Here is a 42,589-nt window from a genome sequence, read left to right on the forward strand (position 1 = left end):
ATATGTTTTCCTGCTAAACAAAACAAGGGGCCAAATTAGGCCCCTTAAAATATTTTTATACAGATATGAAAATGTTCTTATTGGGAAGATTTGAAAATCAATCCAAATGATAAATTTCCATGATATTTTTAAGAATCCCATCAAAATCGATTTTTAAATCGATTAATCGTCCACTATGGACATCAAACACCCAACCGTGCACTTTTAATCCTCTGTCCCTTGATGCTTTTTGAATAGTGGCCGTTTTGATGATGTTTACACACTGTTCCTGAACGTTCAGTTCCACCAAGCGATTGTAGCGCTTTTCTTCGTCCTCAATAGCATTGAGCTCGGTTTTGTGCAAACGGTAAACATCGCGTATATTCCTCAACCAAGGGTTTAAAATGCCCAAATCGGCAGATTGCATGGCTGCTTTTACGCCCCCGCACAAATAGTGCCCGCATATTACCACATGCTCTACCTTTAAATGGTTTACGGCATAATCTACGACCGACATGGCGTTGAGGTCGGTACCTACCACCATATTGGCAATATTCCTGTGCACAAAAACATCTCCGGGGCCCAGCCCCATTAAATCTTCCGCGGTCACTCTGCTGTCCGAACAGCCTATGTACAATAATTTTGGACTCTGCCCTTTTCCTAAGTCATTAAAATACTCGGGGTCGAGCTCCAATTTACTTTCTATCCAGTTTTTATTATTTTCAAAAACAATGTCTAATTTCATGTTACTTTTTATTTCTTAAATTAAATGTACTAATTTTTATAAGAACCCAAATATTTATGCGGCATTTTCACGTTTTGTTATAAAAAATTCCGTGAAACTTTTGGGGTTGTATACTGTCCCTTTATTTGATATCAATTTAATTTCAATATCCTTGTCTTTTGATTTTATTGCAAAATCGTCTAATATTTCAAGGATATCATAATTAAGGTTGATAGTCTTTCTAACGTCCAATTCCAGCAACGTATTATTAGGAAGTTTGTTTAATTCGTTAAGAATGGCGCCTTTGTTAAGGAAAGATACCTCCTCGGCCAATGTCATTTTTACAACATGTCCCCCGTCTTCTTTCTTTTCAATATGAAGGAAATGAGAATTTTGATAACTCTTTATTAAAATTGAAGTAATCCCAACGGCCAATCCCAGCCCAATGCCCACCAGCAAATCGGTAAAGACAACACCCAAGACAGTAACGATAAAGGGTATAAACTGTCCTTTTCCTAATGAGTACATTTGCTTAAAAAGTGCCGGTTTTGCCAATTTATAACCCACGATAAATAAAATTGCGGCCAATACAGCCAAAGGTATCCTGTTTAAAATATTTGGGATTATAATTATTGAAGACAATAGTAAAAACCCATGAAGAATTGCCGAAAGTTTGGTCTTCCCGCCCGATTGTATATTGGTAGAACTCCTTACAATTACCTGCGTAATCGGCAACCCGCCAATTAATCCAGAAATAATGTTCCCCGTTCCTTGCGCAAACAATTCCCTATTGGTTGGCGTAACATTTTTATTTGGGTCCAACTTATCTGTGGCCTCCACGCACAACAAGGTCTCCAAACTTGCAACAATAGCAATGGTAACACCTGTCAGCCATACTTGCGGGTTGGTAAGAGCCGCAAAATTCGGGAATGTAAATTGCCCGAAAAAAGAGGCCGCATCCTCTGGAACGGGAACCGATACCAAGTGCTCTTCTGCTATAGAAAATAACGACGATGGGTCTATTAACAAATAATAAGCAACACCAACAAGTACGGCTACCAGAGGACCCGGTATGATTTTAAATATATCGTTCTTTTTCACTAAAACTTTCTCCCACAACAATAAAATAAAAAGGGACATTGCAGTTACTAAAATAGCCCCGGGCGAAATAAAGTTGAGCATCTCGCCCAATGCAGAAAATGTGTTTTCCCCATCGAGTTGAAAGAAATCCAAATCCCCTTCATAATCGGTATCGTAACCAAATGCATGAGGAATTTGCTTTAAAAAAATAATTATTCCTATGGCCGCCAACATTCCCTTAATAACCGAAGAAGGAAAATAATACCCAATAATCCCGGCTTTAACGAGCCCTAAAATAATTTGAATTGCTCCCCCAATAACCACGGCAACTAAAAAGTTCTCAAAGCCAAGGGTGGCAATAGCCCCCAATACAATTACTGCAAGACCTGCAGCTGGGCCACTCACCCCGATTGATGATCCACTTATACTACCAACAACTATACCGCCAATTATTCCGGCAATTAGACCGGAAAATAAAGGGGCACCACTTGCCAATGCAATTCCCAAACATAAGGGAAGTGCTACAAAAAATACGACGAGACTCGCCGGTATATCGTTTTTTAAATGCTTGAACATATCTATATTATTTATTTTGCTTCCATTTTTTTAAATGAAAGCGAATTAAAAACTTTCCTCACTAAGTGAAATTTGAATGTTCCGGGGCTTGACCCGAAATCTAAATATTTTCATTACTAAGTGCCTTGCGGACTTGCCCCGAGGTAACTGTCTAAAAAATATGTAATACAAAATATTAAGCGATATGTTCCGGAGGAGGTATAATAACGTCCATTACCTGGTCACAGGAATGGTGCATATGGTAATAATAAGCATTTCTATTGCTTGAATATTGCGAGAAATAAAGAAATTCATCTTTTGGATAAGGAAGCCCTTTTATCTCTTTTATTTCTCCGGTATTAGAACCTTTTTTTTCTTCTTCTACCAAACTATAAAAACAGGACACGTCCATATTCTTCTCAACTACTTTAATTACCGCCGGGGTAATTATGAACGAGCAGAATATATATAGAAAAAAGTAAACAATTATTTTCTTGGCCGTATTCAATATCTATTATTTTCAGTAAAAGACTCAAAGATATAATAAATATGCAATTTTTGTGTTAAGGTTCTTTTAAATATCTTTTATTTCCTTAATTTCTGATGAAGGAATCCAACCGATCTTTCCATCGGCCAGTTTAATTTTTTTCCATTCGCCCAAGGTATTCATAACATTCACCTTCGTACCTTCATGCAACAAAAACACTTCTTCGCTGCCCATATTGGGCTCGGACATGACAGAAGTTTCTTTTGCAAAAACAATTGCCGGATTGTTGCTTTGGGCTATTCCATGTTGATTGAAGGCAAATCCCAAACTCGATAATGAAGCTATTAAAGAAAGCGCACTAATGGCAAAATAAAAACGTTTTTTTAACTGATAGCGGGAAAAATAATACAAAAGGAACAGCACTACAAATAATACCATAAAGGCTATGGAAAGAACTGCCCAAGTATTATAGGATAGCCTGCCTATTACATTTTCAACCAATTTATCGACTCCTGTTTGGGGCATTACGTCTATGGCATCGACCGTCATATTTTTGGCATACGTAAGGTTGTTTTGTATATCCTCATCGTCGGGGTCCAACGACAGGGCCTTTTCATAATAATATATACTGGGCGCTATCTGGTTAAGCTTGTAATAACTATTTGCCAAATTATAATACAATGCCGGTGATTGTTCTCCGTTCTCAGAAACTTGCAGGTATTTTTCAACAGCTTCTTGGTATTTTCCGTTTTTATAAAAATCGTTCCCGGCCATAAACAAATCCTCGTTTTGGGCAAAAACAGGAGCAATAACCATGAAAAACAATACCATGGCAATACCTATTTGTATTTTATTACCATTTCTTATCATGACCTAAATTGTTTGTCTATTAACGATATAACTTCGGCGGCCTTTTCATAATCCTTTTGCATTTCTGCAATTGTACTTGGGGAATACCTGGCCAGCTCACAACTTTTTAACAACGCTATAAAATTGTCCACAACATCATCTTCAACTCCTTTGGATAAGAGTAGCTCACTTATTTTTTCCTTGCTGAACTCTGATGTTACAATTTTTAGCTTTGCCTTAAGGTAATTATGCAGGGCCCGCTCCAACGATTCATAAAAGGCTTCTTTGTTCCCTAGGTTCTTTTTGGCTTCCGAAAGGTATTTCTTGGCAAGCCTGTTTGCTTTTCTCACACGGTTACCCACTACATCGCTAGCCATTTCGGCACGTTTCCTGCCAATTGTTATTGCTATGGGAATTAAAAGCAGTGGCCCAAACAGAATGACATAAAATAAAGTTGAACCAAAGAACACTTTGGCGTCCTTGGGTGTTAAGGTTGTATTTAATTTGATGAACCTAAATTGATTTGCCGCTGCTGAAATGGGTTGCTTTGTTACTCCCGGTCCATTTGAAGCCACAGCATTATCGGCTTGTGCGGCAGAAGGTCCTTCGTATACATTTATAAGTGTTTGTTGTGAGGTTACCGTTTTATATTTTTCTTCTTTAGGGTCGAAATACGAAAAAGCTACGCCGGGAATCGGGTATTTTCCTTTGTATTGTGGCACGATGGTATAATTATCGGAAACTTTTCCGTTCATCCCTGCCAGAGAGGTTGACACCTTCTCCTCAAATTCAGGCTCGTAAACTTCCAAAGAACTGGGAAGCGTGAGTTTTGGCAAATCGAACAGTTTTAAATTTCCGTTGCCGGTTACCTGTATTTTAGCCGTTAACGATTCGCTAGCCTTTAAATCGGTTTTGGTAACAATGACGTCAAAATTAAACTGACCCACGGCTCCCGTAAACCCTGCGGGCTTCCCTTCTTCTGGCAAGGGTTGCACGCGAATGGTACGCTGTCCTGCCGTTACTGTTTTATGGGTTTGTGTGTAAAGTCTTCCCCCAAAAATATCCCTTCTGTTGGTTGGCACATCTACGGTTACATCCAACGAAAGTGGCTCTATTTCAAGCCTTCCGGTTTTTTGAGGGTACAAAACCACCCTTTTTAAAACGACGTAACGATATTGTTTTCCTTTATACAAACCATTTTCAACCTGAAACCTGCTCACTTTAATATCTTGAGACCAGAAATTATTGTATGTCGGGTTGGAATTCGGTATAAAATTGGAAACGTTAATGCTGGGGCTCACATACAATTTATAAACCACGCTTACCGCTTCATTAAGGTATGGGTTGGCCTTAGAAACTTCGGCAACCAAATGCAGGTTGTCATCGGCAATATCATCTACGGACGGCGGTGCATTTGGGTTGTTAACCGCCTCGGTAACATCAATGTTTATGGGCGTGGTTTTATAGGTGTCCCCCGCTATTTCGACTTTTGCCTGCTTGATGGTAAAATTTCCCTTTGCCAAAGGCGAAAGTATGTAGGAATACGATTTTGAAAAGGAACGCTTGCCATTAATCCAGGAATTGCTTACCGATTGGTTGGGGCCCATTAAAACCCTGAACCCATTAAAATCTGGCGGAACAAAATTGTCGCCATCTTTGTTCATTGTAAATTCTATACGCAAACGTTCGTTTACACCAAGATTATCCTTACTAACCTTGGCCTCGAATTTCACGCCTTCTTCCTGAGCCTGCACAGCTCCGGAAAAGCACATAAAAAAAGTAAGTATAAATAGTTTAACGTTCATTTTTACCAATCTTTTTCAGATTTTACCGGTGCCCCTTTTATCTTTTCGGCATTTATTTTTTCTTGAACCTTTTTCTCTTCGTTGTTCATGGCTTCAAGAATATTTTTTACCTGTTGAGGAGATAACTGATTTGGCCTTGGCTGTTGCTGCTGTTGTTGAGGCTTGTCTTCGGGGTTTTTCTTCTGTTGCTCGTTTTTATCGTTTTTTCCTTCATCTTGCTTTTTATCTTCCGGATTGTCGCCTTTTTCGTCTTTATTGTCGCCTTGGTTGTTTTCATCTTTTTTATCGCCTTCATCATCCTTTTTATCCTCTCCGTTCTTATCGTCTTTTTTATCTTTGTCTTGTTGGTCTTTGTTGTTCTGGTCCTGTTTGTCTTTATTTTCGTCCTGGTCTTTGTTATCTTGATTATTATCCTGATTGTTTTTTTGCTCGTCTTGCTGCTTTTTTAGCAATTCTTTTGCCAATGCCAGGTTATAACGGGTCTCTTCATCTGTGGAATCATTCCTAAGTGCTTCTTTGTATGCTTCTACCGCCTTTTGATATTCTTTGTTCTTCATAAGCACATTTCCTAGATTGTGGTAGGCATTGTGTTTTTCTTCTTTGCTCTTTGCGGTGGTTCCAGCTTCTTTATAACGCATAAAAGCCTCTCCCATGCTATCGTCTTTATAATATACATTACCCAAATTGTATTTTGCCTTGGCATTGTCTATACTTTTAGATATTGCTTTTCTGTATTCCATTTCTGCTTCAACCGCATCGTCCTTGCCAGCAAGGGCTTCGTTTCCTTCATAGGTATATCCTATGGATTCTTCGAGCGCTTTTTTCTTCAATTTTTCTTCAGTTGCATCTTGAGCTTTTAAACCAAGCAAGGCAAAAAGTGCCAAAATAGTTAAAAAAACTGTTTTTGGATCAATTGCGGCTTCATTTAAAATTGATACAGCTATGTATTTCTTAATTTTCATCTTCCTTCTTCTCATTAAATAAATTAAGTTTTTGAATCCAAACTGTTTTTCTTTCCAACATAAAAACATCTATAAACAGGAACAGGATGGCCCCGGCAATAAACCATTGAAATTGGTCTTTAAAATCGGCATACTGTTTTGACTCAAATTCTGTTTTATCCATTTTGGTCAATGTTTCCGTAACAAAATCGACCACCTTTTCTGTATTCGACCCGTTAATGTACTCGCCATTTCCTTCTTGGGCAATATCGGTTAAAATTCCCTCGTTCAACCTGGTAACCACCACTTCTCCGGAATTGTCCTTTTTGTACGAATCGATGATACCGTTTATTCTGATGGGAATAGGCCCACCTTTTGTGGTCCCTACGCCAATGGTATATATTTTTATGCCTGCCTTGGTTGCCTTTTCCACTGATTCTACCGCCATGTCTGAATGATCTTCTCCATCTGAAACCAAAAAAAGGACACGGTTTGTCTGGTCTTGATCATCGTAATAGGTTGTTGCCAAATCGATGGCTTCATTAATTGCAGTTCCCTGTGAAGACATCATATCTGTATTCATGCTCTGTAGAAACATTTTTGCCGCAGAATAATCGGTAGTAATGGGCAATTGCGGGTGTGCCTGACCAGCGTAAGCAATAATGCCGATACGGTCGCTCGCCAAATGGTTTATAATTTCCGAAACAATACGCTTGGCTTTTTCCAACCTGTTGGGTGCTATGTCTTCGGCAGCCATACTTTTAGATACATCTATGGCAAAAACAATATCTACCCCTTCCCGCTTAACAGTTTCCAGCTTGGTCCCTATTTTAGGGTTTACCAGCGCAATTGCCAAACATGCTATGGCCAACAATACAAGCACTAATTTAACAACCGATTTAAAAGTTGACTTGTTTGGGCTCAATTTATCCAGCAATATAGAGTTTGCAAATTTTTTCTGCGTCCTTTTTTGCCAGAATTTAAATCCTAAATACAGCAACAAAAGTACCGGTATTAATACCAGCACATAGAAATATATTTTTTCATCCAATTGATACATAATCTATACAAAACTTCTAAAAACGGTATACCGCAATAAATACTCAAACATTAAGAGCCCGCATGCCAATAAAGCAAACATTCTAAATTTCTCTTGGTAATTGTAATATTTAAATTCTTCTATATCTGTTTTTTCCAATTTATTGATTTCCTCATAAATTTCCGATAGCTTTTCATTGTCGGTCGCCCTAAAATACCTGCCCCCAGTTTCGTCGGCTATGCTTTTAAGCAGCTTTTCATCAATCTCCACTTTGCTCATTCCGTATCTATAGCTTCCGTCGGGATTGTAGGCAATTGGCGAAAGCGCCATGCCGTTGCTCCCCAGACCAATGGTATAGGTTTTTATACCATATTCTATTGCTAAGCTTGCGGCGGTCTGGGGCTCTATAAAGCCCGAATTATTTACGCCGTCTGTCAACAATATTATTACTTTGCTTTTGGCCTTACTATCCTTTAAGCGGTTTACCGATGTTGCCAGCCCCATCCCAATGGCCGTACCATCTTCAAGCTGCCCGTATTTTATATCGTTAAGCGACCTCAACACAATGGCCTTGTCACTTGTTATGGGTGTTTTGGTAAAGCTTTCGCCAGAATACACCACCAGCCCAATACGATCGTTTACACGTTCTTTTATAAATTCTGCCGCCACTTTTTTTAATGCTGCCAGCCTATTAGGCTTCAAATCGCGTGCCAACATACTCGAAGAAACATCGATTGCCATAACAATATCGATCCCCCTTGTTGTTTTGGTACGGGTAGAAACATCTTCGGTTTGCGGTCTTGCCATTGCCGTAATTAATGCTGCCAAGGCCAACAACCTTAAAATAAACAGGCCCGGCTTTAATTTGGCAAGGATAGACGGCGCTCCCTTAAACCCTTTTACGCTGGATATTTTTAAGGAAGCTGTTTCTTTTTTACGTTTAAAAATATACCATACAATAGCCAGTGGAAGCAATAAAAACAACCAAAAGAACTGTGGATTTACAAATTGAACATTCTCAAACATCTAGCTTTCCGTTTTAAAATCTATTGAATTGGTAATTTTGTTTACTATTTCATTGGCGTACAAATCGGCCTTATCATAGACCATAATTACCTGTTCGAAACCACCGTTTTGCACAAAACTTAAAATTATATAGGCCGCCTCTCTGTTTTTCCTGGTTTCGGGGTTTTCAATTTCCAATGTACCAAAAACCTTATTTCCTTCTTTCCCGGTAGGGGTGGTAAGCCCTTCTTGCTTTACAACCATATTTTTTGCCCCAGCTTTTTCTACTTGGGCTATAGCGGCATCAATTGCTTTCTTTGCATCAAAATCGGCCTCTTTTTTATAAGTCGACACACTCACTTGAACAAAGAAACCGCTATGCATGCTCCCCGATGAGAATACTTGGTGACTATTGGTTCCCAGGGCTTCTTCTTTTGGTGTTCCCGTTTCTCTTTTTAACACCTTGGGCGTTTCTACATAAATAGCGGGAAAACCATAAGAACTGCCCACCCATTCACTTTCAAGCAACGATTTGGTAGGATGGCCAAAAACGGAGTCTTTCACACTGGAAAAGCCATATTTGTATATAAAAACCCCTAAAACCAACACCAGCACAACTGCTCCCGATGCAATGGCATATTTAATCTGTTGTTTTTTCTTTTTCTGCTTAAAGGCTTCTACGTATTCTTCTTGCTCCATCAATTCTTCTTCGGTTGGCTCGGGCAAGGCTTCTTTTGTTTTTACAACAATATGTTCGATGGTTTTCCGGTCCCTGTCAATAATGGTATTTTCGGGAGTGGATTTTGCAAATTTCACCAAATCGGCGGTTTGTAAAACGTTTTTAAATTGTTTAATGGTATCGTCGTCGATCTTTAAACTTCCAGAATCGCGCAGAAGCTCCATTTTTGTTATCAATTCATCCGTCGTGCTTTCCATGGCCGAAATATGGACATCGTCTTCCAGGTACGAACGGACAATGTTGGTTAACTCTGTATAATATTCTTTGTATTCTGATTGAATAAGGTATTTGGACTCGTCCAGTTTTTTAAGTTCGGCCAAAGCACGGTCGTACGGGGGCAAGAGCGCAATTTTTTCTTCTTCGGTCAATGGTTTTTTTCTAAAAACAAACCAATATAGCAATCCGCCTACAATGGCCGCCGCAACAATTCCCAACAAAAGCCATTTCCACCAATTGCCCATTGGTTTATCTACTTGCGCCAGCCCTTTTATATCGTACATTTTTTGTTTGGTAGTATCTACAGCAACTGTATTTACTTCAATTTTTAATGAATCGGTAAAGTAGGGTTTATTGTTGATCATTATTTGCTGGCGTGGCAACGTATAATGCCCGGAATCGAATTGAGTGAGGGCATATTCTTTTATTAAATTGAATTTATCCTGATTGATAAGCGTATCTGTAGGAAGTGCTTCAACTACTTCCAACGGCATAAAGGTCTGCCCTTCTGGAAAAACAACCTGTGCAGTAGTATCGGTTTCAACTTCTACCTTAAAATGAACCTGCTCACCAATTTTAATAGTTGTTGAATCTACCGAAGATTTTACCCGGGGCGTAGACTGGGCAAAAGCACTTATTGTCATGGCACAAAAAAGCATAACAAACAAAAATGCCTTTACTTTTGCCTGCAATGATATTTCAACACCCTTTTTATTAAAAAACAAATCTGTCATTCTTATTATAAAAAATCGTTTTTATCCTCTTCGTTTAAAATATCCCAATAATTTTTTCACATAACTTTCGTCTACACGGCTGCTCAGTGCCCCGGCACCGCTTTTGGTAAATATGTTTTGAAAATAGCTTACACGGTCTTTATAATGTTGCCCGTACTGGTTTCTCACTTTTTTAGATTTGGTGTTTACAAGCATTAATTCTCCGGTTTCTGCATCTTCCATTTGGACAAACCCGATATTTGGGATGTTTTCTTCTTTTTCGTCGTAAATTCTAATGCCCGTAATATCGTGTTTATTGGCGGCTATTTTTAAAGCCTGTTCATAGTCGTTGGCCATAAAATCTGAAAGCAAAAAGCATATTACCTTTTTTTTACTGACACTCGACATAAACCGAAGTGCTTGGTTGATATCTGTGTTGTGGTTTTCGGGCTCGAACTCAATTAATTCCCTGATAATCCTAAGCACGTGAAACCTTCCTTTTTTTGGCGGTATGTATAATTCTATTTTATCCGAAAACAATATCAACCCAATTTTGTCATTGTTCTGCATAGCAGAGAAAGCCAATGTAGCCGATATTTCTGTGATGATTTCTTTTTTAAATTGATTGGTAGTTCCAAAAAGCTCAGATCCACTTACATCTACCATCAGCATCATGGTAAGCTCCCGTTCTTCTTCAAAAACTTTTACAAAAGGTTCGTTGTAACGTGCGGTAACGTTCCAGTCTATATTGCGCACATCGTCCCCAAATTGGTAATTGCGCACCTCGCTAAATGTCATTCCGCGACCTTTAAAGGTAGAATGGTACTCGCCGCCAAAAATATGATCGCTCAACCGGCGGGTTTTTATTTCAATTTTCCTAACCTTTTTTAGTAGTTCTTTAGTATCCATTTTTCGATTTAAGATTTAAACCTACGATTTATGATTTTAACGACCAGCGATTTCCCAAACCATAAATCATTGTGCACTGTTCCAAAATCTTATGGTACTTCTATTTCGTTTACAATTTTATTTATAATCTCTTCAGAAGTTATGTTTTCGGCTTCGGCTTCATAGGTAATCCCCACCCTGTGTCGCAGTACATCGTGAACTACGGCACGGACATCTTCTGGGATTACGTACCCCCTTCTTTTAATAAAGGCATAACATTTGGCCGCCGTAGCTAAGTTGATGCTCCCCCTTGGAGATGCACCAAAACTGATGAGCGGCTTCAATTCGGGTAAATTATATTTTTCGGGATAACGTGTTGCGAAGATGATGTCTAAGATATATTTTTCTATCTTTTCATCCATATATACTTCCCTAACCGATTCTTGTGCCCTTATTATCTGTTCAATGGTAACCACTTGGTCTACCTTGTCGAACTCGCCTTTTAAATTGGCACGGATAATTAATTGCTCTTCGTTTAACTTAGGGTAATTTATTACTGTTTTCAGCATAAAACGGTCTACCTGAGCTTCGGGAAGCGGGTATGTACCTTCTTGTTCTACCGGGTTTTGCGTGGCCATTACCAAGAATGGCTTATCCAGGATAAAGGTTTCGTCGCCAATGGTTACCTGTTTTTCCTGCATCGCTTCCAAAAGAGCCGACTGTACTTTAGCGGGGGCACGGTTAATCTCATCTGCCAAAACAAAATTTGCAAAAATAGGGCCCTTTTTTATGGAGAAATCGTTTTCCTTAATATTGTATATCAAAGTTCCTACCACATCGGCAGGCAAGAGGTCTGGCGTAAATTGTATCCTGCTAAAAGTACCATGGACTGCCTTGGACAAAGTGTTAATAGCCAGTGTCTTGGCAAGCCCGGGAACACCTTCCAGTAAAATATGCCCCTGCCCCAATAAACCAATTAACAATCGTTCTACCATGTGCTTTTGCCCCACAATGACCTTGTTCATTTCTAAGGTTAAAACATCTATAAAAGCACTTTCTTTTTCTATTTTTTCATTAATAGCATTAATGTCTAATGTAGTATTTTGCTCCATTTATGTTAATTTTTTTAAGGCGTTAAGATAACACCAACAATAATATGACGCAAATTGAAAATTTATTTAGACTGACGCTGTTAACAATTGGTTAAAAAATAAAGAGCAGCCTAAAGATTAGGCTACTCTTAGTATTTTTTTTGTAGTTTATTAACTATTGAAGGGTAATATCGCCTATGGCGGTTGCTTCTCCGTCTACAACTTCTACGGCTTCAATGCTCATTTCCCCAAAGGCTGATCCTTCGGCCGGGGTTAACGTTAAAATATATGTTCCTGCTGGAACACCTTCTAAGGTAAATGCCCCATCTGCGTTGGTATCGGCAGATACAACTTCATCATCTACAATTACAGAGGCTGTTACGGTTGTATCGGCATTTATTACCGTTCCTGTAATGCTTCCTCCGGTTACTGCTTCCAGCTCGATAGAACCTATATCGGCCACTTCACCGTTTTCTACGGCTACATCTGGAACCGTTACCTCAGCATAACCAGATGCTTCATCGGGGGTTAAAACCACTTCGTAAGTTCCGGCAGGCACGCCGTTCAACACAAAAATACCGCTATCGTCCGTGTAGGTTGTAATGGTATCTTGTTCTTCGGTTACTACCGAAGCCAATACTTGGTAATCTGTTGGAACAACAGCACCGGCAATTCTACCCGAATTTACTTCGGTACTTGCATTGATAACAGGTTTTAAAATATATTTCCCTGATTCTCCTGCTTCTACCACAGATTTTTCGGCATCAAAGTCTAAAATAATTTCATACGAATATCCGCCGTCCAGTTCAACATCGTCGAATTTGATCTTTAACCCTGACTGCTCGGCACTTGGCGTATCCAATGGAAGTTCTTCTCCATCAACTACTACGGTATTATTGTCCCCCAATACCAAACGTAGTTGTTCAATTTCGCCTGCGGCGATTTCATTTTCGGCCAAAATTACACTGGCCCCACCGGTAAGTTCCAACAAATCGTATACTCCTGCATTAATTTCCCCGATACTTTCCCAACCACTTTCGTCGTCATCGGTACGGTTTATCAATACATCTTGAATATCTACATTTACTTTTTCATAATCTCCCGGTGCGTCTACTAACTTCACGGTTACGTTAGACATTTCATCAGAAGGGATATCTGTGTTGGTATCATCATCATCACTACAACTGGTTGCAACAAATAATATTGCTAATAACATAAGTAGGCTGCTCGACAATCTTCTAAGATTTTTCATAAATAGGTTTATTTAATTAATATTTAAGTTTTAAGAACACCTTGCGCAAGCGGTCTGCTATTATCTACGGGAGCTTAACATTTTATAGATGTTAACGAATGTTAAGATTGCTTGTTAAATAATGATGCTTTATATTTTTCCGTAATTTAGATTAATGGGGCTTCATTTTTAAAATCCCCCTTAACTTACTGCAAACAATACTGTTTACAGATTTCGGGATGACCTTATTTGAGAAGAAAGATGAACACCTTCAGCAAAAAAAATGAGCATGAAAAATAAAATTGCACTTATTACCGGTGCCACAAGTGGTATTGGCAGGGCCACGGCCAAAGTATTTGCCAACAATAACATTGATTTAATTCTTTGCGGAAGAAGGACCGACCGACTTGAGAATTTAAGACTGGAACTTTCAACTTTTGTAAAAGTGCATATCCTGCAATTTGACGTAAGGGATAAAGATACCGTTTTAGAGGCCATAAAAACCCTTCCCGAAGAATTTAAAAAAATAAATATTTTAATTAACAATGCCGGGAACGCCCATGGACTGTCGCCTATTGACAAAGGCGATATAGACGACTGGGATGCTATGATGGATATAAACGTAAAAGGATTGTTGTATGTATCTAAGGCGGTAATACCCGGAATGGTACAACAAAAATCGGGACATATAATCAATATTGGGTCTACGGCCGGAAAAGAGGTATATCCCGGCGGCAATGTGTATTGTGCCAGCAAACACGCGGTAGATGCCATTAACCAAGGAATGCGCATAGACTTACATGCCCACGGGATACGTGTTGGCGCCGTAAACCCTGGTTTGGTGGAAACCGAATTTAGCAAAGTCCGCTTTAAAGGCGACACAGACCGGGCCAATGCCGTATATCAAGGCTTTACGCCTTTAACTCCTGAAGATATTGCCGACATAATCTACTTTACCATTTCACGCCCGCCACATGTTAATATTGCCGACCTTATTGTAATGCCTACCGACCAGGCCACCAGTACGATTGTAAACAAAAATTAGCAACTGTTTTTTTAAGGTCCGGACCCTATTTATAATGAAAAAAGAAAGTAAAATGCCATAGTTCTTTTGCTTTACACTTCAACTTTATATCTTTAGAGGGAACTCTTTATGCATACATTGCTATTATGATTAATAAACGTCTCTTAGTAAAAAACCTATTGGCTCACAACGATGAGAATAGTTTTTACGATAAAAAGCGTTTTATAAATATCGGGGATAAGGAAGGCAAGGCAAAGTTTATAAAACATTTATGTGCTTTGGCAAATTCCAACCCCAAAAACAATTCTTTTATCGTTGTGGGCGTTGAGGATGAAGACAACAAAATTGTTGGGGTCGATTTTTTTGACGATAGTAAAATCCAGAATTTGGTAAATGCCTATATTGACAATGCCCCCATTGTTTCTTATGAAAACATTTATTTTCCCCAGCTTCCAGAAGGAAAAGTGGTTGGATTGGTTACCATTCGGTCTTCGGGCAAACTTGCGGCACTTAAAAAAAATATCTGGAAATATTGGGGCGGTTCTGTTTTTTTTAGGGACGGAAGCATGAGCATGCCCAAAGTATTTGATATTGAAATAAAAGATACCAATTCTGCCATTGTTGCCGAAATAGAACAACATGCCAAAAACAACATCGAGCTTACCCTGGACGGGGTTGTTGATTTTTTGAACAACAAACACGCCGATTTAAGCTCTAGCTACAAGGTTTTTAAGGAGCAGTTTGTAGTATGTTGGGCGGGCATAGAAAAAAAAGTGAAAGACACAACATATTATTCCCGGGTTGATATTGAACTTATAAACGAACAGGTAAAATTATTTTATTCGGCTTTGGATGAAGTTGAAATAAATTATGACGACAATACTTTTTCTACCACAGAATACGTACAACTTGGCCTGAACAACCATAAAAAATTCTATCCATTGGAAAAGGTTGAAATTTGTTTCCATGACAATGGTTCATACAAAATAGACAGCACGTTGATATTCGAGCCCCCGCAATACGATAGAAAAATGCTTTATCATATTTTTAATACCAACAACACTATTTTAGAAAAACTAAAAAAAGGGCTTCCATTAAACAATCAGGACGAAAAAGATTTAAAAAACATTCCTGCCACGCACTTAATTTGCTATTTAAACGGGTTTAACGGTGCCAAACAAATGTTGGAAGATTACCGCTGGTACGTAAAAGAACACAACAAAGATGTGTATGCTTCGTTAAAAGAGGCTTTGCGTATTTTAAGAAAAGTAGATTATTCATAGCCGGCCAAGTCTCAACGGAACCCAATTTCCTTCTGATGCCATGTACTTTTGCTTATATTTTCACATGAGCTTTATTCTATAACGCCATTGATCCTTCAAAAGATTTTTTTATTGTCCGGGCCCCATTCCCAATCTTAAATTGTAATTTCACACTAAATATGGTTTAACTGATTTTAAAAAATTATAAATGAACGGAAGAACGTTGGTCGTTGGCGATATACATGGTGCTTACAAGGCATTGAAACAAGTTATGGAAAGAGCTGGGGTCTCTCCAAAAGACCGCCTCGTTTTTTTGGGCGATTATGTGGATGGCTGGAGCGAATCGCCAGCGGTAATTAATATGCTAATTGAGTTACGGGATACCAATAAATGCATTTTTATTAAAGGAAACCACGATGCCCTTTTTCTGGATTGGCTTCAAACGCATAAAAAAAATGAAGCTTGGCTGTTTCATGGAGGGCAGGCAACTGTTGATGCCTACGATAAACTGGACAAAGCAACGTTACGCATTCATTTAAATTTTTTGGAATCGTTGGAAAATTATCATATCGATGGGCAAAACAGGTTGTTTGTACATGCGGGATTTACCAATGCGCATGGAGTTGCGAACGAATATTTTCCAAAAATGGCTTATTGGGACCGCTCTTTATGGGAAATGGTACTGGCCATGGATAAAAACCTAACAGAAGACAACATGTTTTATCCGCAACGGCTGCGTCATTACAGCGAAATTTATATTGGGCATACACCCACCATCCGTATTGGGGAGACCGTTCCCGTAAATATCAACAAAGTTTGGAACATAGACACCGGGGCCGCTTATAAAAGTCCGCTTACCATTCTGGATGTAGATACCAAAGAATATTGGCAGAGCGACAATGTTAACGAGCTGTACCCAAATGAAAAAGGGAGAAACTAAAAAAAGGCATTGCTTTTCAACAATGCCTTCTTTTACTTTGGTTGGTTAGTTTATCGTTTTATTTTCCTCCTTTAAGTTCGTCTTGCCATTTTAACAGCTCCGCCCATTTACCTTCATACGCAAGTTGAGCCTGTTTTGGCCATGTCCCGGGCCGGTGTATCTCAAAGGCTTTTCCTCCCGAATCTAAGATTTCCTGACATTTTTCCACACTACATTCAGCTAGGGCCTTCCAGGTAACAATACCGTGCTTTTGAAATAATTTTTCAATTTTAGGGCCTATGCCTTCAATAATTTTTAGATCGTCTTGTTTAATCGCTTTTCCAAAAACCGATTTTGCCAGGCCGGCATCAAAAGGAATAACGGCAATTGCGGGCTGCGTTGATAATTTAGACCTGCAATCTACCAGATCGGCTTCCAGTTTTGCATATTTTTTCTTCCAGGCATCTATTTCGGCATTATTGTTTCCGGAAGATAGCCTTCCTAACAAATAACCTAATATGGCACAAATAACGCCTACAATTAACGGGATAATCAAACACCAGTTCATAATCTATTTAAATTTTGGATGGTTAGTGTTACTATTTTATTGTTATTACGGTTCTTCTGTTTTCGGCACGGCCTTCTTCCGTATCATTGGTAGCAATGGGTTGCTCTTGTCCTTTGGATACCGTAACTATTTCTTCGGATGGGATTCCGTTTTTAACTAAATACGCCTTTATAAATTCGGCTCTGTTTTTTCCTAAAACCATGTTTTGTTCGGCATTTCCGGTATTATCTGTATGCCCGACAATTAAAACAGAAACATCGTCTACTTTATCCATTGCCCTAACGATATCCTGATATTTCAAGCGTTGCTCTTCCGATAAGGAAATAGTACTCTTGCCGGTATCGAAATACAGCACGATTGGATTTTCTTTAATATTTTTTACAATGAGTTCGGCATCTTTTACATTGGCGTCGTTTGTTATTAAAAATGAAACTGGGCCAACATATATACTATCCTGTTTTGGAAGCCCGTCTTGCAATTCTCCAAACGTATTGATTTTTTTAGATGATATCCCTTGTGCTATTAAATGATTTTTTACGGCATTTGCACGGGCCAAACCTAAGTTTGGAAATGCTGAATTGTTGGTTTCGGAATTTTCGTAATACCCGGTAACATTTACAAATTTTGAAGCATCGTTGCCTACATACTCCTTTAATTGCATTACCCCATCTTCAACCCCTTGTTCGAGCGGCCTTAAAATAATAAAATCGGAAGCGTTAAAATTAAAATTATCGTTGGCCTCATAATTAAAGCTCCCGGTGCTGTCTATAATAATAAGCGGATTTATAACCGGGGCTTTCTCTTCAACAACTATTACTTCGTCGATTTCCACTTCCTCGGTGACTACGTCACAACATAAAACCCAATTAAAAAAAGAACCAATGATTATAGTGAGCAAGATCCCGATTATGTACAGAGACTTCATATTACAGATGGTTGATTAATAGTTTCTTACACTCAAATTTAACTATTTTATTGTATAAATGGCATATTTTGTTAAAAAACTTTATATCAAACAGTTATGATAATTATAAAATAACATGAGATTGCGTAAAATTTTGTATCTTTAATTAAGGCTCCATAGAAATTTTCACACTTCTTAAGAGTATTTTATTTAGCTTACCAAATATTTAACACACCAACCTAAAAAACTGAATATCAACAACTAAAAACAATCAAATAATTGATATTAAAGGATTAATTGTAGAAATTTTTAAAAGTATTCGTGTTTAGAATAAAGAAATACGATATTTACCACCTTTAAAATAAAGAAGTATGTCACTGCACAACATAAGACTTGAGGTAATGCAAACCATAGAAAAGAGGGTAGACTCTTTTCTGGAACAGTACCTTATACCTGTAGACCAAATATGGCAACCTACCGATTTCCTTCCAGACTCACAAAGTGAAAACTTTTATGAAGAAGTAAGGCAGATAAGAGGCGAAGCCCAAGAACTTGGGTACGACTTTTGGGTAGTTTTGGTTGGCGACACCATTACCGAAGAAGCACTTCCCACATACGAATCTTGGTTAATGGATGTTGAAGGCGTAGACCAACATGCCCGTAACGGCTGGTCTAAATGGGTACGCCACTGGACTGCCGAAGAGAACAGGCACGGGGATGTTTTAAACAAGTATCTATACCTGTCTGGCCGTGTTGACATGAAAGAAATTGAAAAAACCACGCAGCACATGATTGCCGATGGTTTTGATATTGGAACTGGAAGAGACCCCTATAAAAACTTTGTTTATACGTCTTTTCAAGAACTGGCAACCAATATTTCGCATAAAAGAGTGGGGCAATTGGCCAAAAAAAGAGGCAATAAAATGCTGGCAAAAATGTGCAACGTTATTGCAGGCGATGAAATGAGGCACCATTTGGCCTATCGTGAATTTGTAAAAATTATTTTTGATTACGACCCCAGCGAAATAATGATTGCCTTTGCAGATATGATGAAAAGAAAAATTGTTATGCCTGCACAGTTTGTTCGCGAATCTGGCGACCAAATTGGGAGTGCCTTCGAAAATTTCTCGAATGCCGCACAAAGACTGGGCGTTTACACCACTTTTGATTATATAGATATTCTACAGCGACTTAACCAATATTGGGAAATCGACAAAATAAATGAATTAAACGATAAGGCCGAAAAAGCCAGGGATTACCTAATTGCTTTACCCAATCGATTAAAAAGGATTTCCGAAAGAATGGCAGTTCCACAAGATCCCCATATTTTTAAGTGGGTCGAGGCAAACGGGGTATTATAAAAATATATAGCCCGCCACAAATAAAAAATTGTGGCGGGCTTTTTTTTGACTTTTATCTAATTATTCTGTGAGGTTTCCTACAGATCGAATTTAATTCCTTGTGCCAAAGGAAGCTCTGTTGTATAATTAATAGTGTTGGTCTGGCGCCTCATATAAACTTTCCATGCATCGGAACCACTTTCGCGGCCGCCGCCGGTTTCTTTTTCACCGCCAAATGCGCCACCAATTTCTGCTCCACTGGTACCTATGTTTACATTTGCTATTCCACAATCCGAGCCTTGATGCGATAAGAAGTATTCGGCTTCCCGTAAATTATTGGTCATAATAGCCGAAGAAAGTCCTTGAACAACCCCGTTTTGCAATTCAATGGCATTTTCTATGCTTCCGTTGTATTTCATTAAGTATAAAATGGGTGCAAAAGTTTCGTGCTGTACAATTTTAAAATCGTTTTTTGCCTCGGCAATTGCGGGCTTGACATAACAACCGCTTTCGTAACCATTTCCTTCAAGCTGGCCACCTTCAACCAAAATAGTCCCACCTTCTTCCTGTACTTTTTTAAGGGCGTTTAAATAATTGTTTACGGCATCTTTATCGATCAATGGGCCAACATGGTTATTTTCGTCCAACGGGTCTCCTATCCTTAGCTGTTTATAGGCATCTACAATGGCATTTTTTACTTCTTCGTAAACAGCTTCATGTACAATCAATCTTCTGGTGGAAGTACAACGTTGCCCGCAAGTTCCAACCGCACCAAATACTGCACCGATAACCGTCATTTTAATATCGGCATCGGGGGTAACAATAATGGCGTTGTTTCCGCCAAGTTCCAACAACGATTTCCCCAATCTGGCCGCTACTGCCTGCGCTACTATTTTCCCCATACGTATAGATCCCGTAGCCGAAACCAATGGTACTCTTTTATCGTTGGCAAGCCACTTGCCTACTTTATAATCTCCTGTAATTAAACACGATATTCCTTCCGGAAGGTTGTTTTCATTAAGCACTTCTGCAATTAATTTCTGGCAAGCAACTGAGACAACCGGAGTTTTTTCTGATGGTTTCCAAATGCACACATCGCCACAAACCCATGCAAGGGCAGTATTCCATGACCATACGGCCACAGGGAAGTTAAATGCCGAAATAATGCCTACAACCCCCATGGGATGCCACTGCTCGTACATGCGGTGCCCTGGACGCTCCGAATGCATGGTTAAACCATGAAGTTGACGTGAAAGCCCAACTGCAAAGTCGCAGATATCTATCATTTCCTGTACTTCTCCCAAACCTTCTTGATAAGATTTTCCCATTTCATAGGAAACCAGTTTACCAAGTGCCTCTTTATTTGCCCGGAGCTTGTCTCCAAATTGCCTAACGACCTCCCCTCTTTGTGGTGCCGTAACTTTACGCCATTCCTTAAAGGCCTTTTCGGCCGTGCCTATTACTTTTTCATAATCTTCTTTGGTAGTAGCCTTTACTTGAGCAATGGTTTCCCCATCAACCGGAGAAACAGAAGCAATTGCGCTACCGCCAGAAAACCAGTTGCTTCCCGTTGAAGTTCCGTTGTTAATGGTTTCCAGACCGAGTTGTTGTAATGTTTCAGAAATTTTTGAAGTCATTTCAATCATTATTTTTATAACTTTTTATGTTGTTTTTGTTTCAAATTTCACTAAATATATGAATTCTTTATGGAAAGCATTCATATCTATCTATAAACCTTCATTTTGAGTTTATACTTGCCCGTAAAAAAATTCTTCTTGTCCTTCAAAAATACTTATAAATGGTTTGGCGGGTTAATAAATGATAGTATTTTTGCTCCTTATTTTAAAACAATCTAAATAAAAACAACAATGAAACATCTTGCCCTGCTTTGTCTGTTAATGGCTAGCTTAGGCTATGCCCAACAGCCAATAGTAAATGGAAATGTAACCGATGAACATAACATTTCCGTTCCGTATGTATCTGTTTTGGTAAAGGAAACACAAAAGGGAACAACCACAGGTAATAATGGGGATTACGAAATAGCTTTGCCCAAAGATGGAAGTTATACGTTACAGTTTTCGGCCATAGGTTATGAAACCATCAGTAAAAAAATAAATGTTGTTTCTTCTTCAAAACTCGAACTTAACATAATACTGAATGAAACATTAGAAGAATTAAATGAAGTTGTAATTACTTCCAACAGGACGCGCGAAACACTTGACGAAGTGCCTTCATCGGTTTCAGTTTTATCTTCCAGACAAGTACAAACCCTCGCCCAGACCAGTAATAGCGTAGCCGATGTTTTGACCGAAATTCCAGGAATAGCACTCAGCACAAACCAAACCAGTAACGTAGGCCAAACGCTTAGGGGTAGAAACATGCTTGTGCTAATAGATGGGATTCCGCAATCTACGCCTTTAAGAAGGGGCGGCAGGGACATTAATACTATTGACCCAAGCACCATAGAACGCATAGAGGTTATAAAAGGAGCTACCGCCATTTATGGGAATGGTGCCGATGGCGGAATTTTAAATTACATCACGAAAAAACCTAAAACCGGGAAAAAAATTGAAAGTACGACAACCATTGGCGCAGAAGGTTCGTTGGTAGACATCGACAATACCGTAGGCTCAAACATTACTCAAACTTTTGCTGGCCACCTCAACAAAATAAAATATGTTGCCAGCGGAAGTTTTAGGCAGACCGGTGTCTACAAAGATTCGGACGGAGTAGTTATGTCTCCTTATTACGGCTTGGGGGAAACCAGCCAATACAGTTTGTTTGGAAAGATAGATTATTCTATTACAGACAAACAGTCTATTGAGTTGATGTATAATTATTTCAGCAGCAATCAAGACACGCAATATATTGCCCAATTGGGAGAATATGGGGTAACCCCCACAATTGGTGTACTTGGCGAAGACCCGGGCGAAGACCAAGGAAATCGTTACAACCACAATGTACAACTTACCTATGATTATGAACAGATTTTTAAGAACACTGATTTTAGGCTGAATCTTTATCTTCAGGATTTTAAAACCGTTTATGGGTATACCGATAGTTTTTACGACCCCAATCTTGGGTACGACGGCGGACAATCCAGTATTGTTTCAACTAAAAAAGGGGCCCGTTTTAATTTTAAAACCTCTTATGCCTTCGGAAGCGTAACTGGCGATTTATTGTATGGCTTGGATGCACTAAACGACAATACTTCTCAACTGCTGGTCGATGGCCGTGCATGGGTTCCGGAAATGGACATGAAAAACCTTGCCCCTTATGCACAATTAAAAACCCTATATGGCAACTTTGTGTTTAAGGCGGGAATCCGTTTCGAAAACATTAAAATAGACATTCCGAGCTATATAACCCTTGAAAGGTACAATCTTGGGGAGACAACGCCAAACAGTGGCGGCGTGGCTATTGAAGGCGGTGAACTGGATTATAACGCAACAACATTTAATGTTGGATTAAAATACAACAAATGGTCTGTTTTTAAACCGTTTGTTAGCTTTTCGCAGAGTTTTTCTATAGCCGACCTGGGCAGAACTTTGCGCTCTGCCACCGAAAATACGGTTAGTCAGATTAATTCTGAAGCCGTTATTGCCAACAATTACGAAGTTGGCTTTAATAGCCGGTTAGGGAAAACCCGCTTAAGCGGTGCATATTTTATAAGCACCTCCGATTTAGGCTCAACATACAGCGAAACCGAAAGCGGTGCTTTTGAAATTTTACGTCAGCCCGAAAAAGTTTATGGGTTTGAACTTGCCTTGGACACCGAATTGCTACGAAATCTGGATTTTGGTACTTCCGTATCGTATACCGAAGGTAAAATTGACAGCCAAGACAATGGAAATTACAACACATACATGGGCGGCGACAGAATACCACCCATAAAGACCGTAACTTATCTGGCTTACAATTGGCAAAACAAATTTGATGTAAGACTATCTTATATCTACAGCGGTGATAGAAATAAATTTGACCCAAACGATAACGGAGATTATACCTACGGAAAAGGTTCAGTGGAAAGTTTTAATATTGTAAACCTAACCTCGCATTACCAGCTAACTCCTTCAACCAAAATAGGGCTGGGTATAAGAAATTTATTCAACGAAGATTATTACAATTTAATAGCTCAATGGGCCGCGAGGGACGGAGATTACATAAAAGCCAACGGAACGCAGTTCAATCTTTCTTTAACTGTAAACCTTTAATGTAAAACGTCTTTTGTGAACAACAGAGTACTTTTAAAATATCATTCTGTTTTCGGAATTATAGCCGGTATTTTCTTATGCATTCTAGGAATTACCGGTTCTATTTTAATTTTTAACGAAGATTTCGATTCCAAAACATTTAAAGAGTACAAAGTTGATGCTTCATCAGATGTTTTACATCTCGATTTGGCCATTGCCAATATCCAACAGGAATTTCCCAAATGGAATACGCGTATTATTCATTTTAAAAAAGGAGAAACCATTGTTTTTAATATAAGGCGCCCAGACGCCAGAAGATTGGTATTTGTACATCCGGAAACAGGCAACATAATAGGCAATATCGACGAAAATGCCCTTTTTACCAAATGGCTTTTAAAGCTCCATTACTCCTTGCATTCTGGATTAATTGGTAGGTTTTTGGTCTTGTTTGCAGGCATATGTTTTTTATTGTCCATACTCACGGGCATTGTATTGTACCGAAAAGTAATTATAAAAACATTGCTGTTTAAAACAAAGGTCAAAACTGCCAACAAACGTTCTTTTTATTCTGCCATGCATAGGTACGTTGGGGTCTGGGCACTAATATTGAATTTAATTTTAGTGATAACAGGAATATTTTTGGCCTATAAAGTAGTCCAGTCTGGCATGGTTAAGGCCAAAACCCCAGCACCGCCTTTAGTAACAGCTTCTTTAGAAAAATCACTGAAAAACATTCAAGACAATACTCCCGATTTTAACGCCACCTATATCCGGCTTCCATCGACCAAAGAAGGGACCATAACCGTAAACGGAACATTTGCCAACGATCCTTTTTTTTATAGCCAGTACTACAACAAAATCCAATTAGATTATGCAACCGGGGCCATTGAACAAATTGTAAAAACCAAAGAACAGCCATTAGTATATAAGCTCAACAGCATGATTTTACCCTTACACTTTGGTCAGTATGCCGGGATTTTTGGTAAAATACTATATGCTTTTATTGGTTTATCGGGCCCTTTTCTATCTATAACAGGGTACTTTATTTGGTATATCAGGAGAAAACAATAAACTGTCTGGATGCAAGTATAAAAACCTAATCTTCTCCTACCACATACCGTTCGTCAACAGGCATTACGGTTCCACAGTTATCACAGGTCCTAAGAGATTTGTCGTTATAGAAATGCTTAAAATGTTTTAAAAAATCTTTTTCAATGTCGTTTAAAGGAAAATAAACCTCATAAAGTTTATGGTTGCAATTATCGCAATACCACAATAACCCATCTTTAATATGGAGGTCTTTTCGTTTCCGTTCTACCACAAGGCCAATGGAACCTTCTTTGCGTATGGGAGAATGCGGTACTTTAGCGGGGTGCAGATACATATCTCCCGGGCCAAGCTTCATTATGTGCTTTTTACCCCCGTCCTGTACATGAACTTCTATATTCCCCTCGATTTGATAGAAAAGCTCTTCGGTTTCGTTATAATGGTAATCCTTACGGGCATTTGGCCCGGCAACCACCATAACGATATAGTCATCGGCTTCTTTGTACAGGTTTTTGTTTCCCACGGGCGGTTTCAGCAAATCCCTGTTTTCTTCTACCCATTTATTTAAATTGAAAGGTTTTTTGATAGCCATTTTTTTGAACATTGATTATTTAAACAACAAGAATTTTATTTAAAATTAATCAACTCCCCGTTAAGAAAGAAAATAACGCCTGCTTTTTTTGATATTGATTTTATTTGGACGGCGATTTGTAAAAAATCTGCGTGTAATACAATGTCCCTTTGGCATCTTTTGCAACCGAAACTGCCGTATGTGTATAGTTGCCAATTATATTTTTATGATGGCCTTCACTGGAAATCCAACCTAACACAACCGATTGGGCATCCGGATAATTTTTGGCCACATTCTCTGAGACTGCTTCAGCTTGGGTAGATTTTGACAAAAGTGTTGCCCGACCTTCAAAATTATTATGGTTTATATTTCCGGTACTTACCATATATTGGGTTTGCTCGGCAGCATATTTATAAATACTGGCATCGTATTCCAAACTGTTCAACCCTTCTTTGTTTCTATACTTGTTTACCTCATCGATAACGGCGGCTTCATGCTCGGGATTGGTGTTGGCCGTAACATATTCCTGCTCCAATTCCCCTACTTCTTCATTAGAGCACGACAACATTACAATGCATATTGCAAAAAAATATTTTTTCATACCTGATACGTTTTAAACGGTCATGTATCAGAAAAGGGGCCGTAAAATCTCATATTTCCTTTAAAGAATTAAAATTATTCTTATAAAAGAAAAAGTAATGAAGTTGGGAAAAGAATTGGGAATAAACTATTTTAGTATCGTAATACCGTAAATATAACGAAGTTTCATGAAAAATATTGCTACTCTTTTTCTTCTGATATTGTTTTTTTCGTCCTGCAACCAAAAAACACCTTCAAATACTCAAAAACCTAGCCCAGCCCCAACCGAAGAAAGCAATAAAAGTAACTTCGGAATTGTTATTCACGGCGGTGCCGGTACTATTTTGAAAAAAAACATGACCGATTCGATGGAAACGGCCTACAAAGCAAAATTGGAAGAAGCCATAAAAACCGGTTATGCTATTTTGGAAAAAGGCGGGAGCAGCCTTGATGCAGTTCAAAAAACCATCAATGTTCTGGAAAACTCACCCCTTTTTAATGCCGGGAAAGGAGCTGTCTTTACCAATGATGGAAAAAACGAGCTCGACGCTTCCATTATGGACGGCAAGACCCTAAACGCCGGAGCTGTTGCCGGGGTAACCACGGTAAAAAACCCTATCGACCTGGCCAGGGCCGTTATGGAAAATTCAGACCATGTAATGTTTGCAAGGGAAGGTGCCGAACAATTTGCAAAAGAACAGGGAATCGAGCTGGTTGACCCCTCTTATTTTTATACCGAAAACAGAATGAAAGCCTTAAAACGGGCACAGGAAAGAGAAAAAGTAGCGCTTGACCATGATGACAAAACTGCTTTTTACGACCCATATGTTAAAGATGAAAAATTTGGGACTGTTGGCTGTGCCGCATTGGACAAAAATGGGAATCTTGCCGCTGGAACTTCGACTGGAGGAATGACCAATAAGCGCTGGGGACGCGTGGGCGATTCACCAATTATTGGTGCGGGAACCTATGCAAACAATAAAACATGCGCTATTTCTTCTACCGGATGGGGCGAATACTTTATTCGTGGGGTTGTAGCTTACGATATTTCTGCCATGATGGAATATGGCGGGAAAAGTTTACAGGAAGCCGCCCAAACCGTTATTCAGCAAAAATTGCCGGAACTAGGTGGCGATGGCGGCATTATTGCCATAGACCATGAAGGAAATGTGGCCATGGAGTTTAATACTGCCGGAATGTACCGCGCCACTATGAATGCCAAAGGCGAACTATACATCGGGGTTTATGGCGAATAAAGCAAAACATACAGAACATTTATAAAAAAATCGATTAATTAGAGGGTAAAACTATTTATTCTGATGTACTTTTACCTCATACAAAGCATTTTTTATGTCAACCAAAAAAGTACTTTTCTTCCTATTGGCCATCTTACTTATTGGCTGTAAAAACAAAAAAGAGGACATCCAAGCACAAAAAGAAAACCTGTTTAAGTACAGGGCCTATATCTCTGACGTTTCCCCGGGGATTATTTCGGCAAAAAGCGATGTCCGCGTAGTTTTAAAAAATCCGGTAAGCAGCCTAAACGACAATATGGTCTTGGATGATGATATTTTAAAGGTATCTCCACAAACCAAAGGAAAAGTAATGGCCCTAAATAACCAGACCATTGCTTTTATTCCTGAAAAAGGTTTTAAACAAGACACCGAATATACTTTTTCGTTGGACCTTGAATCGCTTATAGACGACATTCCTTCAGACCTTGAAACGTTTACTTTCAAGGTAAAAACCTTTAAACAGCAATTTAACATCACCACAGACAATCTTCAGTCGTACAACAAAGATTGGCAATACCTCAACGGGACCCTCCGCAGTAGCGATGTAATGGACCTTAAAACGGCCAAAAGCCTGGTAACGGCCTATCAAAACGGCAAAGAACTCACCATTAAATTTGATGAAACCGTAAAAGAAGGAACGCAAATCCCTTTTAAAGTAGACAGCATTCAACGCTACGAAGAAGATTCTGAAATCGATATCCATTGGGATGGCAACAATGTAAAAATCCATGACAAAGGAGATGCAGTAATTAAAATTCCCGGGAAAAACAATTTCACCATTATAGACATAAATACATATGAAGGCGAAAACCAATATCTGGAAATAAACTTTTCCGATCCGCTTAAAAAATCTCAAAATATAAAAGGGCTTGTAACGCTTGAAAATGCAGGCGATTTAAAATTTATTATCGACGGCAATATTTTAAAGGTATATCCACAACAGCAAATAAAAGGCAGTGTAAACCTAAGTGTATTTCAAGGAATTGAAAGTACCGATGGTTACAAGCTAAAAAACATTTTTAGCGAAAAAGTTGCCTTCGAGCAGCTAAAACCTCAAGTAAGACTTCTTAGCAGTGGCAATATATTGCCTTCTTCAAATAACTTAAAAATAAATTTTGAGGCCGTAAACCTAAAAGCGGTAGATGTTACGGTTATTAAAATATACAAAAACAATATCTTGCAGTTTCTTCAGAATAACGACTTAAACGGTACGGGAAATCTGAGGAGCGTAGCAAGACCAATTGCAAGAAAGGCCCTTCAGCTACAGAGCAACCTTACCAAAAATACCGGAAATTGGCGGGCTTATGCCATCGATTTAAGAGAGCTTATTAACCCCGATCCAGGAGCCATTTACCGCGTAGAATTTTCCTTCGGAAGAAAATATAGCGCTTATTCATGTACAGACCCCGAAGACAAAGAATCTTTTGAACTGAATGATTTTGAAGATTTTGATGAAGAAATGGCCTCCACCAATCAATGGAACCCCACAGACGATTCTTATTATTACGATGATTATTACTACGATTATAACTGGGACGAAAGAGAAGATCCGTGCAGCAATTCTTATTATTACGACAAAACGATAAAAACAAATGTAATTGCCAGCGATATTGGCCTTACCGTGAAAAAGGGGAAAAACGAAAGTTATTTTGTAAGTGCCAATGATATTGTAACTACAAATCCGTTGCCAGGCACCAAAGTTACCTTTTACAATTACCAGCAACAGCCTATTGGGTACGTAATTACCGAAACATCGGGAACTTCTATTTTTGATTCCGAAACTCCTGCCTATTTTGCAATTGCAGAACGAAACAAACAAAAAACATACATTAAGCTAAACGACGGGAACGCCTTATCGGTAAGTAAATTTGATGTTTCGGGTGCCGAGCTTCAAAAAGGGCTTAAAGGTTTTATGTATGGCGAGCGTGGTGTATGGCGCCCTGGCGATACCTTGTTCCTTAATTTTATCCTGAACGATAAAAACAGCCCCATTCCAGCATCACATCCGGTAAAATTCGAGCTTACCGACCCTTATGGAAAAATTGTCCATAAAGAAATAAAAAACAGTAGCATTGGCGGGTTCTATAATTTCAAAGTGGTAACCAGCCCCAATGCCCCAACCGGAAATTGGCTGGCCAAAATACAAGTTGGAGGCGCCTCGTTCTCTAAAAGCCTAAAAATTGAAACCATCAAGCCAAACCGCTTAAAAATAAAGGTCGATTTTGAAGATGAAATTTTAAGTCCGCAAAAACCCATTAACGGCAACATGGCGATAACATGGTTGCACGGTGCCATTGCCAAAAATTTAAAAAGTGACATCCAAATAAGGTTTACCGCTACAAAAACTACTTTTGACGGGTACCCGAATTATGTTTTTGACGACCCCACGCGCAAGTTCAATACAGAAGACCAGACCGTTTTTGACAGCAAAATAAATGCCGAAGGTAAAGCCAGCTTTAACCTTGTGCCACAATTAAAAGGAAAAGCCCCCGGAATGCTTAAAACCACTTTTATTACCAAAGTTTATGAAGATGGAGGCGATTTTAGTACCGACGTATTTTCTAAAACCTATTCTCCGTACAGCACATACGTTGGCCTTAGGGTTCCCGATGGCGATGCCAGAAGAAATATGCTCCTAACAGATGAAAAACACACTTTTGAAGTGGCAACCGTTGACAAAGACGGAAAACCAAAAGCAGTAAAAAATATTAAAGTGTCCATCTATAAAATAGACTGGCGCTGGTGGTGGGATACTTCAGAAGATAACCTCTCCAGTTTCAACGGAAGCAATTACCAAGATGAAGTTTTTACCTCAACATTAAATACGGATGCCAATGGAAAAGCCAATTTTAAATTCGAATTAAAATATCCTGAATGGGGGCGCTATTTGGTACGCATAGAAGACCCCGAAAGTGGTCATGCCACTGGAGAAACAGTTTATTTTGATTGGCCGGGATGGGCGGGAAAATCTAAAAACCAAGACCCAGAAGCAGCAACCATGCTTGTTTTTTCTTCTGATAAAGATACCTACAACGTTGGGGAAAAAGCAACGGTTACTTTTCCTTCAAGTGAAGGCGGTAGAGCTTTGGTAACCGTAGAAAACGGAAGCGAAGTGCTTAAATCCATGTGGGTAATCCCTGAAAAAGACGAAACTAAATTTGAATTGCCGATTGAAGAATTATATACCCCGAATATTTATATACACATTTCGTTAATCCAACCCCATGCTTCTACGGTAAACGATGCCCCCATTCGTATGTATGGTGTAATCCCGATAACGGTTAACAACCCGGAAACAATTTTAAAGCCTACCATTACCATGCCCAATAGTTTGAAACCGGAAGAACGTTTTAAAATTAAGGTCGGCGAAAGTAACAACAAGGCAATGACATATACCGTTGCCGTTGTAGACGAAGGTCTGCTGGACCTAACCCGTTTTAAAACTCCAAATCCGTGGGATACCTTTTTTGCCCGGGAAGCTTTAGGTGTAAAAACCTGGGATGTATACGATGATATTATTGGTGCATTTGGTGGCCGTATCGATCAAATTTTCAGTATTGGTGGAGATGGCATGGCTGCTGGGGCAAAAAACAAAAAAGCCAACCGGTTCAAACCCATGGTGGTGTATTTAGGCCCCTATCAGTTAAAAGAAGGCGAAACAAATACACATACCATTAGCGTTCCAAAATATATTGGTTCGGTAAGGACAATGGTAATTGCTGGAAATATTAGTGAAAATGCCTACGGAATTGCCGAAAAAACAACACCTGTAAAAAAACCGTTAATGGTATTGGCTTCGGCACCAAGAAAAATTACGCCCAAAGAAACAGTTACTTTACCGGTAACGGTTTTTGCCATGGAAAAAAACATTAAAAATGTAACCGTGAGCATTAAAAAGAATAAGGCTTATGAGATTATTGGCGAAAGCAGTAAAACCATTTCTTTTAGCCAGCCCGATGAACAAATGGTTTATTTTGATGTACAGGTAAATCAAATTGCAGGTATTGGCGAAGTAGAGGTCCAAGCCACTTCCAACGGAGAAAAGGCATCGTATAAATTAGAACTGGATGTGGTAAATCCAAATCCGTTTACAACTTCCGTAAAGGATCTCACTTTAGAAGCAGGTGCCAAACAAGAATTTAACCTAGAAACTTTCGGGATTGATGGCAGTAATAGTGCACAAATAGAATTTTCTACGCTTCCGCCCATGAATTTCACGGGCCGTTTGCAATACCTCATTCAATACCCGCACGGATGTGTCGAGCAGACAACGTCTTCTGTTTTTCCACAACTATATTTGAACGATATTTTTGATTTGACCTTTGATAAGAAAAAGAAAGTTCAGCAAAATATTGAAAAAGCAATCAATAGGTTGAGCAATTTCCAGTTGCCAAATGGCGGTTTCTCGTATTGGATGGGACAAAACCAAGCCAATGAATGGGGAACATCGTATGCCGGACATTTTTTGTTGGAAGCCGAGCAAAAAGGATATGTGCTTCCCATTGGTTTTAAATCGAAATGGACACAATACCAACAACAACTGGCAAAACAATGGCGAAACTCCGATTACAGCTCGAGCCTTAACCAAGCATACCGGCTTTATACGTTGGCCCTGGCAGGAAACCCCGACGTTTCTTCCATGAACCGCTTACGGGAAACACCTAGCATCTCTAATGAAGCCAAGCATAGATTGGCAGCTGCATATGCCCTTATTGGCCAACAACAGGCAGCTACAGCTATTTTTAAAGAGGCAAATATTAGCTTCGAGCCTGTTAAATACGATTATTACACATATGGTTCTACCGAAAGAAATGAAGCCATGGCACTAGAAACCCTTGTGCTCCTTAAAAATAAAAACGAAGCACAGCAAATAGCCAAGACCGTGGCCAAGAACCTGGCATCTCAAAAATGGATGAGCACCCAAACCACAGCATATTGTTTGCTTTCCATGGCTAAGTTTGCCGAATATATAGGAGGAAAAGGCATTTCGGCATCATTTACGGTAAATGGTAGTAACGATAAGGTAGAAACCGAAAAGGCATTGGCAAACAGAGCACTTGAAATCCATAAAGGAAGCAATCCCATCAACATAGAAAACAAAAAAGACGGAACCCTGTTTGTACGTGTAATCTCTACCGGAAAACTCCCTGTTGGGGAAGAAAAAACAGAACAACGCAACCTTAAAGCAATTGTAGCATATAAAGGACGCGATGGTAAAAACATTGCTATAGATAAACTTACACAAGGCACAAATTTTATTGCCGAGGTAACCATTACCAATACCAAGGGCGATGCCATAAAGGATGTTGCCCTTACAGAAATATTTCCTAGCGGATGGGAAATTGTAAACACCCGTTTTACCGACTTTGGTTCTTTTGCCGACAACGATGCAAATTATACCGATATAAGAGACGACCGTTCCAATTTCTATTTTGACCTCAAAGGGAACGAAAGTAAAACATTCCGTATTTTGTTAAATGCATCATATTTAGGCAAGTACTATTTACCGGGGATACAATGCGAAGCTATGTACGACAATGATTTTATGGTAAGAACACAAGGTAAATGGGTAGAAGTAGTTCAATAAAATTCAGCTGGCAATAAGAAATTGAACTTAAAAAAATGATGGCATTTATAAAACAACTTCTTAGCGATATTGGCAAATTTTTATTTGTAAAGCATCGCATAAAAAGTATTGCCGTTATAGTTTTGCTTGTATGCTATTATTTTTGCCTTCCAAAAGTACTTTTTACCGATTCCACATCTACGGTTATAGAAAGTGAAGATGGTCAATTATTAGGTGCCAGAATTGCCGATGACGAGCAATGGCGCTTCCCGATAAGCGACACTCTACCTGAAAAATTCAAACAATGCATTATACAGTTTGAAGACGGGTATTTTTACAGCCATCCCGGGTTTAATCCGGTATCTATTGCAAAAGCCCTGTATGCCAATATAAAGTCGGGAAAAATTGTACGTGGCGGAAGTACCCTTACCCAACAAGTTATTAGGCTTTCCCGGGAAGGAAAACAGCGCACCTATTTTGAAAAATTCATTGAGTTGATACAAGCTACGCGCCTTGAAATAAAGTATACCAAAGATGAAATTTTAAACCTCTATGCGGCACATGCCCCATTTGGGGGAAATGTGGTAGGGCTGGAAGTTGCTTCTTGGCGTTATTTTGGGGTGGCTCCAAGTAGGCTTTCCTGGGCAGAAAGTGCAACATTGGCCGTATTGCCAAATGCCCCTTCATTAATTTATCCCGGAAAAAACAAAAAGCGGTTGCTTAAAAAAAGAAACCGGTTATTAGAAAAACTATACCAAGAAAATATTATAGACTCGTTAACATTCCGCTTAGCTATTACCGAAGTACTTCCGCAAAAACCTTATCCTTTGCCCCAAGAAGCCCCCCATTTTTTACAATTCGCCTCCTCTAGATATAAAGGAAAAAAATTAAGGTCAAGCATCAATTATACGCTTCAAAAACAGGTAAATAACATTGTAAAAAGGCATTACGAGGTGCTCAAACAAAACCAGGTATACAATATTGGCGTTTTAATCCTTGATATAGAAACACGAAAAGTCCTTGCCTATGTTGGCAATGCCCCCACTACCAAAAGGCATCAAAAAGATGTAGATGTAATTCAGGCACCCCGTAGTACGGGAAGCATTTTAAAACCCTTTTTATATGCAGCCATGCTTGATAGCGGCGAATTGTTGCCAAACACCTTGGTTGCCGACGTACCTACACAAATTGCAGGTTACAGCCCAAAAAATTATAACGAGCAGTATTCGGGGGCAGTGCAAGCAAAAAAAGCATTGGCAAAATCGCTCAACGTCCCTGCGGTTCGCCTTTTACAGGAATACGGATTGGATAAGTTTAGGGAGCAACTATATGCCTTTAAACAAAAAGACATTGACAAACCTGCCGATTATTATGGCCTATCCCTCATTCTGGGCGGGGCCGAAAGCAATTTGTGGGATTTGTGCAAGGCCTATGCCGGGATTGCTTCAACGGTAAACCATTATACCGGAACATCCAGTGAATATTATTCAAATGAATTTATAGAGCCAGTATTCCTTCAGCAAGGAAAAGCAGATTTTGGTACGCTTCAAATGGAAAAACCAGTTTTTGATGCCGGCAGCTTCTTTTTAACCTTAAATGCCCTAAAAGAGGTAAACCGTCCCGAAGGCGATGAAGCCTGGGAGTTTTTCGATTCTTCTAAAGAAATTGCATGGAAAACAGGCACCAGCTACGGAAACCGCGATGCATGGGCAATAGGAGTTACAAAAAAATATGCGGTTGGTATTTGGGTTGGCAATGCCGATGGTGAGGGCAGGCCATTATTAACCGGCATCAACAGCGCAGCCCCTATTCTTTTTGACGTTTTTGACATTTTACCACAAACCGCATGGTTTACAACCCCTTTTGATGCCTTAACAGAAGTAACCGTTTGCCAGAACAGCGGCTTTTTGGCCTCGCCCATCTGCCCGGCCAAACAACTACAAGTGCCCAATTTTGGCACAAGGTTTAAGGTTTGCCCCTATCACCAACTGGTACATTTGGACAAACAAAGGCAATTTCGCGTGAATGCTTCTTGCTATCCCATGGAAAAAATGATTACAGAGCCATGGTTTAAACTTCCGCCGTTAATGGAATATTATTACAAAAACACCAACGCCAATTATAAAAGCCTGCCGCCCGTAAAATTTGGTTGCCAAAACAACGACGAAAATTTATTGGATTTTATATACCCAAAAAACCATAGCAAAATTGTACTTACCAAAAATTTTAAAGGAAAGACAAACGAACTTATTTGCAGGATTGCGCACCCAAAAAGCAATGCCATTGTATTTTGGTATTTAGACGAAACCTATATTGGGGAAACAAAAACATTTCACGAAGTGGCAATACTCCCTGCCCCCGGAAAACATACAATAACCGTTATAGACTCTTTTGGGAACGAAAAAAGCATTTCTATTGAAGTCGATAGAACATAAAAACTTTCTTTTCCACCACTTATTGAAACACGTATAGTGCGCAAAAATTTGTAACTTTCATACCGTAAAAAACTGTAAATGAAAGCTAAAAGCTTCTCCAATCTCGATAGAGATAAAATTGTTTCTACCATACAAAACACCACTTTCGACCTCATCGTTATTGGAGGCGGGATAACCGGAGCAGGCATATTGTTGGACGCTGCTTCCCGCGGACTTAAAACTGCATTGGTAGAAAAAGATGATTTTGCCTCTGGAACCAGCAGTAAATCTACCAAACTTATTCATGGCGGGTTACGCTATTTAAAACAATTCGACTTTTGGCTGGTAAGGGAAGTAGGTACCGAACGTGCCGTTGTGCATAATTTGGCGCCCCATTTGGTAATTCCCGAAAAAATGCTGCTTCCGCTAGTAGAAAAGGGGTCTTACGGAAAATGGCTCACTTCCATCGGATTGAAAGTTTACGACATCCTCGCCCAAGTAGAGGACGACGACCAAAGAAAAATGCTCGATAAAAAAGAAGCACTGGCACTAGAACCCTTACTTCCCAAAAAAATACTTAAAGGCGCCGGTTATTATGCCGAATATAGAACAGATGATGCACGGCTTACACTGGAAAACATTAAAACAGCGCTTCAATATAACGCAACGGCTATTAATTATACTAAAGTGGATGATTTTTTGTATGAAGATAAGCTTGTAAAAGGCGTTTGCGTAACCGATGCCATTAATGGCAAAAAATATAACATCCGTTCAAAATATGTCATCAATGCAACAGGCCCTTGGGTAGATGATGTACGATTAATGAATAACTCGAAAAAAGGAGATAGCTTGCATCTTACCAAGGGCATCCATTTGGTATTTCCACACGAAAAACTCCCCGTAAAGCAATCCATTTATTTCGATGTCCCCGACGGACGAATGATTTTTGCCATTCCCCGTGGAAAAATTACCTATGTGGGAACAACAGATACCAATTATACCGAAGACAAAAACGAAGTGTTTCCAGATATTGCCGATGCATTATACCTTATCGAAGCTGTAAACCATATGTTTCCAGAAATTAATTTAACCCTAAACGATATAGAATCGTCTTGGGCGGGGTTGCGGCCACTTATCCATGAGGATGGAAAATCGCCTTCTGAACTGTCCAGAAAAGACGAAATATTTGTATCCTCAACAGGTTTGGTCAGTATTGCCGGCGGAAAACTTACCGGATACCGAAAAATGGCAGAAAGGGCCGTTGATAAAATTGCCAAAAGAATTGAAGAAGACAGCAAACAAAAAATTAAAAAATGTACTACCGACAGTATTTCCCTCTGCGGTGGCCCCTGGAAAAATTATACCGAAGTAACGCAATACAAAAAAATACTTGAAAAGCAACTTGCCAGCGATGGGTTTACAAAAAGCGATATAAATTACCTGGTTTCCATATACGGAAAACAATGCGGTGAAATTTTGGAATATTATCGTACTTTTTTAGATAATGACCCTTGGTCAAAAATGATAAAAGCCGAATTTACCTTTACCGCAAAATATGAGCTTTTACAAAATCCGCTGGATTTTTTTATCCGCAGGACCGGCCGTTTGTATTTTAACATAGAAAGCGTAAAAACCTATTTGCCGGTAATTCTCGAAGAATATCAGCGGCTTTTTAACGCAACTGATGAAACCATAAACAATTATAGAATTGAAATTAATAACCTCATAAAAAAACATTCTATTGTGAGCAATTAATTATATATACGGTGGTTGTGGTGCATTTTAAAAACTTCCAAATGAAAAAAACTAAAGAAAATAGCGAACATTATTTTTGGGGAGAAAATTGTAGCGGATGGCATTTGGTAAAGTCCCAAAGTCTAAGTGTAATTGAGGAATCCATGCCACCGAACACTCAGGAGAAAAAACATTATCATAATAATTCCCAGCAATTTTTTAGAATTTTAAGCGGAAAGGCAACTTTCGAAATAGAAAATGAAACAATAGAAGTACAAAATGGAGAAGGAATATACATCCCCCCGAAAACAAAACACCGTATACGGAATGATCAATCAGAAAATTTAGCGTTTATAGTAATTTCTGAACCGACAACTCGTGGAGACAGATACGACATAGATGAATAAAAAAATACCGCAACAAGCTAAAATAGCATATTAACTCCTTCAAAAATGAATCGATTGAAATGGAAAAAATAATCAAAGAATTAAAAATTCAAATTACAAAAGATAAAGCCTTCCAAAAATTTTTGAACGATTTTAACGAATGGTGGCCAAGGGAATATACATGGTCTCGGGACAAGTTAAAAGAAATTACGATCGACGATAAAGTGGACGGACTTTGTACTGAAATTGGCCCTCATGGGTTTCGTTCTGATTGGGGACGAGTTATAAAATTAACCGAAAACAAAGAAATAAGGTTGAAATGGCAAATAGGTCCCAAACGCGAACCAATTCCAGACCCAGAAAAGGCAAGCGAGCTTAAAATATTATTTAAAGAAATTGATGACGTGACAATAATGAAATTTGTACATCGGAATTTTGAAAATCACGGGAACGGTGCTGAAAATTACCGGAAAATGATGGGTGGGAAACAAGGTTGGGATTATATTTTGAATATCTTTAAAAAGTACTGCGAGAGATAAGCGGAATTTTTGAACAGGGATTGAACCAACTTTTCTCTAAACCAGAGAGAAATAATTGCTCCAAAACTTGTAAAATGTTATCTTCTGAGATAACTTTGTTAAAATGAATAGAAATATAATCTTCTACAAAAACTACTTTATTGAGTTTTACCAAAAGCAAGATCAAAAAGTAAAAGGGAAAATTCAATACGTTTTTGAGTTGATTAAACAAGTTGACCGAGTTCCAGAGAAGTTTTTAAAACATTTGACAGGAACTAACGGACTCTATGAAATCCGAATTGAATACCAATCGAACATCTATCGTATTTTCTGCTGTTTTGACGAAGGACAACTTGTAGTTCTTTTCAACGGGTTTCAAAAAAAGACCCAAAAGACACCGCAAAAAGAAATTGACAAAGCAAGACAATTAATGAAAGATTACTTCTATAACAAAAAATAATGGCTATGCAAAAATATAAAAAGATAAGAACATTTAACGAACTAATTGAGCTTGAGCACGGAAAAATCGGAACAGAAAGCCGAAACAAATACGAAGAAGGTGCGCAAATGTTTATTGTGAGCGAAATGCTGAAAGCCGCACGCAAAGAAGCGAAACTTACACAAGAACAATTGGCAGAAAGAGCTGGAACAAAAAAAAGTTACATTTCCAAACTTGAAAATGGAAAAGGGAACATCCAGCTTTCAACATTAATCCGAATTTTTGAACAGGGATTGAACCGAAAAATCGGATTCACTTTTCTGTAATGTACAGCCCCCCTATAAAGATTAGCATATTAATCCAGCTTTTCGGTAAGTTTCAAAAAAGTCTTTTTTGGGTCTTTTCCTTCGTATAAAACAGCATGAACGGCATCGATTATGGGCGTTTTAGATTTTCGCTTTTGTTTAGATGTAATAATATGTGCACTTTTGGTAGCATAATAACCTTCTGCAACCATATTCATTTCCATCATGGCACTTTTTACGGTATAGCCTTTGCCTATCATGTTGCCAAACATTCTATTTCTGCTAAAAACCGAATATCCAGTTACCAAAAGATCCCCTAAATAAGCCGAATTGTTTATGTTACGCTTCATTTTATGGATACGTTTAATAAACCGTTTCATTTCCCGTATGGCATTGCTCATTAAAAGTGCTTGAAAATTATCGCCATAACCCAACCCATGGGCAATTCCCGCAGCAATGGCATAGATATTTTTAAGTACCGCGGCATATTCGGTCCCTATAATATCATCGCTGATCTTTGTTTTTATGTAGGGCCCGGAAAGCCTATTGGCCATTTCCTTGGCCACTTTCTCATCAGAAGAAGCTACGGTTAAGTACGAAAGCCTTTCCAGGGCAACCTCTTCGGCATGGCACGGCCCCGTAATAATACCAATATTATTAAATGGCACATTGTACAGGTCGTGAAAATATTCGCCGACTATCAATCCGCTTTCGGGAACAATCCCTTTAATTGCCGAAAATATAACTTTTCCCTCCAATGAGACCGACAATTTGCTAAGCTCTTCATTTAAAAAAGCAGAAGGAATGGCAAAGATTAAATAATCTGCATATTCAACCGTGGCATTTATGGTATTGCTAAGTTTGAGCTTTTTAGTGTCAAACTCGACAGAACTTAAATAATTAGGGTTGTGCTGTTGTTTTAAAATATGGTCTTTAACATACGAACTCCGCATGTACCAACCAACTTCATCCAGATTTTCACACAACATTTTAACGAGTGCCGTAGCCCAACTACCACCACCCAAAACAGCCACTTTTATAGTATTGTCCATACTTTTTGCATTCAATTTGACGCCAAATGTAACTAATTTTTAAAACAAGATATTATTATTTGATTATCAATAAGTTACTGTTTTATTTTTTGATCTTGTTTACCAAGCATATGCATAAATCCTGCTTTAACAATAGATTATGATTTAAAATACAATGAAGCACGGGAACTTCCCGTTATATTGGTATAAAAATTAAGTTAGGTTAGTTGATTTTTTTGGTTGGTTATTTTGAAAAAACCGCTTTTTCCAAAAATGAAAAAGCGGTTTTTTATTTTTCTTCGGCAAAGAAATGCCCAAAAGTATTTTCTTATAGTTTAATTAACGCATGCATCTTGTTTGAATATGAAAATTTTCGTAAATTCATAGTTATTAACTTTCACATTATAAAAAATAAAAACTATGGGATTATTTTCATTTATTAAAGATGCAGGTGCAAAAATCTTTGGGGGTAAAACTTCTGCTGAAGAAGCTGCGGAAGCCGCCGCAAATAAAGAAGCTGCCATTAAGGCTGCAAATGCAAAAGCAGCAGCGGGCCTTTCAGAAACCATAAACGACCTAGATTTAAAGGTTGAAAACCTTAATATTTCCATTACCGGAGATACCGCAACCGTAACGGGAAGGGCCTATGACCAAAGCACAAAAGAAAAAGTAATCCTTGTTGTAGGGAACAGCGCGGGAATTGCCGTTGTGGACGACCAGATGGAAGTTGAAAACACAGAGCCCGAAGCACAATTCCATACCGTTGAAAGCGGGGATTCATTGAGTAAGATTGCCAAGAAGTTTTACGGGAACGCCATGAAATATCCCGTTATTTTTGAAGCAAACAAACCAATGCTTACAGACCCAGATAAAATTTATCCCGGTCAAGTATTAAGAATTCCCCATATAGAAGGATAAAAATAGCCTATCTGTAAAAGTTCATTTGGTCTATATATTCCCAAACTTTGGTGTTTAAAAGAGGCCTAATGTTCTTTCCATTGGCAATGGCATTACGAATAAAAGTGGATGATATCTCCATGATCGGGGCTTCCACTTTTTTTATTTTAGAATGGTTATCAAACTTGCTTTCTGGCTCGCCAACCTTATTAATTCTGGGATAAACATACATTTGGTAGCGCTCAAGAATTACATCGTAATTTTTCCATTTATGAAAGGTCCTCAAATTATCTTCGCCCATAATCAAGCAAAAGGCATAATCGGGATATTTTTCGTCTAAATAAGCAAGTGTGTTTACCGTATAATTGGGTTGCGGCAAACCAAATTCTATATCAGATGGTTTTAACTTATCGTAAGTTTCGGTTGCCCGGTATACCAGTTCAAACCTATGGTGATTGTCGAGCAGGGTATTTTTCTTTTTCAACGGGTTATGGGGCGTTACCACCAACCATACTTCGTCCAGGTCACTAAACTCTGCCATATGGTTGGCAATGGCCAAGTGCCCAATGTGAATTGGGTTAAAAGTTCCAAAATAAAGCCCCACCTTTTTTTGCATTAATCTTTTTTATTTAGTCCTATAAAATTAGCAACTAGGTTGTAAGCCTCTTGTTTTGCGGTATCCAGGTCGTAATTCTTGATAATTTCATCAAATTGTGGTGCCGTGGCCAATTCTACCGATGCTTTTGCAATACGCATATTTATTTTATCGTCGCTTTCGGTTTTTCGCTTTTTAAGCCTTATTTTCAGTTCGTCCACGCTTGGTGGTTTTACAAATACCGCCAGGGTTTGTGCTGGAAATTTCCTTTTTATGCGTAAGCCACCCGCTACGTCAATATCAAAAATCACATTCTTTCCTTCGGCCCAGATACGTTCTACTTCACTTTTAAGTGTTCCGTAAAAATTATCCCTGTAGACTTCTTCCCATTCCAGAAAATCGTCGTTTTTTATATGGTCTTTAAATTCTCTGGCCGATAAAAAATAATAATTTTCCCCCTCTTTCTCTTCGCCCCTTGGCGCTCTTGACGTGGCCGAAATAGAAAATTTCAAATTCAGCTCTGGGTAATTAAGTAAATGCCTAACAATAGTGGTTTTTCCACTTCCGGAAGGAGCTGAAAAAATAATAAGTTTCCCTTCGTTGCCGGTTTTATCTTGCATAGAATGTTTTTTGTTTTTTAATGAAAAAATACCTGTTAACTGTTTTTCACAACACATTGAGCATTTGCTCTTTTATTTTTTCCAACTCATCCTTCATTTGTACTACCAATTGTTGCATGGGGGCATAATTGGCCTTGGACCCAATGGTGTTAATCTCCCTGCCTATTTCCTGGCTTATAAAGCCCAATTTTTTACCATTGGAATCTTTTGAGTCTATGGTCTGCAAAAAGTAGTCCAAGTGGTTTGCCAAGCGTACTTTTTCTTCGGTAATATCAAATTTTTCAAGATAATAAATCAATTCCTGCTCAAAACGGTTCTCATCCACGTTCTCTTTTAAATCGGCAACTGCTTTTTCCAGGCGCTCCCTAACATGTACCAAACGTTCGGGGTCTATTTCTTCTACTTTTTTAAGCAGTGACAAGATACTTTCCACACGGACGATAAAGTCCTTTTCCAGCACGGCACCTTCATGAGAACGAAATGTGTTAATTTCTTTTAAGGCCTCCAGAAGTGCTTTTTTTATTTCGTCATATTCTTCTTGGTCAATTTCATCGCGGTCTGCTTTTAGGGCATCCGGCATTCTAACGGCCATTTTCAACAATTCAATTTCATCTTTTTCGGTAAAAGACGCTGGGTTTACGTTTCTCAATTGTGCTATGTATTCTTTTACAACATTTATGTTTACTTGAGAATTGGACGACTCTCCCGTTATTTCAACATACAGGCTAAAATCAATCTTGCCACGCACAAGGCTATTGGCAATAATGTTTCTAAGTTCTAACTCTTTTTCCCTATATGACGAAGGGATTCTTGCATTAAGGTCCAGATTTTTACTGTTAAGCGATTTTAACTCTACGGTGATTTTTTTTGAAGGAAGCTGAATAACGTTCTTCCCAAAACCGGTCATTGATTGTATCATGTTTGTCTTTTATCGATAGGCAAAAGTACGAAATAGTATAAGTTTTAAAAACCCGAAAAAACCTGATGTTCTGCAATATGGGCAACAACCCTGTTCAAAAACAAAAAAACCACGCTTTTGC

36 protein-coding genes are annotated in these 42,589 nt (G+C 38.8%); 15 read left to right on the forward strand and 21 right to left on the reverse strand.

What is annotated here, in order from left to right:
• Window positions 1-97 precede the first annotated feature (97 nt).
• The 12 genes from UXI14_RS16525 to UXI14_RS16580 form a co-directional block, all read right to left on the reverse strand.
• Window positions 98-724, reverse strand: a complete 627-nt coding sequence (locus UXI14_RS16525; RefSeq protein ID WP_277900379.1) for a carbonic anhydrase — start codon at window positions 722-724, stop codon at window positions 98-100.
• Window positions 725-778: 54 nt separating this feature from the next.
• Complete coding sequence (locus tag UXI14_RS16530) at window positions 779-2,359, reverse strand: SulP family inorganic anion transporter (RefSeq protein WP_335967097.1); 1,581 nt, start codon at window positions 2,357-2,359, stop codon at window positions 779-781.
• Between the two features lie 175 nt (window positions 2,360-2,534).
• The gene (locus tag UXI14_RS16535) at window positions 2,535-2,846 is read right to left on the reverse strand and encodes a hypothetical protein (RefSeq protein WP_277900381.1); all 312 of its coding nucleotides are present in this window, start codon (window positions 2,844-2,846) and stop codon (window positions 2,535-2,537) included.
• 66 nt (window positions 2,847-2,912) lie between these two features.
• A complete protein-coding gene (locus UXI14_RS16540; RefSeq protein ID WP_335967098.1) occupies window positions 2,913-3,695 on the reverse strand; it encodes a tetratricopeptide repeat protein in 783 nt (260 codons plus the stop codon).
• Window positions 3,692-5,479, reverse strand: coding sequence for a BatD family protein (locus UXI14_RS16545; protein WP_335967099.1), 1,788 nt, complete (start codon window positions 5,477-5,479; stop codon window positions 3,692-3,694). Before UXI14_RS16545 ends, UXI14_RS16540 begins: the two co-directional genes overlap by 4 nt.
• A 2-nt stretch (window positions 5,480-5,481) precedes the next feature.
• Window positions 5,482-6,456 (reverse strand): tetratricopeptide repeat protein, encoded by a 975-nt coding sequence (locus tag UXI14_RS16550; protein WP_335967100.1) that lies wholly within the window; start codon window positions 6,454-6,456, stop codon window positions 5,482-5,484.
• Window positions 6,431-7,480, reverse strand: coding sequence for a VWA domain-containing protein (locus UXI14_RS16555; protein ID WP_335967101.1), 1,050 nt, complete (start codon window positions 7,478-7,480; stop codon window positions 6,431-6,433). The genes UXI14_RS16550 and UXI14_RS16555 overlap by 26 nt, the downstream gene beginning before the upstream one ends.
• Before the next feature lie 3 nt (window positions 7,481-7,483).
• The gene (locus UXI14_RS16560) at window positions 7,484-8,485 is read right to left on the reverse strand and encodes a VWA domain-containing protein (protein WP_335967103.1); all 1,002 of its coding nucleotides are present in this window, start codon (window positions 8,483-8,485) and stop codon (window positions 7,484-7,486) included.
• Window positions 8,486-10,153, reverse strand: coding sequence for a hypothetical protein (locus UXI14_RS16565; protein ID WP_335967104.1), 1,668 nt, complete (start codon window positions 10,151-10,153; stop codon window positions 8,486-8,488).
• A gap of 21 nt (window positions 10,154-10,174) precedes the next feature.
• Window positions 10,175-11,041, reverse strand: a complete 867-nt coding sequence (locus UXI14_RS16570; protein WP_335967105.1) for a DUF58 domain-containing protein — start codon at window positions 11,039-11,041, stop codon at window positions 10,175-10,177.
• An 89-nt stretch (window positions 11,042-11,130) separates the two neighbouring features.
• Window positions 11,131-12,132, reverse strand: a complete 1,002-nt coding sequence (locus tag UXI14_RS16575; protein WP_335967106.1) for a MoxR family ATPase — start codon at window positions 12,130-12,132, stop codon at window positions 11,131-11,133.
• 154 nt (window positions 12,133-12,286) lie between these two features.
• Complete coding sequence (locus UXI14_RS16580; protein ID WP_335967108.1) at window positions 12,287-13,363, reverse strand: DUF4382 domain-containing protein; 1,077 nt, start codon at window positions 13,361-13,363, stop codon at window positions 12,287-12,289.
• 268 nt (window positions 13,364-13,631) lie between these two features.
• Between UXI14_RS16580 and UXI14_RS16585 the strand changes: the two genes are divergently transcribed.
• The 3 genes from UXI14_RS16585 (at window position 13,632) to UXI14_RS16595 (ending at window position 16,568) form a co-directional block, all read left to right on the forward strand.
• Window positions 13,632-14,387, forward strand: a complete 756-nt coding sequence (locus UXI14_RS16585) for an SDR family NAD(P)-dependent oxidoreductase (RefSeq protein ID WP_335967109.1) — start codon at window positions 13,632-13,634, stop codon at window positions 14,385-14,387.
• A gap of 125 nt (window positions 14,388-14,512) precedes the next feature.
• Window positions 14,513-15,649: an ATP-binding protein gene (locus tag UXI14_RS16590; protein WP_335967110.1), complete on the forward strand. Its 1,137-nt coding sequence runs from the start codon at window positions 14,513-14,515 to the stop codon at window positions 15,647-15,649.
• A gap of 187 nt (window positions 15,650-15,836) precedes the next feature.
• On the forward strand, window positions 15,837-16,568 hold the full coding sequence (locus UXI14_RS16595; RefSeq protein ID WP_335967111.1) for a metallophosphoesterase family protein: 732 nt from the start codon (window positions 15,837-15,839) through the stop codon (window positions 16,566-16,568).
• A 58-nt stretch (window positions 16,569-16,626) separates the two neighbouring features.
• On the opposite strand, the gene UXI14_RS16600 is transcribed toward UXI14_RS16595, so the two are convergent.
• Both UXI14_RS16600 and UXI14_RS16605 read right to left on the reverse strand, forming a co-directional pair.
• Window positions 16,627-17,115 (reverse strand): hypothetical protein, encoded by a 489-nt coding sequence (locus UXI14_RS16600; protein WP_335967112.1) that lies wholly within the window; start codon window positions 17,113-17,115, stop codon window positions 16,627-16,629.
• A gap of 31 nt (window positions 17,116-17,146) precedes the next feature.
• The gene (locus UXI14_RS16605; protein ID WP_335967113.1) at window positions 17,147-18,040 is read right to left on the reverse strand and encodes an OmpA family protein; all 894 of its coding nucleotides are present in this window, start codon (window positions 18,038-18,040) and stop codon (window positions 17,147-17,149) included.
• 350 nt (window positions 18,041-18,390) lie between these two features.
• Between UXI14_RS16605 and UXI14_RS16610 the strand changes: the two genes are divergently transcribed.
• Window positions 18,391-19,380 (forward strand): acyl-ACP desaturase, encoded by a 990-nt coding sequence (locus tag UXI14_RS16610; protein ID WP_335967114.1) that lies wholly within the window; start codon window positions 18,391-18,393, stop codon window positions 19,378-19,380.
• A 77-nt stretch (window positions 19,381-19,457) separates the two neighbouring features.
• On the opposite strand, the gene UXI14_RS16615 is transcribed toward UXI14_RS16610, so the two are convergent.
• Window positions 19,458-21,005, reverse strand: coding sequence for an aldehyde dehydrogenase family protein (locus UXI14_RS16615; protein ID WP_335967115.1), 1,548 nt, complete (start codon window positions 21,003-21,005; stop codon window positions 19,458-19,460).
• A 222-nt stretch (window positions 21,006-21,227) separates the two neighbouring features.
• On the opposite strand from UXI14_RS16615, the gene UXI14_RS16620 reads away from it, so the two are divergent.
• Together UXI14_RS16620 and UXI14_RS16625 are read left to right on the forward strand one after the other, a co-directional pair.
• Window positions 21,228-23,573 carry a TonB-dependent receptor gene (locus tag UXI14_RS16620; RefSeq protein ID WP_335967116.1) on the forward strand — a complete coding sequence of 782 codons (2,346 nt, stop codon included), beginning with the start codon at window positions 21,228-21,230 and terminating at the stop codon, window positions 23,571-23,573.
• Between the two features lie 15 nt (window positions 23,574-23,588).
• The gene (locus UXI14_RS16625) at window positions 23,589-24,623 is read left to right on the forward strand and encodes a PepSY-associated TM helix domain-containing protein (RefSeq protein WP_335967117.1); all 1,035 of its coding nucleotides are present in this window, start codon (window positions 23,589-23,591) and stop codon (window positions 24,621-24,623) included.
• 25 nt (window positions 24,624-24,648) lie between these two features.
• Here the strand turns inward: UXI14_RS16625 and UXI14_RS16630 are convergent, their stop codons facing one another.
• Window positions 24,649-25,191, reverse strand: coding sequence for a 3-hydroxyanthranilate 3,4-dioxygenase (locus tag UXI14_RS16630; protein WP_335967118.1), 543 nt, complete (start codon window positions 25,189-25,191; stop codon window positions 24,649-24,651).
• A 100-nt stretch (window positions 25,192-25,291) separates the two neighbouring features.
• On the reverse strand, window positions 25,292-25,771 hold the full coding sequence (locus UXI14_RS16635) for a CAP domain-containing protein (protein ID WP_335967119.1): 480 nt from the start codon (window positions 25,769-25,771) through the stop codon (window positions 25,292-25,294).
• Between the two features lie 166 nt (window positions 25,772-25,937).
• Between UXI14_RS16635 and UXI14_RS16640 the strand changes: the two genes are divergently transcribed.
• From UXI14_RS16640 to UXI14_RS16675, 8 genes are all read left to right on the forward strand, one after another.
• Entirely contained in the window at window positions 25,938-27,005 is a 1,068-nt protein-coding gene (locus UXI14_RS16640; protein ID WP_335967120.1) for an isoaspartyl peptidase/L-asparaginase, read from the forward strand.
• A 94-nt stretch (window positions 27,006-27,099) separates the two neighbouring features.
• Window positions 27,100-32,631, forward strand: a complete 5,532-nt coding sequence (locus UXI14_RS16645) for an MG2 domain-containing protein (protein WP_335967122.1) — start codon at window positions 27,100-27,102, stop codon at window positions 32,629-32,631.
• 35 nt (window positions 32,632-32,666) lie between these two features.
• A complete protein-coding gene (gene pbpC, locus UXI14_RS16650; RefSeq protein ID WP_335967123.1) occupies window positions 32,667-35,045 on the forward strand; it encodes a penicillin-binding protein 1C in 2,379 nt (792 codons plus the stop codon).
• A 78-nt stretch (window positions 35,046-35,123) separates the two neighbouring features.
• Window positions 35,124-36,779, forward strand: a complete 1,656-nt coding sequence (locus tag UXI14_RS16655) for a glycerol-3-phosphate dehydrogenase/oxidase (protein WP_335967124.1) — start codon at window positions 35,124-35,126, stop codon at window positions 36,777-36,779.
• Between the two features lie 41 nt (window positions 36,780-36,820).
• On the forward strand, window positions 36,821-37,165 hold the full coding sequence (locus UXI14_RS16660) for a cupin domain-containing protein (protein WP_335967125.1): 345 nt from the start codon (window positions 36,821-36,823) through the stop codon (window positions 37,163-37,165).
• Window positions 37,166-37,224: 59 nt separating this feature from the next.
• The gene (locus tag UXI14_RS16665; protein ID WP_335967126.1) at window positions 37,225-37,683 is read left to right on the forward strand and encodes an SRPBCC domain-containing protein; all 459 of its coding nucleotides are present in this window, start codon (window positions 37,225-37,227) and stop codon (window positions 37,681-37,683) included.
• Between the two features lie 103 nt (window positions 37,684-37,786).
• Complete coding sequence (locus UXI14_RS16670) at window positions 37,787-38,122, forward strand: type II toxin-antitoxin system RelE/ParE family toxin (protein ID WP_335967127.1); 336 nt, start codon at window positions 37,787-37,789, stop codon at window positions 38,120-38,122.
• Between the two features lie 5 nt (window positions 38,123-38,127).
• Window positions 38,128-38,427 carry a helix-turn-helix transcriptional regulator gene (locus UXI14_RS16675; protein ID WP_335967128.1) on the forward strand — a complete coding sequence of 100 codons (300 nt, stop codon included), beginning with the start codon at window positions 38,128-38,130 and terminating at the stop codon, window positions 38,425-38,427.
• Between the two features lie 29 nt (window positions 38,428-38,456).
• Here the strand turns inward: UXI14_RS16675 and UXI14_RS16680 are convergent, their stop codons facing one another.
• A complete protein-coding gene (locus tag UXI14_RS16680) occupies window positions 38,457-39,458 on the reverse strand; it encodes an NAD(P)H-dependent glycerol-3-phosphate dehydrogenase (protein WP_277900407.1) in 1,002 nt (333 codons plus the stop codon).
• Between the two features lie 399 nt (window positions 39,459-39,857).
• Here UXI14_RS16680 and lysM point away from each other — a divergent pair, with 399 nt between their 5' ends.
• Window positions 39,858-40,355: a peptidoglycan-binding protein LysM gene (lysM, locus tag UXI14_RS16685; protein WP_335967129.1), complete on the forward strand. Its 498-nt coding sequence runs from the start codon at window positions 39,858-39,860 to the stop codon at window positions 40,353-40,355.
• Between the two features lie 7 nt (window positions 40,356-40,362).
• On the opposite strand, the gene nadD is transcribed toward lysM, so the two are convergent.
• Genes nadD through UXI14_RS16700 form a run of 3 tightly spaced genes read right to left on the reverse strand, consistent with a single transcriptional unit; the run spans window position 40,363 to window position 42,468 of the window.
• A complete protein-coding gene (nadD, locus tag UXI14_RS16690) occupies window positions 40,363-40,950 on the reverse strand; it encodes a nicotinate (nicotinamide) nucleotide adenylyltransferase (protein WP_335967130.1) in 588 nt (195 codons plus the stop codon).
• The gene (gene gmk, locus UXI14_RS16695) at window positions 40,950-41,549 is read right to left on the reverse strand and encodes a guanylate kinase (protein WP_335967131.1); all 600 of its coding nucleotides are present in this window, start codon (window positions 41,547-41,549) and stop codon (window positions 40,950-40,952) included. The genes nadD and gmk overlap by 1 nt, the downstream gene beginning before the upstream one ends.
• A 46-nt stretch (window positions 41,550-41,595) precedes the next feature.
• On the reverse strand, window positions 41,596-42,468 hold the full coding sequence (locus UXI14_RS16700) for a YicC/YloC family endoribonuclease (RefSeq protein ID WP_335967132.1): 873 nt from the start codon (window positions 42,466-42,468) through the stop codon (window positions 41,596-41,598).
• Between the last annotated feature and the right edge of the window lie 121 nt (window positions 42,469-42,589).

Source organism: Galbibacter sp. PAP.153 (genome assembly GCF_037029175.1).
GTDB lineage: Bacteria > Bacteroidota > Bacteroidia > Flavobacteriales > Flavobacteriaceae > Galbibacter > Galbibacter pacificus.

What these genes read in the sequence shown, in the direction of transcription:
- UXI14_RS16640 (WP_335967120.1), top strand. Translation starts at nt 25,938, where the DNA reads ATGAAAAATATTGCTACTCTTTTTCTTCTGATATTGTTTTTTTCGTCC.
- UXI14_RS16540 (WP_335967098.1), bottom strand. Translation starts at nt 3,695, where the DNA reads ATGATAAGAAATGGTAATAAAATACAAATAGGTATTGCCATGGTATTG.
- UXI14_RS16555 (WP_335967101.1), bottom strand. Translation starts at nt 7,480, where the DNA reads ATGTATCAATTGGATGAAAAAATATATTTCTATGTGCTGGTATTAATA.
- UXI14_RS16670 (WP_335967127.1), top strand. Translation starts at nt 37,787, where the DNA reads ATGAATAGAAATATAATCTTCTACAAAAACTACTTTATTGAGTTTTAC.
- gmk (WP_335967131.1), bottom strand. Translation starts at nt 41,549, where the DNA reads ATGCAAGATAAAACCGGCAACGAAGGGAAACTTATTATTTTTTCAGCT.
- UXI14_RS16530 (WP_335967097.1), bottom strand. Translation starts at nt 2,359, where the DNA reads ATGTTCAAGCATTTAAAAAACGATATACCGGCGAGTCTCGTCGTATTT.
- UXI14_RS16680 (WP_277900407.1), bottom strand. Translation starts at nt 39,458, where the DNA reads ATGGACAATACTATAAAAGTGGCTGTTTTGGGTGGTGGTAGTTGGGCT.
- UXI14_RS16560 (WP_335967103.1), bottom strand. Translation starts at nt 8,485, where the DNA reads ATGTTTGAGAATGTTCAATTTGTAAATCCACAGTTCTTTTGGTTGTTT.
- UXI14_RS16595 (WP_335967111.1), top strand. Translation starts at nt 15,837, where the DNA reads ATGAACGGAAGAACGTTGGTCGTTGGCGATATACATGGTGCTTACAAG.
- nadD (WP_335967130.1), bottom strand. Translation starts at nt 40,950, where the DNA reads ATGCAAAAAAAGGTGGGGCTTTATTTTGGAACTTTTAACCCAATTCAC.
- UXI14_RS16635 (WP_335967119.1), bottom strand. Translation starts at nt 25,771, where the DNA reads ATGAAAAAATATTTTTTTGCAATATGCATTGTAATGTTGTCGTGCTCT.
- UXI14_RS16545 (WP_335967099.1), bottom strand. Translation starts at nt 5,479, where the DNA reads ATGAACGTTAAACTATTTATACTTACTTTTTTTATGTGCTTTTCCGGA.
- UXI14_RS16665 (WP_335967126.1), top strand. Translation starts at nt 37,225, where the DNA reads ATGGAAAAAATAATCAAAGAATTAAAAATTCAAATTACAAAAGATAAA.
- pbpC (WP_335967123.1), top strand. Translation starts at nt 32,667, where the DNA reads ATGATGGCATTTATAAAACAACTTCTTAGCGATATTGGCAAATTTTTA.
- UXI14_RS16590 (WP_335967110.1), top strand. Translation starts at nt 14,513, where the DNA reads ATGATTAATAAACGTCTCTTAGTAAAAAACCTATTGGCTCACAACGAT.
- lysM (WP_335967129.1), top strand. Translation starts at nt 39,858, where the DNA reads ATGGGATTATTTTCATTTATTAAAGATGCAGGTGCAAAAATCTTTGGG.
- UXI14_RS16550 (WP_335967100.1), bottom strand. Translation starts at nt 6,456, where the DNA reads ATGAGAAGAAGGAAGATGAAAATTAAGAAATACATAGCTGTATCAATT.
- UXI14_RS16630 (WP_335967118.1), bottom strand. Translation starts at nt 25,191, where the DNA reads ATGGCTATCAAAAAACCTTTCAATTTAAATAAATGGGTAGAAGAAAAC.
- UXI14_RS16620 (WP_335967116.1), top strand. Translation starts at nt 21,228, where the DNA reads ATGAAACATCTTGCCCTGCTTTGTCTGTTAATGGCTAGCTTAGGCTAT.
- UXI14_RS16615 (WP_335967115.1), bottom strand. Translation starts at nt 21,005, where the DNA reads ATGATTGAAATGACTTCAAAAATTTCTGAAACATTACAACAACTCGGT.
- UXI14_RS16660 (WP_335967125.1), top strand. Translation starts at nt 36,821, where the DNA reads ATGAAAAAAACTAAAGAAAATAGCGAACATTATTTTTGGGGAGAAAAT.
- UXI14_RS16570 (WP_335967105.1), bottom strand. Translation starts at nt 11,041, where the DNA reads ATGGATACTAAAGAACTACTAAAAAAGGTTAGGAAAATTGAAATAAAA.
- UXI14_RS16605 (WP_335967113.1), bottom strand. Translation starts at nt 18,040, where the DNA reads ATGAAGTCTCTGTACATAATCGGGATCTTGCTCACTATAATCATTGGT.
- UXI14_RS16700 (WP_335967132.1), bottom strand. Translation starts at nt 42,468, where the DNA reads ATGATACAATCAATGACCGGTTTTGGGAAGAACGTTATTCAGCTTCCT.
- UXI14_RS16585 (WP_335967109.1), top strand. Translation starts at nt 13,632, where the DNA reads ATGAAAAATAAAATTGCACTTATTACCGGTGCCACAAGTGGTATTGGC.
- UXI14_RS16580 (WP_335967108.1), bottom strand. Translation starts at nt 13,363, where the DNA reads ATGAAAAATCTTAGAAGATTGTCGAGCAGCCTACTTATGTTATTAGCA.
- UXI14_RS16675 (WP_335967128.1), top strand. Translation starts at nt 38,128, where the DNA reads ATGCAAAAATATAAAAAGATAAGAACATTTAACGAACTAATTGAGCTT.
- UXI14_RS16575 (WP_335967106.1), bottom strand. Translation starts at nt 12,132, where the DNA reads ATGGAGCAAAATACTACATTAGACATTAATGCTATTAATGAAAAAATA.
- UXI14_RS16610 (WP_335967114.1), top strand. Translation starts at nt 18,391, where the DNA reads ATGTCACTGCACAACATAAGACTTGAGGTAATGCAAACCATAGAAAAG.
- UXI14_RS16600 (WP_335967112.1), bottom strand. Translation starts at nt 17,115, where the DNA reads ATGAACTGGTGTTTGATTATCCCGTTAATTGTAGGCGTTATTTGTGCC.
- UXI14_RS16645 (WP_335967122.1), top strand. Translation starts at nt 27,100, where the DNA reads ATGTCAACCAAAAAAGTACTTTTCTTCCTATTGGCCATCTTACTTATT.
- UXI14_RS16655 (WP_335967124.1), top strand. Translation starts at nt 35,124, where the DNA reads ATGAAAGCTAAAAGCTTCTCCAATCTCGATAGAGATAAAATTGTTTCT.
- UXI14_RS16525 (WP_277900379.1), bottom strand. Translation starts at nt 724, where the DNA reads ATGAAATTAGACATTGTTTTTGAAAATAATAAAAACTGGATAGAAAGT.
- UXI14_RS16565 (WP_335967104.1), bottom strand. Translation starts at nt 10,153, where the DNA reads ATGACAGATTTGTTTTTTAATAAAAAGGGTGTTGAAATATCATTGCAG.